This is a genomic window from Bifidobacterium pullorum subsp. saeculare, from assembly GCF_016899725.1.
GTDB classification, from domain to species: Bacteria; Actinomycetota; Actinomycetes; order Actinomycetales; family Bifidobacteriaceae; genus Bifidobacterium; species Bifidobacterium pullorum_C.
In genome coordinates this window covers 1-40,532 of record NZ_JACLYU010000014.1, presented here as the reverse complement: position 1 = coordinate 40,532, position 40,532 = coordinate 1, and the positions used below count along the sequence as shown (strand labels likewise).

Below are 40,532 nucleotides of genomic sequence, written 5' to 3'. Positions count from 1 at the left end.
TCGCCGCCTACCTGACCCACCACAATGAGACACGCACCAAGAAATCCCCGGGCCGGCAGAGCCCCGTGCAATACCGCAGAAGCCTTGGACTGGCCGCACGACCATCCAAAAAAACATCCGCACCCCCTGGCACCGCACACCAAGCACGGCGGCGTGATCAGCCTGACCCGGGCCGAATACGAGCGGGTCAGGGCCGCCGACGGGCGCATCGGCTGACGGGCGGGCGGGCCGCGCCAGAGCCCAGCGCGGCCCGCGACCCCATGGCCTAGAGTGGGAGCCATGGAACTCCATGTGTTGAATCATCCGCTGGTGGAGCACAAGATGACCGTGCTCCGCGACAAGAACACCCCCTCCTCCACCTTCCGCGAGCTCGTCACCGAGCTCGTCTCCCTCGAGGCCTACGAGGCCACCCGCGGCCTCGAGGTCGTCGACAAGCCGATCGAGACCCCCGTCGCCACGATGGTCGGCAAGGCCATCGCCAAGCCCCGCCCCATCATCGTGCCGGTGCTGCGCGCCGGCCTGGGCATGCTCGACGGCATGATGAAGATGATCCCCTCCGCGGAGGTCGGCTTCCTCGGCATGAAGCGCGACGAGGAGCACCCCACCCAGCAGATCACCCACGCGAACCGTCTGCCGGAGGACCTCACCGGCCGCCAGTGCTTCCTCATCGACCCGATGCTCGCCACCGGCGGCACGCTGGTCGCGGCCACGCACTACCTGGCCGAGCGCGGCGCCAAGGACATCACCGCCATCAACATCATCGCCGCCCCCGAAGGCATCGAATTCGTGGAGAAGAACGTCGACCCGTCCATCGACTTCAAGGTCGTGGTGTGCGCGGTCGACGAGACCCTCAACGAGCGCGCCTACATCGTGCCCGGTCTGGGCGACGCCGGCGACCGTCTCTACGGCGTCATCGACTGACGCCGGGGCCGCGCGGCATGAGGATCGACATCATCGCGCCGGGCCGCGTCAAGGAGCGGTACCTGCGCGACGCCATCGACGAGTACGCCAAGCGACTCTCCCGCTACTGCAAGCTGGAGATCATCGAGGTGGCGGACGAGAAGACCCCCGACCACGCCTCCGAAGGCGTCGAACGGCAGATCAAGCGCAAGGAGGGCGAGCGCATCGCCAGGCACCTGCGCCAGGACGCGACCATCGTCGCGTTGGCCATCGACGGCAAGCAGCTGTCCAGCGAAGAGCTCGCCACGAAGATCGACCGGCTGGGTCTGTCCGGCGTCAGCCACATCCAGTTCGTCATCGGCGGCTCCATCGGCCTCGACGACGCGATCCTCAGCCGCGCGGACTTGCGGCTCAGCTTCTCGCGCATGACCTTCCCGCACCAGCTCATGCGCGTGATCCTGCTCGAGCAGATCTACCGGGCCTATAAGATCAACGCCGGCGAGCCTTACCACAAGTAGGGTCCGCCGGCGTCGGCCGGGGATGGCGGCGGCTGCCGGAGGCCGCCGCCATCCGTCATCGTCTCCGGCGGCTACTTGCCGTCGGGCACGAAGCTTTCGAAGATGTGGCGGTCGAAATACGGCGCGCACTGCGCCAGTTCCTCCCGGCTGCACACCGTCCACGACACCGCCGTCGCCCCCATGAGGCGAGCGGCGCGCACCTGCAGCGCGGCGCCGCCGGTCCAGTCATACGCCACGAAATCCGGCCGCGACATCCAGTCGAAGGCGAGCAGGCCGGCCAGCAGGCGCAGCGCATCGCACCCATGCTCACGGCCCACGGGCTGCGCCTCGGCGAGCTGGCCGCGGCAGGCCTCCGGCCGGTGCTCCCGGTACCAGCGTATCGCGCGCGGATTGAAGCTCTCCACCACATACGGGCCGTCGTAGGTTTGCAGCAGCGCGTCGCCCTCCTCCATCAGCATCTCGTCGCGCTCGGTCCAGGCGGTGTCGTCGGCGAACTTGTATTCGACGATGAGCGGCACGCGCCCGGCCACCACCTTGAGCACGTCGATGAACAGCGGCACATGCTGGTAGTAGCCCTCCGGCGCCTTGGACGGGGTGACGACCAGCGGCACGCGCTCCTGCGCGCCGGGCAGCGGCTCGGCCTGCGCGTCCCCGGGGCGTGCGCCGGGGAACAGCGGGATGCGCGTGAGCTCGTCGTAGGTCAGGTCCTCGACGCGCCGCGGGTCGCCGGCCACGCGCATGAGGTCGGCGTCATGCACGACCACCACCTTGCCGTCGAGCGTCAGCTGCAGGTCGAGTTCGATGCCGTAGCCGGCCTCGGCCGCAGCGGCGAACGCGGCCAGCGAGTTCTCCGGGGCGATGGGTCCGGTGGCGTCGGGCGTGCCGTAGCCCGCCTTCATGGCCATGCGGCGCGCGAGCGCCACATAGGCGCCGGATTCCGCCGCATAATCCTGGGTCAGTCCGGAGCCTGCGTCGTGCAGGCCGCGGTGCGCGTACCAGCATTCCGGCACCGCGGGCACGAAGTTGCGGCGCTTGTCGCCGAACGACCTCGGCGCGACGGCCCACACGGCCGCGCCGGCCAGGGCGGCGGCGCCCACGAGCAGATTCCTCACGGCTTTCGACATATCCGGCTCCTTCCGGTCGGTTCCGCCTCTCAGCCTAGCGCCTCGGCGAGCCACCGGGGCACATGGGGACCATCCGGGGCGAGGATGCGGTCGGGATGGTGGGCGCGCAGGGCCTGCCAGCCGAAGCCGTCCAGCAGGTCGGCGGGCGCGCAGGGCTCGGACGCGGGGATGAGGCCGAGCAGCCACGCGCACAAGCCGACGACCTGCCCGCTCAAGACGCCGCGTGCGCGCAGGGCGCCCATGTCCAGCGACCGCTCGCGTTTGGCGAGCCGCCGGCCGGCCGCGTTCTCGATCAGCGGCAGATGCGCGTGGGCCGGATGCGCCGGGCTGGGGCCGCGCACCAGGCTGGTCACGCCCATGTCGAGGTCGTCGACGGTGACGACGAACTGGTAGGCGAACAGGCCGTCGGCCCGGCGGACCACCGAGTCGCCGATGTCGTGGGCGAGGCGGTAGCGCTGCGGCCCGTACACGCGGTCCTCGAACGCCGCGGCGCCGGCATCCGGCATCGCGATGCGCAGGGAGTGGCGGTCGCCGCGTGCCAGCCGGGCGCGGGCTTGGTCGGGGTGGTCGCGCCACAGACGGCTGCAGGTGCCGGGGTAGATCTGGAAGCCGTCGCCCTCCTGCGGGGCGGAGGCGGCGCGGATGTCGGCGCGCGAGCAGAAGCACGGGTAGATCAGCGGCGGGTGGCGGTCCTCCAGCGCGCGCAGGGCCTCCTCGTAGCGGTCGAGGCGGGCGGACTGGTAGACGGGCTCGCCATCCCAATCGAGGCCGAGCCACGCCAGGTCGTCCATGATCCAACGGTCGGCGTCGGGCAGCACGCGCGGACGGTCGATGTCCTCGATGCGCAGCACCATGCGTTCGCCGCGGGAACGGGCGTCGAGCCAGGCGGCGAGCATCGCATACGCGTTGCCGATGTGCATGCGGCCGGAAGGCGTGGGGGCGAATCGTCCTGTCATATGCCCCACCCTACCGGCCGCAATCGTCTCCCGCGGCGGATTGGCTCCCCGAGGGGAGCCAAATCAGACGGCAAAGGCCGCGGGAGGTCCGCTCTCTGCGGATTCCGCGGCCTTATGCCCAACCAGCCTGGCGGTCTCAGTCCTCGGTCACGCCTTCGACCGTCACGTCCGGCGAGTCGGCCTCGGCGGCCGGCACATCCGTGAGGTCGAGGTGCTCGCCGCCGGTCTGGTCGACGCGCACGGTGTCGCCGTCGTGGACCTTGCCGGCCAGCAGCATGCGGGCCAGCTGGTCGCCGACCTCGGTCTGTACGAGGCGGCGCAGCGGACGGGCGCCGTAGGCCGGGTCGTAGCCGGTGTTGGCCAGCCATTCGCGGGCCGCGGCAGTCACGTTGAGCGTGATCCGGCGGTCGGTCAAACGCGAGGCCACGCCGGCCATCTGGATGTCCACGATGCCGCCCAGCTCCTCGCGGGTGAGCGGGTGGAACATCACGATGTCGTCCAGACGGTTGAGGAACTCCGGCTTGAAGTTGCGGTGCACGGCGTCCATCACGGCCTTCTTCTTGGCGTCCGCGCCCATGGACTCGTCCACCAGGAACTGCGAGCCGAGGTTCGAGGTCATGATCAGGATCGTGTTCTTGAAGTCCACGGTCCGGCCCTGGCCGTCGGTCAGGCGGCCGTCGTCGAGCACCTGGAGCAGCACGTCGAAGATCTCGGGGTTGGCCTTCTCCACCTCGTCGAACAGCACCACGGAGTACGGGCGCCGCCGCACGGCCTCGGTGAGCTGGCCGCCCTGCTCGTAGCCGACGTAGCCGGGGGCCGCGCCGATGAGACGGGACACGGAGGCCTTCTCCATGTACTCGGACATGTCGATGCGCACCATGGCCTTCTCGTCGTCGAACAGGAAGTCGGCGAGCGCCTTGGCCAGCTCGGTCTTGCCCACGCCGGTGGGGCCGAGGAACAGGAACGAGCCGGTGGGGCGGTTCGGGTCGGAGATGCCGGCGCGCGAGCGGCGCACCGCGTCGGACACGGCCTGGATGGCTTCCTTCTGCCCGATCACGCGCTTGCCGAGGTACTCCTCCATATGGAGCAGCTTCTCGTTCTCGCCCTGCATGAGGCGGCCGACGGGGATGCCGGTCCAGTCGGAGACGATCTCGGCCACGGAGTCGGCGTCCACGCGGTCCGGCACCATCGGCTCGGCGCCTTCCGCGCCACCACGGTCGGCCTTGGTCTCGGCGTCCGCGTTCTCCGCGACGGCGAGTTCCTTCTGGATGGCCGGAATCTCGCCGTAGAGGATGCGGCTGGCCTCCGCCAGGTTGCCCTCGCGGGTGAACTTGTCGGCCTGCACGCGCAGGTCGTCCAGCTTGGCGCGCAGGTCGCCGACCTTGTTGTGGCCGGCCTGCTCGGCGTTCCACCGGGCCTTGAGTCCGGCGAGCTTCTCGCGCGTGTCCGCCAGCTCGGCCTGCAGCTTGCCCAGGCGCTCCTTGGACGCGGGGTCCTCGGCCTTCTTGAGCTGCATCTCCTCCATTTCCAGGCGGGTCACGCGCCGCTGCAGCTCGTCGATCTCCTCCGGGGAGGAGTCGAGCTCCATGCGCAGGTGCGCGGCCGCCTCGTCGACCAGGTCGATGGCCTTGTCCGGCAGCTGCCGCCCGGAGATGTACCGGTTGGACAGCGTGGCCGCCGCCACAAGCGCGTCGTCGCCGATGGTCACCTTGTGGTGGGCTTCGTAGCGCTGCTTCAGGCCGCGCAGGATCGCGATGGTGTCCTCCACGCTCGGCTCGCCCACGAACACCTGCTGGAAGCGGCGCTCCAGGGCCGGGTCCTTCTCGATGTTCTCGCGGTACTCGTCCAGCGTGGTCGCGCCGATCAGACGCAGCTCGCCGCGCGCCAGCATCGGCTTGAGCATGTTGCCGGCGTCCATGGAGCCTTCGGCCGCGCCGGCGCCCACGATGGTGTGGATCTCGTCGATGAACGTGATGATCTGCCCGTTGGCGTTCTTGATCTCGTTGAGGACGGCCTTGAGGCGTTCCTCGAACTCGCCACGGTACTTCGAGCCGGCCACCATGGAGCCCAGGTCGAGCGAGATGAGCTTCTTGCCCTGCAGCGTGGTGGGCACGTCGCCCGCCACGATGCGCTGGGCCAGGCCCTCGACGACGGCGGTTTTGCCGACGCCGGGCTCGCCGATGAGCACCGGGTTGTTCTTGGTGCGCCTCGACAGGATCTGGATGACGCGGCGAATCTCCTGGTCACGTCCGATGACCGGGTCGAGCTTGCCTTCCTTCGCCGCTGCCGTCAGGTCGGTGGAGTACTTCTCCAGCGCCTTGTACGAGCCTTCCGCATCGGGGCTGGTCACCTTGGCGCCGCCGCGCACGCCGGGCACGGCTTTGCGCAGCGCCGCCGCCGTGACGCCGTTGCGTTCGAAGATCTCCGCGCTCTGGTTCGGCTTCGAGGCGACGATGCCGATGAGCAGGTGCTCGGTGGAGACGTATTCGTCGCCCATGGCCTGCATCTCCTTCTCGGCCTGGGCGAGCGCCGCGGTCAGCTGACGGCTGGCCTGCGGCTGCGAGGTGGTGGAGCCGGACGCGCTCGGCAGCTGGACGAGCGCGTTGCGCACGGCCGCGCCGATGGCCTGCGGATCGCCGCCGGCCGCCTGGATGAGGCCGCGCACCACGCCCTGCTCCTGGCGCAGCAACGCGTCGACCACGTGCAGGGTCTCGACCTGCGCGTTGCCGGCCGCCGAAGCGCTTTGGATGGCGTCGCCGATGGCCTCCTGGGCCATCGTGGTGAACTTCTGTTCCATATGTCCTCCAACATTCCGTGGGCCGCGGGCCTTGCGCGTCCGGAGGTCCGGACCGGCGCGGCCGCCGCGGCATGATTGCATGTTCTGCAATCCTCAACCACGTCCGCCATCATTCTATTCCCAAACTTGAGCGTCTTCGACTCAAGTTTTCTCTCCTCGGCGTGGTGGACACGCTGCCGCCCGGCGCAGCGCACTCTCCAATCGGAGCGGCCCCGTCAAAGCCTTCACCACCGAAGCGGGCGTCACTCCTGCGCAGGCCCCGCCCGTAGGGGGAGATGCAAGAGTGACGCCCGCTCCGGCGTTGGCGTATGGTTCAGCCGCGGACGACCACGTTGCGCAGGTCGCCGATGCCCTCGACGTGCACGATGGCCTCGTCGCCCGGATCGAGGTGGCCGGAGGCGTTCGGCGTGCCGGTGAGGATCACGTCGCCGGGCAGCAGCGTGGCGAAGGAGGAGATGGCCGCGATCTGCTCGGGGATGCCGTGGATGAGCTTGGCGGTGGTGCCGCTGGCCTCCTCCACGTCGCGCCCGTTGAGCGTGAAGGAGATGCACGCGTCGCGCCAGTTCAGGTCGTCGCGCCCCACGATCCACGGGCCGAGCGGGCAGGAGGTGTCGAAGCCCTTGGCGCGCGTCCACATCGGATCCATGCCCTGCAGGTCGCGCAGCGTCACGTCGTTGACGCAGGTGAAGCCGAGCACGTAGTCCATCGCCTGCGCGACGGGCACGTTCTTGGCCATGCGGCCGATGACCACGGCCACCTCGGGCTCGTAGTTCATGTCGTTCGAGCAGGGCGGAATCACGATCGGATCGTCCGGACCGATCACGGAGGTGGAAGGCTTGGTGAAGATGACCATGTCCTCCGGCGCATGCTTGATGTCCGAATGGCCGGCCTCGTGCATGAACTGCGCGTGCGCCTCGTAGTTCTTCGCCAGGCCGTACACCTTGGAGGGGATGACCGGGGCGAGCAGGCGCACGCCTTCGGCGTCGAGCGCATACCGGTTGCCGGTGGGGCTCACCTGGCCGCCGACCAGCGGATGGCCGTCGAGCTCCACGAGATAGTCCTTGCCGTCGGCCGCGTCCTTCTGCACGAAGGCGTAGCGGGGCGTGTCATTCAACGAAAACCGTGCAATCCTCATAGGCCCCAACCCTAGTCCGTTGCCTGCCCCGCCCGCGGCCGTCGCCACGGCCGCGATGCCGCGCCGCCGTGCGACAAACCGTACTATGAGTACGAATAAGAGTACGGTTTCCCGCATCGCAACGACGCCCGTGCGGCAAACCGTACTCTTACGCGCTGTCAGAGTACGGTTCGCCGCATGGGGACCGCATCACTGCGACAAACCGTACTGTGAGCGCACGTCAGAGTACGGTTCGCCGCAAGGGGACCGCATCACTGCGACAAACCGTACTCTTACACACTGTAAGAGTACGGTTTGCCGTATGGGGACGCCGTATGGGGACGCATGCCGCGAGGACGCTTGCCGCATGGGGACGCATGCCGCATGGCTCAGGCGTAGACGCGGAAGGCGGTCTCGCCTTGGAGGGGGATGGTCTGGACGGCGACGTGGTCCACGCGCGACCACCGGGGGCCGGTCTGGAGCCAGTTGAGCAGCACGTCGACATCGGCGCGGCGCCCCTGCGCCTCCAGCTCCACGTCGCCGTCGCGCAGGTTGCGCACCCAGCCGGTCAGCCCCAGCCTGCGCGCGGCCGTCACCGTGAAGTAGCGGTAGCCCACGCCCTGCACCAGACCGGACACCGTCGCATGGACGCGCACCTCGGCCTCCCCATCGGCTCCGGCGCCGACCCCGCCTGCCGTCTCAGCAGACGGCGATCGCATCGATCTCGACCAGCGCGCCCTTGGGGATGTCGTTGCCGCCGAAGGCGCAGCGGGCGGGCTTCACCGAGCCGATGAACACCTCGGCGTACTTGGCGTCCACCGCGGCGAAGTCCTCCACGTTCTTGAGATAGATCGTGGCGCGCACCACATTCTCGATGCCGCTGCCGGCGGCGTCGAGGATGTGCTTGATGTTCTTCAGGGCCTGGGCGGCCTGCTCGGCGGCGGTGTCGCCGGCGAACTCGCCGGTGGCCGGGTCGATGCCCAGCTGGCCGGACACGAACACGAAGCCGTTCGCCTTCACTCCCTGGCTATACGCGCCCAGCGCGGCCGGAGCGAACGCGGTCGCCACTTCCTGCATCTTCTCGCCCATCGTCGTCGTCCTTTCTCGCTTCGGAACCTTCCGGGCCCATGCCGGGCCCTCTGCGGAACCCATGCCAGGCCCCGGCAACGGCGGCCAATCCGCCGCCGCCCTGCCACTCAGGCTACACGCCCGCCGTCGCGCGCTCCGCGGCGCTTCCGCCACGCGGCCACGCCGTAGTGCACCGCATAGCACAGCGCCATGAAGGGGACCATGGCCAGCAGCGTCGAGCGCTGCGCGGGGTCGGCCGCCACCAGCACCAGCGCGCCCACGCACATCACCAGCGCCGCCACCGGCACCAGCGGGAACCACGGGGCGCGGTAGCCGAGCTCCTCCGCCCGGTGCCCGTCGCGCACCCACTGGCGGCGGAAGCGGATGTGGCACACCGCCACGGACATCCACACCACCAGCGTGGCCAGGCCGGAGATGGCCACCAGCGCCAGGTACACGGTGGAGGCGGCCACCACGCTGGACAGCAGCGCGAGCAGGCTGCCGGCCATCGAGCAGGCGACGGCCCACACCGGCACGCCGTGGAAATTCGTCTTGGCCAGCGCATGCGGGATCATCCGCTCCTGCGCCAGCGACCACACCATGCGCGAACTCACGTACAGGCCGGAGTTTGCGGCGGAGAGCACGGCCGTGAGCACCACGAAGTTCATGATGTCGCCGGCGAAGGGCATGCCGATGCTCTGGAACACAAGCACGAAGGGACTGGTCTCCACGCCGGCTTGGTGCCAGGGGATGAGCGCGGCCATCACGCCGATCGAGCCGATGAAGAAGATGGCCAGCCGCAGCACCGTGGTGTGGACGGCCTTGGGGATGGCCGTGCCCGGGTCGCGGGTCTCGCCGGCCGCCACGCCCACCACCTCGGTGCCGGAGAACGCGAACACGACGGTGAGCAGCGTGGAGAACACCGGCAGCGCGCCGTTGGGGAAGCCGCCGCCCTCGGTCAGGTGGGTCAGCCCCGGCGCCGGCTGGCGGGCGCCGTCCGCGCCGGTGATCGGGATGGCGCCGCAGATGGCGAGCAGTCCGATGAGGATGAACGCGACGATCGCGACCACCTTGACGGACGCGAACCAGAACTCCGACTCGCCATACAGCCGCACCGAGAGGATGTTGAGCACGAACACGAGGACGATGAACGCCGCCGACCACGCCCAGGTGGGCGAGCCGGGGAACCACCGCTGCATAAGCAGGCCGGCCGCGGTGAACTCGCTGGCGAGCGCCACCGCCCAGTTGAGCCAGTAGAGGATGGCGACGGTGAACGCGGTGCCGGGGCCGATGAACCGCCGCGCGTACAGGTGGAAGCTGCCGGCGTAGGGCATCGCGACAGAAAGCTCGCCGAGGCTGAGCATCACCAGATACACCAGCAGCGAGCCGATGGCGTAGGCGAGGATCGCGCCGAGCGGGCCGGCCTGGTGGATGGTCTGGCCGGAGGAGAGGAACAGGCCGGTGCCGATCACGCCGCCCAGGGAGATCATCGTCAGATGACGCGATTCCATCTTGCGTTCGAGGCCGCCCTGCTCGTCGGGGGCATCGGTCCGGACACCGGCCTCGGATGCCGGGGATGTCACGGGGGTATCGGTGGCCATGGCTCTCCCTTCGCGACGGCCCGTCCGGCCGCCCCTGGACGATGCTACCGCAGTGCGGCGGCCGCGCGCTCGATGACGCGGACATCCTCGCCGAGCACACCGGACGCGCCGTCGGCCAGATACCGGGCGGCGGCGCCCGCCTCGCCGCCCGGGCCGGCGCCGGCGCCGAATCCGGCGTACAGCGGCATCGGCCGCGTGCGGCAGAGCTGCCGGGCGCGGGCGAACACCGCGTCGCCGGCCATCGAGCAGGTGACGACGAGGAAGCTCAGCCGGGTATGGCCGGCCTCCACCCGGTTCAGACTGCGGGCGCTGCGGCAGCACAGGCCGATGCGCCAGTCGGGGTGGAGCCGGCGCGCGACGGCCACGACGGCCGGGTCGGTGGACATGACCAGCGTGTGGTTCTGAAAGTCCTCGTGGGCGAGGATGCCGGCGATGCGTGCGAGCAGCGCCGGGGCGTGGCGCGGGTCGGTTTTCAGGTCGAGCAGCAGGCCGAGCCCGTGGGCTCCGGCGGGACGGGCGCGGCTGACGCCGGGGGCGCCGGCGCCGCGCGCGGTCCGGATGGCCTGGGCGAGCGTCGGCACCCGGTAGACCATGCCGCGGGAGACCATCGGCATACCCTGCAGCTCGGCGAGGGTCAGGTCGCGCACGGGCTGGTCGCGTCCTTCGGCGGAGAGGCGGCCGGTGCGCCGGTCGTGGAACACGACGACCTGGCTGTCGGCGGTGAGCCGCACGTCGATCTCGGCGTAGTCGGCGCCCTCGCGCCCGGACGCGGCGATGGCGGCGAGCGAGTTCTCCGGGGCGCCGGCGCCGCCGCGGTGCGCGAGGGCGAGGGAACGGCCGTCCTGCGGCCAGATGGGGGTGGGCCGCGCGCGGTCGCGGGCGACGAGGGCGTCGCGTTCGGCGCGGGCGGCGTCGGGGCCGCCACGCCATCGTCCGACGATGCCTCGGCCCAGGCCGGCGGTCAGCGACGCCGTGGCCAGCGCCAACACCACGAGCACGGCGACCAGCGCGACGAGGGCGCGGTTCGCCGGGCCGACCCCCTGGCCGGCCGGACCGGCCTCGCCGAAGCCGGCGCCGCGACGTCCTCGTCCCATCCGCATGGCTCCATTATGGGCGCGCCCGGCCGCCATGCGCGCAGCGACATGCGAAAGGCCGGCACCTGACGGTGCCGGCCTTCGTGGCGTGGTGGGCCCGACGCGGTTCGAACGCGCGACCTTCTGTTCCGGAGACAGACGCTCTATCCACTGAGCTACGGACCCAAGCAAGTACATACTGTACACCATCGCCGCCGGCGCCCCGTCCTCCGCGGGTCAGCGCGGCCGGGGCAGCGGCCCCGCCGCCATGTGGTCGGCGCAATCACGCCGGCCGGGGCCTCGGCCTTACAATGGGGCCATGGCGGCCCCGATGGATGACTTCGAATTCGAGAGGCGGTTCTTCTGCCGTGAGTTCCCCGCGGAGCTCAGGGGCGAGGACACGCCGACGCTAATCGTGCAGAGCTACTACGTGCATGCGGACAACTACGCGCTGCGCGTGCGCTTGCAGGCGCGGGACGTGCGGGTGCCGATGACCCCGGACCTCGACCCGGTGGCGCTGCTCGAGCGCAACGAGGGCCGCTTCTCCGAGGCCTTCGTGACGGTGAAGGGCCCTTCGGTGGGCGGCACTCGCTACGAGGCGGAGCGGGAGATCGACAGCCGCATCGCCGCGGAGCTCATCCGGCGCGGCGGCGAGGTGATCGTCAAGAACCGCTATTCGATGTGGATCGCGGAGGACGGGTGGAACATCGACGTGTTCGGCGGGGCGAACGCGCCGCTGGTCGTGGCCGAGGCGGAGCGTTCCGGACCGGTGACGAACCTGACGATTCCGCGCTTCTGCCTGACCGAGGTCACCGACCAGCCGCGCTTCAGCAACGACGGCCTGGCCGCCCGGCCCTTCGGCCTGTGGGCGGCCGACTTCGAGCGGGAGCTCGCCGCCGAAGGGCCGCGTTTCCTGCAGGAGTTCGGCGTGAACAGGATGCAGTGACGTCCGCTCCCCGGCCTGCGAAGGCGCCCCCGGCCAGCCGGCCGCCCGGCGCCGATCAGTACATGAGGGTCGCCAGACGCCGGCGGGCGCGCGCGAGCCGCGGATCGGTGGGCTCGGGGATCGCGAAGTACTCCAGCAGGCGCTTGCGCACGGTCTCGAGGTCGGCCTTGTGCCCGGCCGCGAGATAGTCGAGCAGCCGGTCGAAGGCGTCCTGGATCTGGCCGCCGATCATATCCACGTCGGCCACGGCCAGCTGGGCGTCCACGTCGTCGGGATGGTCGGCCGCGTTCTGGCGCGCCTCGCGCACATCCGCCTTCCCGGAGCGGGCGAGCAGCAGCGCCTTGGCGCGTTCGCGCGCGGCGAGCGCGTCGCCCGGATCGGATTCGAGCACCTGCGCGTACGCGGCCGCCGCGCCGGCGTAGTCGCCGGACTGGGCCAGGCGCCACGCCTCCTGGTGGGCGGGCGGCACCGCGGCCGCGCCGGAGGAGGCCGCGCCGTCCGCCCCGGAGGAAGCCCCGTCTTTGTCGCCGGCATACGGCGCGGTGCCGTTGACGCCGGCCTGCTGGGCGGCGGCGATGATCTTCGGCAGCATCTGGTCGCAGATGGCGCCCAACTCCGTCTCGAAGGGCACCCCCTGCAGCAGCGGCATCGGGCGGCCCGCGATGAGCGCGAACAGCGCGGGCGCGCCCTGCACCTGCAGGGCCTGCGCGATGGACGGGTAGGAGGCGATGTCGATGCGCGACATCTGGATCTGGCCGTTGAGCTTGTTCACCGCCTCGCCGAGCGCCTTGGCCATCGGGAACAGGCGGTCGTCGGTGGGCACCCACAGGAACAGCAGGATCGGGAAGGTGGCCGAGGTGGTCACCATCGCCTGGAACGTGTTCTCAGTGGTGTCGATGACGTAACCGCCGGCCGCGGGCGCGCCGCCCGCCTGCCCTGGCTCGGCCTTGACCTGGTGCTTGAGCGCCTCCAGGTCCACCGCTCCGGCCAGGGACACCCCGGGATTGAACTTCGGCTGATCAGCCATGACTGCCTCCACTCCGCACGACGATGACGGGGCCGGCGCCGCCGGTCCCGTCGATGAATGCCGGACCCATTGTAAGGCCGCCGGCCTCAGACGGCCTCGACCTTGACCGGCTGGCGTTCGGCGCCCACCGCCGTGATCTTGAGGCCGGAGTCCTTGGGCGGCACGACCAGCGCGATGATGTTCACATAGGTCACCTTCATCGTGCTCGTGGCCTGGCCGCCGCCGAACAGCGCGGTCTCCGCGTCGGAGGCGGGCAGGGATTCGCGTCCCTCGCCGGCCGCGCGCGTCCACACCGAGTCGATCTCGGCCACCACCAGGTCGCTGCCGTCGGCGGAGCGCATGACCTTGAGCTGGCCGGGCGCCACCTGGAAGGTCTGCTCCTGGGTACCGGCGTTCGCCTCCATCGCCTGCTGCACCTTGGCGGACTGCTCGGCGAGCGTGCGCCGCAGGTCGTCGTCGGCGAAGTCCGCGGCGAATTCGCTCTGGTCGCCCTTGGCGAGCACATCCGCGTAGCGTTCCACGGCCTGCTCGGGCGTGGCCACCAGGCCGGCGTCCTTGGGGGTGCCCATCGGCGAGCCGATGGACGGCACCGCGAAGTTCGGCAGCTGCGCGCCCTGGAACAGGCGCGCCAGCCCCCACAGCTTGTAGTTCTCGCGCGCCGAGTCCTGCGTGAGCACGAGCAGGCGGTTCGACTGCTGGTCGTCGGTGGTGGTGGTGATCGTGAACACGGTGCGCGGCCAGCCGGAGTCGGTGGGGATCACGGTCTGCGCGATCTTGTCCGGGATCGTCGCCTTGTTGTCCATCTGGCCGGTTTTCTGCGCGACGGCGATCTGGCTGGTGCGCACAGCCAGGCTGGGGCCGGTCAGCCGCGCGGCGAGCCCGGAGGCGTCCTTGGCGTCGTCGGCCTGCTTGATGACGTCGAGGATCTGCCCGCGCAGCTTGCGCTCCTGGGCGGCGGTCAGGTCGGGCGCGGCGGCGGCCTGGTCGCCGTCGGCCGCGGTCACGGCGGGCAGCCGGCCCTCGCATCCGGCGAGGCCGGCGCACAGGGCGGCGGCCAGCGCGCCGGCCGCGAGCTTGGTGATGCGGCGTGCGGTCATCGGTCCTCTCCCTTCTGGTCCTCGTCGCCCATCTCCTGGGCGAGGCGCGCGAAGTACGACTGCAGCTCGGCCGGGGAGATGACGGAGGTCGCGTCGTCCACGCCGCCAGCGGGAGCCGGGGCCGCGGAGTCGGCGGCGGGAGCCGGCTCCTCGGACGGGGCGGAGGCCGCGTCGGCGACGAGGTTGCGGGAGGCGGGGTCGACGATGGTCGGCTGGCTCTGCTCGCGCAGGGCGGCGTCGGCGGGCACCGCGCCGGCCGCGTGCCGACGGCGGCGCTTGGCGCGCGGCTTGAAGCTCACGGCCGTCTTCAGGCCGCTCAGGCTGCCGGCGATGGCCTCGCCCACCGCCACCTCCTCGACGGGCTTGGTCCGGGATTCGACGATGCGCTTGCGGCGCTTGTGCGGCGGCATCGCGAACACCGACGCGGTGAGCGCGGCCAGCACGGCCAGCAGGCCGGCCACGAAGAAGAACGGCATCGCGAAGTCGGGCACGGAGCTGCGCGTCCAGTGCATCGAGACGGTGGCATCCGTCTTCCGGCCGAGGTCGATGAGGACGACCTCAGCGGCGGTGGCCTTCTTCAGCGTGAGCGTGGCGCTGGTGGCGCCGCAGTCGACGGACCGCCACATGTCGGAGTCGGCGAAGGCGACCTGCCCGTCCTCCGGCGCGCTCTGGCCGGAGGCGGAGGCTCGCTGCGACGACAGCGTGGTCCAGTCGGTCATGCCGGTGACGCGCACGTAGGGGTTGCCGGCCAGCCAGCCGGTCGCGTCCTTCGCGTTGCCGACGGCCGCGCAGACCTGCTGGTCCTGGCCGGCCCGGCCGGAAGCCTTCGCCTCCAGCGTGACGGCATCGTCCACCAGCGGCAGCACGCCGGGATCGGTGACGACGTACCGGGTGTCGGTCACGCGCATCCGGGCGGTCACCTCGGTGCTGGGCCGCCATTCGGTGGCGTTGAGCCAGCCGAGGAGGATGGCCGCGACCGCGAGCAGACCGAGGATGGGGGTGACGACGCCGCGCATGACGATGGCGTGGCGCGACGGCTTGCCGCCGCGTCCGTCCCGTGCCTCGGGCGCGGCGGTCTGGTCCCCGTCCAGACCGCCGGCCCCGGCCATTGTGGTCTCGTTCAAGTCAGTCATAGCGGGCAACATTCTACAGGAGGCACCTATGAGCCGCCTTGGCGTCTCGTAGCGGGACGGAGCATGGGAAATCATGGTTTGCGGCTAGTGTGGTGTGCCATGCGCTATTCCAACCGTCACCCCAAGCTCAGCCGTGCGCTGGCCGCCGTGTGCGCGCTGGCGATGTGCGGCACGCTCGCCGCCTGCGGCTCGGACTCCGATGCCGGCAACACCAAGGACTCCGGCTCGTCGTCCTCCTCCGCCTCCTCCGGCGCGAAGGACACCGTCAAGGGCCTGCGCCAGATCGCCGGCGTCTCCGCCACCGGCGAGCTGGGCAAGAAGCCGACCGTCTCCGTGCCCAAGGGCACCACCGTGGAGAACAACGCCTACGCCGTGCTGCAGCAGGGCGACGGCGAAACCATCGAAGAGGGCGACCGCGTGTGCGCCCAAGGCATCATGATCGATGCCAAGGATGCCTCCGAGGTGGCGGACACCTGGACGGACAACACCCCGGACTGCTCGATCAACCTCACCGCCGACAATCTCAAGCAGGTGCCGCTGTACAACGTCATCGTCGGCCAGAAGCTCAACGCCTCCGTCGCCTTCGGCTCCAACGACGGCTCCGGCCACTCGTATATCCTCGTCTACACGTTCATCTCCAAGTCCCGCGACCTGACGCGCGCCGAAGGCGACGAGGTGGCGGACGTGCCGGCGGATCTGCCGAAGGTCACGCGCGCGAAGGATGGCAAGCCCTCCATCGAGATTCCCAAGGGCTACAAGCCCGGCGACTCCCTCGTCGCCCAGCCGCTCATCAAGGGCAAGGGCAAGGAGGTGACCGACCACAACACCGTCGTGGTCAAGTACACCGGTTGGCTGACGGACGGCACCCAATTCGACTCCTCCTGGGACCGCGGCTCCACGCTCGATGCGGACACGTACTCCGGCGGCTCGCATACCGTGATCGACGGCTGGCAACAGGGCATGGTCGGCCAGACCGTCGGCTCGCAGGTGCTTCTGGTCATCCCGCCGTCGCTCGGCTACGGCGACACAAAGCAGGGGTCCATCCCGGCGAATTCGACGCTGATCTTCGTCGTCGATATCCTCGCCGCCTACTGATTCCTCATGCATGGCCCCCGCTGACGGAGGCTGTCAGCGAAAGCCGACCGGGGCTGATTCCTCATATGTGGCCCCCGCTGGCGGGGGCCTTAGCATATCGGCGGCGTCAGAACAGCTTCAGGCTGCCGTCGTCGGTGCCCTTCATCTCCTCGTAGTCGAGGATCAGGCAGCGGAAGCCGCGGTCCTCCGCCAGCACGCGGGCCTGCGGGGCGATGGTCTGCGCGGCGAAGACGCCGTGCACGGGCGCGAGCAGCGGATCGCGGTTGAGCAGCTCGCAGTAGCGGGTGAGCTGTTCGACGCCGTCGATGCCGCCGTGGCGTTTGATCTCGACCGCCACATGCTCGCCGTTGGCGTCCACGGCCATGATGTCCACCGGGCCGATGGCCGTCGGGTATTCGCGGCGCACCAGGCGTGTGCCCTCGCCCAGGCGCTCGATCTGCTCGGCCAGATAGCGCTGGAGGTGGTCCTCCACACCATCCTTGGTCAGGCCCGGGTCCTCGCCTAGGTCGTAGGTGTGGTCGGCGTAGACGTGGTAAAGGCTCACCTCGAGCACGTCGGAGCTTTTGTCGGAGGTGACGCGCAGCAGCTTGATTGGGCGCGGGGCGGCGTCACCGGCGGCAGCGGCCCCGGCGTCATCGGCCCCGGCGTCATCGTCGGCGTCGGGCGTCGTCTCGCGGACCGTGCAGGGGGCGGCCATCCAATTGAGCGGCTTGTAGGAGCCCAACTCGGAGAAGATGAGCAGGCTGCCGTCGGCCTTGACGAGCAGCACGCGCTTGGCAGGCGGCAGGGAGGCGTTGAGACGGCCGGAGTATTCGGCGGAGCAATCGGCTACGAGGATGCGCACGGCCCACCAGCCTAACAGAGGGGTCGAATCGGCGGCCGCGGCCCCGGCGCCGCATACGCCGACGCCCCGTTCGGAACGCAACGTTCCGAACGGGGCGTCGTCACAGGGTCGTCCGGCCGGTGGCCGGGCGGTCGTCACTCGTCGTCGGAGGCGGCGGGCCTGACGTCACCGGCGCGTTCGACGGCGACGGTGAGCTTGTTCGAGTCGAAGGAGATGAACCCATCGGCCACTTCGAGCGTCTGCCGGGTGCCGTCGGCCGACACCACGGTGACCATGCCCTGCTTGATCACCGTGAGCACCGGCTCATGGTTGGGCAGGATGCCCATCCCGCCCTCGGAGGCGGGGATGGTGACCGACCTCGCCTCGCCGTGCCACACGGGGCGGTCGGCGGCGACGATGTTCACCTGCATCGTGGGGGATTCGGAGCCAGCCATCACGCACCGAATTCCTTCTGCATGTCGTGCCACTTCTTCTCGAGGTCGTCGATGCCGCCGATGCCGGAGAACGCCTGCTCCGGGACGTCGTCGTACACGCCGTCGCAGATGCGGGTGAAGGCCTCGATGGTCTCGTCGGCCGGCACGTAGGAGCCCGGGCGACCGGTGAACTTCTCGGCCACGTAGAAGTTCTGGCCGAGGAACTGCTCGATCTTACGGGCGCGGTTGACGGTGGTCTTATCCTCTTCCGAGAGCTCGTCGATGCCGATCAGGGCGATGATGTCCTGCAGCTCCTTGTTGCGCTGCAGGATCGCCTTGACGCGGTTCGCGCACTCGTAATGGGCCTGGCCCACATAGCGCGGGTCGAGGATTCGCGAAGTGGAGCTCAGCGGGTCCACGGCCGGGTAGATGCCCTTCGACGCGATGTCACGCGACAACTCGGTGGTGGCGTCGAGGTGGGCGAAGGTCGTGGCCGGGGCCGGGTCGGTGTAGTCGTCGGCGGGCACGTAGATGGCCTGCAGCGAGGTGATCGAGTGGCCTCGGGTCGAGGTGATGCGCTCCTGCAAGGAGCCCATCTCGTCGGCCAGGTTCGGCTGGTAGCCCACGGCGGACGGCATGCGGCCCAGCAGGGTGGACACCTCGGAGCCGGCCTGCGTGAAGCGGAAGATGTTGTCGATGAACAGCAGCACGTCCTGGTTCTGCACGTCGCGGAAGTACTCGGCCATGGTCAGGGCGGTCAGCGGCACGCGCAGACGGGTGCCCGGCTGCTCGTCCATCTGGCCGAAGACCAGTGCGGTCTTCTCGAGCACGCCGGCCTCGTCCATCTCGCCGATGAGGTCGTTGCCCTCACGGGTGCGCTCGCCCACGCCGGCGAACACGGAGACGCCGCCGTGGTTCTGCGCCACGCGCTGGATCATCTCCTGGATGAGCACGGTCTTGCCCACGCCGGCGCCGCCGAACAGGCCGATCTTGCCGCCCTGCACGTACGGGGTGAGCAGGTCGATGACCTTGATGCCCGTCTCGAACATCTGGGTCTTGGACTCCAGCTGGTCGAAGGCCGGCGGGTTGCGGTGGATGGGCCAGCGCTCGGTGGCGGTGATCGTCTCGCCGGGCTTCTTGTTGAGGATGTTGCCGGAGACGTCGAAGACGTGGCCCTTGGTCACATCGCCGACCGGCACCTCGATCGGGCCGCCGGTGTCGGTGACGGAGGCGCCGCGCACCAGGCCGTCGGTCGGCTTCAGGGCCACGCAGCGCACCGTGGAGTCGCCCAGGTGCTGCTCGACCTCGAGGGTGATCTCGGTCTTCGCGGCCTCGCCTTCCTCCTTGGCGCCGGTGTTGGCGATCGTCACCTTGAGGGCGTTGTAGATGTCGGGCAGGTGGCCCACCGGGAACTCGACGTCAATAACCGAGCCCTGGATACGCGTGACGCGCCCATTGATCGGCTCACCGACCTCCTCGGGAGCCGCTACGGTCTGGTTCTCAGCCATATCGTTCCTACTCTTCCTTTGTGTTCAGCGCGTCGGCGCTGCCGATGATTTCGGTAAGTTCCTGGGTGATCGCGGCCTGGCGCGAGGAGTTGAGCTTGCGCGTCAGATCGTCGATCAGGTTGCGTGCGTTTTCGGTGGCCGTGTGCATGGCGTTCTGCCGGCTCGCAGTCTCCGACGCGGCTGCCTCGAGGAGGCATTCGTGGATACGGGACTGGATGTACTTGGGCAGGATGGCGTCAAGCACCACATCCACGCTGGGCTCGAAGGAGTACAGCGGGCGTGCCAGGGGCGCGTCCTCGGCGTTGATCGGGCCTTCGTCCTCCACCTCCGGGGTGACGATCTCCACCGGGAGCATGCGCAGCACGCGCACCTTCTGACTCACCATGTTGATGAACTCGGTGTACACGATGTACAGCTCGGAGACGCCGCCCTGGTCGGCCGGCGTCATGTAGGCATCGATCAATGCCTTGGAGATGGCCTCGGCGATTTCGACGCCCGGCTTGTCGGTGTCACCCTCCCACGTGTCCGCGATGGCGCGGTTGCGGTACTTGTAGTACGTCACGCCACGGCGGCCGTACACGTAGAGCTCGGGCTGCTTGCCCTTCGCGTCGAGGCGGGCGAGAAGATCCTCGGTCTCGCGGATGATCGACGACGTGTAGGCGCCGGCCATGCCGCGGTCCGCGGTGAGGGCGAGAACGGCGACCCTAGGGTTGGTCTCGTCCCCCACCGCGATCCTGTGGTTGACATGGGTGTGCGCCACCACCGCCTGGACGGCATCGAAAATCGCATCGGAATAGGGCTTGGCGTCCATGGCCACTTTGCGGGCCTTGGCGATGTGCGAGGACGCGATCATCTCCTGGGCGTTGAAGATCTTCTCCAACGAGCTCGTGGAGGCGATCCTGCTCTTCAATGCGAGTTGCGATCCCATGGGTTACTTCTTCTCTCCGTTCAGCGGGTGCTTGCCCGGCTCGGCCGGCTGGGCCTTCTCGCCGTTGGCGACGATGGTCTCCTGCTCCACCGGAGTGGCGCCCTTGGGCGTCGGCTTCTTGTCCACCAGCGGCTTGCCGGCGGTGGTCACGAAGGTGGTCGCGTACTCGTCCACGGCCTTGTCCAGGGCGGCCTCGGTGTCAGCGGTGAAGTCACCGGTGTCACGGATGGTGTCCAGGATCGTGGTGTTGTGCGCGAGGTAGTCCAGCAGACCATGCTCGAACGGCAGCACGTCGGCGATCTCCAGATCGTCGAACTTGCCGTGGGTGCCGGCCCACACGGACACGACCTCCTGCTCCATCGAGTACGGGGAGAACTGCGGCTGCTTGAGCAGCTCGGTCAGGCGGGCGCCGCGGGCCAGCTGGGCCTTCGAGGCCGCGTCCAAGTCAGAGGCGAACATCGCGAAGGATTCCAGCGAGCGGTACTGCGCCAGCGAGATCTTGAGCGTGCCGGAGACCTTCTTCAGCGCCTTGGTCTGCGCGGCGCCGCCCACGCGGGACACAGAGATGCCCACGTCCACGGCCGGGCGCTGGTTGGCGTTGAACAGGTCGGACTGCAGGAAGATCTGGCCGTCGGTGATGGAGATCACGTTGGTCGGGATGTACGCGGAGACGTCGTTCGCCTTGGTCTCGACGATCGGCAGGCCGGTCATCGAGCCGCCGCCGAGGTCGTCGGAGACCTTGGCGCAGCGCTCCAGCAGACGGGAGTGCAGGTAGAAGACGTCGCCCGGGTACGCCTCGCGCCCCGGCGGGCGGCGCAGCAGCAGCGAGATCGAACGGTAGGCCTCGGCCTGCTTCGACAGGTCGTCGAAGACGATGAGCACATGCTTGCCGTTGTACATCCAGTGCTGGCCGATGGCCGAGCCGGTGTACGGCGCGATGTACTTGAAGCCGGCGGAGTCGGAGGCCGGGGAGGCGACGATGGTCGTGTACTCCATGGCGCCGGATTCCTCGAGGCTCTGCTTGACCGAGGCGATCGTGGAGCCCTTCTGGCCGATGGCCACGTAGATGCAGCGCACCTGCTTCTTCGGGTCGCCGGACTCCCAGTTCGCCTTCTGGTTGATGATCGTGTCGATCGCGATGGCGGTTTTGCCGGTCTGGCGGTCACCGATGATGAGCTGGCGCTGGCCGCGGCCGATCGGCGTCATCGCGTCGATGGCCTTGAGGCCGGTGGCGAGCGGCTCGTCGACCGGATGGCGGTGCATCACGTCGGGGGCCTGGGCCTCCAGGATGCGCCGGCCTTCGCTCTTGATCTCGCCCAGACCGTCGATCGGGTTGCCCAGCGGGTCCACGACACGGCCGAGGTAGCCGTCGCCGACCGGCACGGACAGCACTTCGCCGGTGCGACGGACCTCCTGGCCCTCCTCGATGCCAGCGAAATCGCCGAGGATCACCACGCCGATCTCGCGGGCGTCAAGGTTGAACGCCAGGCCGAGCGTGCCGTCCTCGAAGGTCAGCAGCTCATTGGCCATGCAACCAGGCAGTCCCGTGACATGCGCAATGCCGTCGCCGGCCGTCGCGACATAGCCCACCTCCTGGGTGGGGGTGTCGCTGGGCTTGTACGACGAGACGAACTCGTCGAGGGCCTTGCGTATCGAGGCGGGATCAATGGTTAGTTCTGCCATGATCACTCCTTGCTGTTGGATAAAACTTGGAAATTCGTCTGCGGCTCAGGCCGTGGCCTTGACCGTGCGGTGCAGGTTCTGCAGCTGCGCGACCACGGTGTTGTCCGTGACCTCGTCGCCCACCTGGATGCGCATGCCGCCCAGCACGGTCGGGTCAACCACCGAGTTGATGTGCACGGGGTGACCGGTTTTGGCCGTGTAGACCGCCACAAGCCGCTTGATCTGCTCCTCGCTCAGCGGCGCGGCGGTGGTCACGGTGACCATCGACTCGCCCATGTGGCGCGAGAACTTGTTGATCAGCCACTGGATGGTCTCCAGGTAGCGGCGGCGGCGCAGGTTGCAGGTGGCGTGCTCGGCCAGGCGCATGGTGACCTTGTTCAAGCCCTTGCCCTCGAACAGCTCGCGGAACAGCTTGACGCGCGCCTCGCTGGTGGCCGAGGCGTCGTAGAGCTTCGAGCGCACCACCGGCAGGTTGAGCAGGGCGGAATGCAGCTCGGCCAGCTCGATGGCGACCTTGAGCGTCGCGCCGGTGGCGTCCGCGTAGTACATCATCGCGTCCACGCCGAAGTCCTCCACCGCGTTGGCGATGTCGGATGCGCGGCTCCAGCGCCGGTCGGCCAGGTCGATCATGATCCGCCTGGTCATCGGATGGGCCTTGCCGCCGAGCAACGTGTCCAGCACCGCGACCTTGTCGGCCTCGGGGCGGGACGGGTCGGTGAGCGCCCGTTCCAGCGCCACGCTATCGTCCAACGCGCGAGTGATGGTGAACAGCTCGTTGCCGATCCGCCACGCGTCCTCGCCGGTGTCTCGCAGCTGGGGGGCCAGCGAGTCACGCGACTGTCGGTCCGCGATGCGCGATGCCTCTCCACGCATGGGGTCACCTCCCTTTCGTCATGTCTTGTGCCGCTTGGGTGCCGGTCACTTCGCGGCCGTCTTCGCGCCGGAGTCCAGGTCGTCGATCATCGAGTCGATCATCGAGGACTGCACGCCGGGGTCCTCCAGCTTGGCGCCGAGGATCTTGCCCGCCAGAGCGGTGGCCAGCGCACCGACCTCGCCCTTGAGCGAGACCAGCGCCTGCTGCTGCTGCGAGGCGAGCGAACGCTGCGCGTTGGCCGTGATCTGCGCGGCCTCGGACTCGGCGCGCGAACGGGCGTCCGCCACGATGTGCGAAGCCTCGGCGCGGGCGTCGTCACGGATCTTGGACGCCTCCACGCGCGCGTTGCTCAGCTGCGCCTCGTACTGCTCCTTGGCCGCCCGGGCCGCCTCCTGGTCCTTCTGGGCCTTGGCGATGCCACCCTCGATCTTGGCGGTGCGCTCGTCGAACACGGACTGGAACTTGGGCAGGAAGAACTTGTAGAAGAACACGGCCACGACAACGAGGATGATCAGGGACCACACGATGTCGTACACCTTGGGAATGAACAGCGCGATGCCGCTCGTTTCAGCCAAAGTCTCCATATCCGCCTCCTTTCACTGGTTCATCGGATTGCCGGGTACCGTACCGGTTTGGTGTCTCTTGCGATTCCCACCGGGTCCGGTCAGCGGAACAGGAAGCCGGCGACGATGCCCAGCAGGGCGAGGAACTCGATGACGCCGAAGCCGATCCACATCAGGGTCTGGATGCGGCCGCCCAGCTCGGGCTGGCGGGCGGTGGACTCGATGGCCTTGCCGAAGACGATGCCCACGCCGATGCCGGGGCCGATGGCGGCGAGGCCGTAGCCAATGGCGCTCAGGTTGCCGGACACCTCAGCGAGAGTGATGAGATCCATGGTTGTTTCCTTTCTGGTTGATCCGTATGCAGCGGACAGGCGTCCGTGCCGCGGATGGCACTTGGTGTGCCGGTGCGTGCGGCGCCCGGGCGGGCGGGGCACGCTCGGCGGCCCGGCGTCAGTCCTCCGGGTAGCTCAGGTTGATGTAGACAGTGGACAGGGTGGCAAAGATGAAGGCCTGCAGGTACGCCACGAAGGCTTCGAACAGGGTCATCACGAATCCGGCGATCAGGGTGATCGCGCCGAACGCGGCCATCGCATTATGCGCTTCGATGAGGAAGAACTGGGTGGCCGACAGGCACAGCGCCAGGATGATGTGGCCTGCCATCATGTTGGCGAAGAGTCGCACGGTCAGGGACAGCGGGCGGATGACCACCACGTCGAGCAGCTGGATCGGGATGACCAGGATGAGCATGACGGGCGGCACGCCCTGCGGCACGCACTCGTGCTTGAGGAACGTGAGCAGCCCCTGCTCGCGCGTCGCCGCGCGCCAGTACTGCACGAAGGTCCACAGCGCGAACGCCAACGGCATCATCACGGTGGCCGTGGCGGCGATGTTCATACCGGGGATGATGCCGCACAGATTGAACAGCAGGATCGTGAAGAACATCGTCGTGATCATGGGCACGTACCGCTTGCCGCGGACCTCGCCCATCACCTCGTAGACGATTTTGTCGCGGACGTACTCGATGCCCCATTCGACGAATCCCTGCCAGCGGCCGGGAACGAGCTTGGCCCGGGCGGCGGTGATCCCCAGGACCAGCAGGATGACCACCGTCATCACCACGCGCACCAGCACGATGCGGTTCATGGCGAACGGCGTGCCCTGGAAGAGGATCTCCGGCGGCAGGAAGTCGTCGATGGTGGGTATCTCCGGTCCGCTGGCTGCCAGGACGAGCCCCGCGCCGAACACATCGGTCATGCTCTACCTCCTGCGTTTCTTGTTCGGACAGATGCCAGTCTATGCCAACGCCCCTGCGCGTTGTGTTACGGGAACGGATCGGATTCCCCTCCCATCGGCGGGGTCCTCCGGCCACGAGCATGCGTGCTGGGTCATCGACGGGAACCTGGTGCCCGGGCGCCTCGAGGGCTGCACTTGGCATGGGCGGAATCGATTTCCCCCCGCGCCGTTGTGTTGTGTCCGGGCATTCGACTCCGAATGACTGAGGATGGATTTTAATACCGCCGTGGACCGGTTTGGCAACCGGCGGGTCGCAATATGGTCTGTTTCGTGAGCGCTCTCAGCGACCGCGCGCCGGCTGCGCGCCGCCCGCCGGCACCAGTCCGTAGCCGTCGCGCATGAGTGGGGCGAAGCCGTCGGCGCGCGGGCCGCCCGGCTCGTGGCGGATGGAGCGGTCGGTGCCGAGTTTCTTCTCGGCGCGCAGGCGGGGCACCTCGGTCAGGTCGTAGGGCGTGGTCTGGTACACCCAGTTGAGCCAGTTGCGCCACAGCAGGTTGGCGTGCGCGCGCCAGGAGAACAACGGCTCCAGCGTGGGGTCGTCGTGCGGGAAGTAGTTGTATGGGAAGGGCACGTTGGCCAGGCCCTTGGCCATGTCGCGCTCGTACTCCTCGGCGAGCGTGGTCTTGCCGTATTCCCAGTGGCCGAGCGCGAACACCTCGGAGAAGTCGCGGGTGGCGATGAGCCCGGGGCCAGACTGCGGCCCCCAGGTGAGGATCTGCAGGTCGGGGTCGGCGCGCACGGCCGCCTCGTCCACGCCGGCGAGGCGGGAGTGGGGCTGCAGGCAGACCTCGTCGAAGCCGTTGGTCAGGAAGCAGTACTCGTCCTGGAGGAACTGGGGGAAGACGCCGAAGAGCTTCTCCTCCAGATCCACCTTGCCGATGCCATGGCGGTGGTGGAGCGCGGCCATCGCGCCCCAGCACAGGTGCATCGTGGAGAACACGTGGGTGGAGGCCCAGTCGAGGATGCCGGTGAGCTCGTCCCAGTAGTCCACGTCCTCGAAGGCGAGGTGCTCGACGGGCGCGCCGGTGACCACGAAGCCGTCGTAATAGTTGCCCGCGAAGGCGTCGGGGGTCTCGTAGAACTTGACGAGGTGGTCGGCGGAGACGTGCGTGGCCTCGTGCGTGGAGACCTTCATGAAGTCGATCTCCACCTGCAGCGGGCTTTTGGAGATGAGGCGCAGCAGCTGCGTCTCCGTCTCGATCTTCTTGGGCATGAGGTTGAGGATGACCAGCTTGAGCGGGCGCACGCGCTGGCGCTCTGCCTCGGGCTTCTCCAGCGCGAAGATGCGCTCGGAGTCGAGGATGTCGCGGGCCGGCAGCCCCGCGGGGATCTTGATTGGCATCGCACGCCCTCCCAGACAGCTCGTTTCCGTGGCCATGTCCGGCGCAGTCCGGATTTCGCCGGATACAAGAAATGGGAACCGCTCGTTCAGCGATTCCCATTCCCATTGGTAGCGGGGCATGGATTTGAACCATGGACCTCTGGGTTATGAGCCCAGCGAGCTACCGAGCTGCTCCACCCCGCGTCGGCACGTCCGCATCGGACAGCTCTATCTAACATAGCCGCATCCACATATCCGTCAACCCCTCGGCGTGTCGTCCGCCCGGCCACGGCGGAGGGTCAAGCCCTCCGCCGCGGTCCCGCGTCAGGAGCGGCGTTTGGCGGCGGCGAGGGCGAACAAGCCGGTCGCGAGCAGGCCGACGCAGGCCAGGACGGCGCCGGCCACGCGCGCGCCGGTCGACGGCAGCGGCGGCTCCTCGGCCGGCGGCTCGGCGGGCGGCGTCTCCTCCGGCGGCGTCTCCTCCGGCGGCTCCTCGATGGTCACGCGGGTGTGCTCCCACAGGTCGTCGTAGCGGCTGGCGGCGGGCTGCACGCGGTCGTCGCCGGCGAAGCTCCAGACGAACACGTACCAGCCGTGGTCCTCGGCGGCGATGCGCACCGGGTCGCCGTGCGCGTCCGGCGCGCCGGCGCCCACGCGGTACGTGCCGTTGGCGGCCGGGTAATCCCAGGTGCCGATCCTGCGGTGGTTGGCGTCCTCGGCGGGCGGTTCCGCGCCGGTGGGCTCGTAGGCGGCGTCGTTGGCGGGGTTCTCCGGGTCGCCGGCCCACCACACGCTCACCTGGGCGTAGGGTTCGTCCGCGCCGAGGCCGAGCGCCTCGTCGCCGGGGAACTCGCCGTGGTCGGCGGGGAAGCCCCGCACGGTGATGGTGTCGCTCAGCTCGCTGCCGATCTGCGCGGCATGCTCGGTGACGGTGGATTCCACCCGCAGCGTCCGGCGCGTCACGCTGGTCTCGGCGACCTCGAGGAAGGGGCTAATGGCGTCCGCCACCACATAGTCGCGCGCCTTCTCGCTCTGCCGGCCGGTTTCGAAGGCCCACACCCAGGTGCCGAAGTCGTCGCCGGAGCGGGCGCGGTACGCCTCGCCGCCGTCCGGGCCGACGGTGGCGCGGGCCGTCACGCTCTGGCCGGGGCCGGTGAACGAGGCGGTGGCGTGGGCCGCGGGTTTGAAGCCGCGCTCCTTGAGCCCGTCGAGGAAATGCCCGATGGTCTCGCCTTTGCCCGGGACCACGGGTTCGCCGATCTCGTCAGCCTGGATGCCGGTGAAGTAGTAGCCGCTGGCGGTGAGCTCCAGACCGGGCACCCAGTCCCCGCCGGCCACGCCGGAGGTGACCCGGTCCTCGACCGGCTCGCCCGGGTCGATCCGCCGCGCGGCGACCTCGGTGGCCACGGCGGGCGTGAAGTGCTTGCGCGCCGGGAACACCTCGTCCTCGCCGCGGGCCTTGGCCGTGCCGCCGATGATGACGAGGTCCTGGGTGCTGTCCAGCCGCAGCAGCGTGCCGTGCTCGAAGACGGCGGAGGCCCGCACCTGGCCTTGCGCGCCGGTGGCCTTCCACGGCAGCCAGAGCGTGCCGCCCTCGGAGGTGCGCGACGCCGTCTTGCCGCCGGACTCGAACTCGGCGGGTCCGTCCAGCGTCACGGTGAACGCGGTGCCGGGGGCGGCGCCTCCGGCCGCGTTGCGCACCCGCACGCCCACGCGGCCGGCGCGCAGCCCCTCGGTGTACTCGTTCGTCACCTCGATGCCCTGCGGCGCGTACCGCTCCATCTCGGCGCGCAGCTCCTCCATGCGCGCCGGCATCCCGGGATTGCGCTCCACGACCTTCGCGTAGCGTTCGGGCCACCGCTGCGGGCGCAGGTCGATCTTCTCGTGGATGAGCGAGGCGATGGCGGCATGCGTCAGCGCGTCATGGCTGGACTGATACCGCTCCATAAGCCAGGCCAGCTGGCGCGCCGCCATGGAGTCGTCCAGCGGATGGCTGTCCGCATAGGACAGCGAGCTCGTCTCGCCCAGCTCCATGCAGTAGGCGAGGCGGCCGTCCGGCATCCTCGAGATGGCGCCGTAGAACCCGTCCACGTACCACACGTAGGTGCCGTCCTCGTGTTCGAGCAGCGTGCCGCCGGCGGCCCATGCCGCCGATGGCACGGCCATCGCCATGCCGACCGCCAGCGCCGCCGCCGTCAGCGTGCGGATGATGCCGCCCGCGCCCCATCGCGCGGGCCTGGTGTGCGAAGACCTCATCGTCCCGTCCTTCCTTGCCCGGCCCGGCGGCCCATCCGCCCGGCCTTGGTCCCGAGCCTCCCAGAGCGGCCCGGCGTGGCGGAAGCCGGGGCGGGCATTGTGGTCGGATCCTCCCCTCCGGGCGTGTCGCGGCGGCTCGGGGACGGCCGGCGGCGCCCCGGCCGTCCACAATCCGCCGGAACGCACCCCGTCCGTCCACCATGCCGCGGCCGCGGCCCGTCGCATCCACCGGCCCCGCGGGCGGCGGACGATGGGTTGTCCACAACCGTCGCGCTCACCGATCGCGCATCCACAACGCCGCGACGTCAAGTGCCATGGGCATCGCGTTCACAGCCGGCGCGAACGGAGCTTCTACAATGGTCGTGTGCCTGACCAAGCAATCGAAGACAAAGCAATCAGCCTCGCTAAGGAGGAGACCGTGTCGAAGACGACCACCGCGCAGGCGGCCACCAAGACCACGCGGGAGCACAGCGCCCGCACGACCGCGGCCAAGGACGCCGCAACCACCAGGACCAGGCAGACCGGCCGCTCCGGCCGCACGGCCGCGGCCAAAGCCCGCGCCGCCAAGGCCGAGGCCGCCAAAGTGGCGGCCGAGTTCCCGGGCGGCGAGCCGGCCGCGCCCTCCATCGCGGTGAGCGGCCCGGAGCAGTTCGGCCGCGTGAACGTGATGGACATCACCCCGTGCGAGGACCAGGGCATCTACCCGCCGCGCGTGGAGCTGGGCGAGGCCTTCGAGCTCACGGCCCAGGTGTTCATCGAGGGGCGCACCAAGGTGGGCGCCACCGCCGTGGTGCGCAATCCGCGCGGCCGCGAGACGCTGCGCGTGCCGATGACCTGCGTGAACCCGGGCCTCGACCGCTGGACCGCGATGGTCCGCTGCGGCGAGCGCTCCGACGTCAAGCCGTGGGAGCCGGACTTCGCGCATGTCAAGCGCCAGCTGGGCGAATGGAGCGTGACCATCGAAGGCTGGGAGGACATCTACGTCTCCTGGCTGCATGACGCCACGATCAAGGTCGAGGTGGACGACGACACGGAGAACGCGCTGACCACCGGCGCCGCGCTGCTCGCCCGCTGGGCCGAGACGCCGGACGCCGGGCTCAAGGCCGCGCAGAAGAAGACGCTGCTCCAGGCCGCGCACACGATGGCCGACCGCACGCTGCCCCCCAAGCAGCGCCTCGCCGCCGCCACGTCCGACGCGGTGGCCGAGCTGCACCGCACGCATCCGCTGCGCGACGGCATCTCCCCCTCCGCGCCGCAGCGCTTCAAGGTGGAGCGCCCGGGCTCCAGCTTCGCCGCGTGGTACCAGTTCTTCCCGCGCTCCGAGGGCGCCTACTACGACCAGGCCACCGGCAAGATCGTGCAGGGCACGCTCAAAACCGCCGTCTCCGGCCTGGATCGCGCCAAGGCCGAGGGCTTCGACATCGTCTATCTGCCGCCGATCTTCCCGATCGGCACCACCAACCGCAAGGGCCGCAACAACGCGCTGACGGCCGGCCCGGACGACCCCGGCTCCCCCTTCGGCATCGGCTCCGAGCTCGGCGGGCATGACACGGTGGATCCCAAGCTCGGCACGATGGACGACTTCAAGGCCCTGTGCGCCAAGGCGCACGAGCTGGGCCTGGAGGTCGCGCTCGACTTCGCGTTGCAGTGCTCCCCGGACCACCCGTGGGTCAAGCAGCATCCGGACTGGTTCCGCACCAAGCCGGACGGCACGATCGCGTTCGCGGAGAACCCGCCGAAGAAGTACCAGGACATCTATCCAATCGACTTCAACATAGACATGCCGGGCATCGAGAAGGAGGTCGAGCGCATCCTCGAGCTGTGGATCGGGGCGGGCGTGACGATCTTCCGCGTCGACAATCCGCACACCAAGCCGGTGCGCTTCTGGCAGGACGTGATCGCCGCGGTCACCAAGCGGCACCCGGAGGTGCTGTTCCTGGCCGAGGCCTTCACCCGCCCGGGCATGATGCGCGCGCTGAGCTACGTGGGCTTCACGCAGTCGCACTGCTACTTCCCGTGGCGCAACACCAAGGAGGAGCTCGAGGAGTACCTGCACACCACGAACTGCGACGACGGCTACTACCAGCACAACACGTTCTGGCCCACCACGCCGGACATCCTCACCGCCTACCTGCGCGACAACGGCATCGCCGGCCACGCGGTGCGCGCGGTGCTGGCCGCGATGGGAAGCCCGAGCTGGGGCATCTACAACGGCTACGAGCTCATCGAGAACCGCCAGCGCCCCGGCTTCGAGGAGCAGATCGACAACGAGAAGTACGAGGTGAAGGTGCGCGACTGGTCGCGCACGGACGAGTTCGGCATCGCCGAGCTGCTCACCTCCCTCAACCGCATCCGCCGCACGTACCCGGAGGTGTTCAGCTACCACAACGTGCATGTGCTCGAGACCAGCGACCCGAACATCGTGGCCTTCGCCCGCCACACGCCGAGCGCGCTGACCGCGAGCGGCAAGCCGGAGACGCTGGTCGTGGTGGTGAACCTCGACTGCCACAACGCCCACCAGGCGATGGTGCATTTCGAGATGCCCGAGTTCGAGGTGGACCCCAAGTGGGGCGCGCATATGCGCGACGAGCTCACCGGCCGTGACTTCGCGTGGAGCTGGGACAACTTCGTCTCGCTGGCCCCCTGGGCCGACGTGGCGCACGTGTTCCACGTGGTCCACGACTTCTGGAACGACCCGCAGGCCCGCCGCCAGGACTGAGCGCGAGATGGGCGGGGCGCGTACTTCCGCCGTCCCGCCGGCAGGGGGCGGGCCCGGGGAATCCCGTCCCCGCCCCCTGCCGCGGCGACCCCCGTCCCCGATGACGTGGCCACCGCGACGCGGGAGTATCCCGGCCGTTCGCTGGGCACCTACTGGCATGTGGTGCCCGGTGAGGTGCCGCCGTTCCCGCTCTACCTGATCCGGGCGGGACGCCTGGTGCGCGGCGCCGGGTTCCGGCTCATGCGCCAGCCGGACGACAGCTTTCTGCTCGAATACGTGCTCCGGGGCGAGCTGCGGGAGGACGAGCCAATCCCCGAGCCGCTGATGTGCCATCACGTCGACGAGCGAGTTCCGGGCGATGGCCACGGACTCCGCCCCGTTGGATGCCGACGGCCCCGGGGACGCCTGATGCCTGGCTCTTCGCATGTTCATGTGTGCGCGCTGTTGCCGGTGGTGCTGTTTCCGGGGGGTGTTTCCGGGGGGCATGGAAGCGCTTCTGTGGCGAACCGTACGCTGACGGACCGCAGGCGTACGGTTTGTCGCACGATGGCCGCCCCCATGCGTCCCCATGCGGTGCCCCCCATGCGGCAACACGGTGGTAACAACGCACCCACACACGCAAAAATGCGAAGAGCCGGAAAACCGTACGCTGAGCGGGCCCAAGAGTACGGTTCGCCGCATGGCTTGCCGCGGTCGCCACGCCGGCCGCCACGCCAGCCGTCATGCGCTATCGGCGCCGGCGCTGCCATTCACGGAGTTTCGCTTCGCGTTCTTCCCGGATCTCGCGCATGGTGTCCAGCGTGGCCTGATGGAGTTGCTCGGCGATCCGATCGTTCTCCTGCTGGCTGGGGCCCGCCTGCCAGGGCTTGTCCGATGCAAGCATGGCCGCGACCCGAACCGCCAGCAGACAGCCGGCATAGACGATTGTCGTCCGCGCGTCACGCGAAACCACCCAGCTTCCGACGGAGGCGATGAGCACGAACACGGCCAGTTCCAGCACAGTCACCGGCACCGGTATGGTAGGTCCGCTGAGCTTCTGCCTGTAGGCAAACGGTCGTTCCATCAGCATCTCGCAGATGTCCGCGAGTACGACGACGACCAGCGCCAGGAGGCACAGCGTGCCGAATCGCACGGCATCGAACGGCACCACCCATGCGCCGACGGCAAGCACGGCGAGGGAGACCGGGAATCTTTCAACGATCGTCACCAACAGATGGCCGGCCAACACTATCCCCAGGGCCGGGGGCCGCCATCCACTGTCACCGGATCGTTCGGATGGCGATGAGTCCGACCCGGGCCATTGATTGACGGACATATTGGCGGACATATGGCGCTCACCTCATTCATTCCCCTTCGAGGTAGATACGGGTTCATGGTACGGCGCGGACATCCGTCGCGCCATCACCGGCCGGCCTCGGGTGGGGGTATCGTGGGAGCCGGATTATCCGTCCGTCCTTCCGAAGGAGAAGACCATGGCAGAAACCTTCAACGTGGTGGTTGAGATCCCCCGCGGTTCGCGCAACAAGTACGAGGTCGACCACGAGACCGGCCGCGTGTTCCTGGACCGCACGCTGTTCACTTCGATGGGCTACCCGGATGACTACGGCTACATCGAGGGCACGCTGGGCGAGGACGGCGATCCGCTCGACGCCCTGGTGATGCTGCCGATCTCCGTGTTCCCCGGCTGCGTGGTCGAGTGCCGCGCCGTGGGCCTGTACCACATGGTGGACGAGGCCGGCGGCGACGACAAGGTGCTGTGCGTGCCCGCCGACGTGCGCTACGACGACATCAAGGACATCGACGACGTCTCCGAGTTCCACAAGGCGGAGATCAAGCACTTCTTCGAGCAGTACAAGGCCCTGGAGCCGGGCAAGGAGGTCCTCCCCGGCGATTACTGGACCAACGCCGCCAAGGCCGAGGCCGAGATCGTCGCCGCCCGCGAGCGTCTCGCCGCCTCCGAGGCGAAGTGACCCCGGGTCCTCGCTGAGGTCCGCCGACCACAGGCAAGGCCGCGTCCCGCAATGCGGGGCGCGGCCTTCGTCATATCGGCGCCGCCGGCGGCTCAGCCGAGGAACGGGGCCACCAGCATCAGCGCGGCGGGCACGGCGACGCCGAGCAGCATCACCGGCAGCAGCGCGACGCCGTATTCCGGCAGGCTGGCGTCGGGGCCGGCGTCGACCTCGCGCATCCAGAACACGGAGGCCAAGCCCATCGCCACGGCCAGCGCGGCGATGACGGCGAGCGCCACCCACGCCGCGGCGTGACCGGCCGTGGCATAGCCCAGCAGCGCCGGCAGGAAAGTCCAGCCGAAGGCCGCGATGCAGGCGGTGCCGGCGATCACGCCGTGGGACAGGGACCGGATGAGGTGGTTGCGGTCCTCGCGCGCCATCTGCCGGCCAAAGGAGACGATGGTGAGCAGCACGAGCAGCACGCCGGCGACCAGCGCCCAGCCGATCCACGGCTTGCCGTCGGGCGTCACCGGCAGCAGCGTGACCAGCCGCGAGGCGGCCAGCATCGACAGCACGCCGAACGCCACGGCGATGACGCGGCCGGCGTCGCCGGTGCGCAACGGCCAGTACCGGCCGAGCACGAGCAGGATCATCATCGCCATCGGCACGTAGCCGATGCCGACCCCGGCTTCCGTGGAGGACGGGAAGACCAGCGACAGCACGACCATGCCCACGTACCACACGGCCTGCGCCAGCAGTCCGTTGCGCACCCTATGCCCCATATCCGCTCCCTACGCCGTCCGGCCCGATCGATTCGCCTCCCTATCGTACCCGCGCACCCACACCGCCCGCATTGCGGGCACCGGCGTGAGATGTGTCCGCCGCACCACCGTAGAATGACAGCAAACCGCAGGTTTCAGCACGGTGACAGCGATACACAGGGGGAACAAGCGTGACGGATCTGACTTTGATGACGTTCTCCAAGGACCCCGCGACCGTGCTGCCCTCGCTGGCGCTGCTCTCCCACCGTGTGCGCGTGCTGCCGATGGACGCGGCCAGCCTGGTGAAGATGCCGGAGAACACCATTCTGCTGCTCGACGCCCGCGACGACCTGGCCACAGCCAAAACGCTGTGCAATCTCATCCACGCCAGCGGCCTGTCCATTCCGATCCTGCTCATCCTCACCGAGGGCGGCTTCACCGTCGTCAACGCGCAGTGGGGCGTCGCCGACGTCATCGTGGCGACGGCTAGCCCCGCCGAGGTGGAGGGCCGGCTGCGCCTCGCCGCCGAGCGCGGCGCCACGCCAGCCTCCTCCGCCGCGGACGCCGGCGGCATGTCCGGCGACTCCGGCGCCGAGTCCGAGGACGGCCTGCTGCGCTCCGGCGACCTGGTGGTGGACACCAACGGCTACACCGCCTCCCTGCACGGCCGCCCGATCGACCTGGCGTACAAGGAGTTCGAGCTGCTCAAGTACCTCATGCAGCATCCGGGGCGCGTGTTCACGCGCGCGCAGCTGCTCCAGGAGGTGTGGGGCTACGACTACTACGGCGGCACCCGCACCGTGGACGTGCACATCCGCCGCCTGCGCGCGAAGTTCGGCGGCGAGTACGAGCATCTCATCGGCACCGTGCGCAACGTCGGCTACCGCTTCGACCCGCCGGGCGAGGAGAAGGACGAGTCCTCCGCCAAGGCGAACGCCGGCAAGATCCGCCGCGGCGCCGGGGCCGGCCATGCCGCGGCGGACGCCTGAGCGGCGGCATCGAACGGTCGAGGAGGCGGCGAGGCGGCGAAGACGAAAGGAGGCGGCGATGGCCAGGGAGACGAAGCGGGCCAGACTGGCCAGGATGCACGAGGAATACGCCATCCTGTGCGAGCTGATCCCCGCGCCGGCCTGCGCGCTTGACTTCGCCGACCCGTTCCAGCTGCTGGTCGCCACCGTGCTGTCCGCCCAGACCACCGACCGCCGCGTGAACACCGTGACCCCCGAGCTGTTCGACCGCTTCCCCGACGCCGCCACGCTGGGCCGCGCCCGCCTGGAGGAAGTGGAGGAAATCATCCGCCCGCTGGGCTTCTACCATGCGAAATCCCGCAACATCATCGCGCTCGCCGCACAATTGGAGGCCGACCACGGCGGCGTGGTGCCGGCGACGATGGACGGGCTCACCGCCCTGCCCGGCGTGGGGCGCAAAACCGCGAACGTGGTGCTGGGCAACGCCTTCGGTATCCCCGGTTTCCCCGTGGACACCCATGTGCTGCGCGTGACCGGCCGCCTGCGCTGGCGCGCCGACTGGCGCGACGCCCACCCCGACCCCGCGAAGGTCGAGCGGGAGATCACGGCATGCTTCCCTCCCGAGGAATGGACGGACCTGAGCCACCGGCTCATCCTGTTCGGCCGGTCCACCTGCCATGCGCGCAAACCGGCCTGCGGCACATGCCCCCTGGCGGACAGCTGCCCGTCCGCCGCATAGGAGGAGGACCGCGCGTATGCCTACACTGGGCCGCATGCAGCATAGGGAACGCAAGCAGAACCCCGTCGTCCAATGGATCGTCTTCGTCGTCGTGGCGGCGGTGCTCGGCGCGGCGGTGTGGGGGGTCTGGGCATGGCGCTCCGGCCGGCTGGTCGACGCACACCTGCCCGGCGTCCCGTCCGACAACACCACGCTGACGGTGGGCGTGACCGGCGCCCCGCGATCGCTGGACATCCGCACCGCCACCGGCGACGACGCCCGCACGCTGGAGCAGCTGCTCATGGGCAACGTGTACGAGACGCTCGTCGGCCATGACCATGACAACAAGCTCACGCCGGGCCTGGCCACCAGCTGGCAAGCCTCCGACGACGGCCTGACCTACACCTTCCACCTGCGCGGCGACGCCCGTTTCGCCGGCGCCGACGGGCGGGGCGAGGGCGCGCGGATGACCGCCTCCGACGCCGTGTGGTCGATCCAGCAGGCGGTCAAGCACCAGTGGCCTGACCACGACCGGCTCGGTGACCTCGCCTCGGTGGACGCCCCCGACGCCACGACCCTCACCATCACGCTCAGGTCCCCGAATCCGGCGCTGCCCCGCGTGCTCGCCGGCCGCCTCGGCATCGTCTATCCCAGCGACAAGACGTCCCTCGACTACGCGACCGAAGCCGTGGGAACCGGACCGTACGCAGTGCGGTCCTTCGACCCCGGCCGGCAGGTCGTCCTCGCCCGCAACCCCGCCCACAGCGGCACTCCGGGCGCGACCGCCACCATCACCGTCCGCCTGTTCGACGACGACGCGGCCCTCGCCAAGGCGATGGCCGGCGGGGACGGGGCCGCCCCCGACCTGGCGGTGCCGTCCGCCGGCGCCGACCCGGCCCCGTTCCGCGCCGTCGAGGGTGCGACCGTCACCCAGGGCATGGGCGCCGGCTCGGTGTTCCTGTACTACAACTACGACGCGGACGCCATCACCTCGATCATCCGCGTGCGCCAGGGCCTGCAGCAGGCGGTCGACAAAGCGGCGCTGGTGCAGAGCGTGCCGGGCGCGTCGAAGCCGCTGGGCGGCGTCTTCGGCCCGCTGGACGACGGCTACGAGGACCTGACCGGGCTCATGCCCTACGATCCGGACACGGTGCACCGGCTGATCACGTACTTCTACAACCCCAACTATGTGGGCACGCTGCGGCTCATCGCCCCCACGGCGCTCAAGGCCACGGCGGACGCGGTGGGCGCGCAGCTGCGCGAGACGGTCGCCCGGCCGGTGCAGGTGGATGTGCTCGACGACGCGGCGTTCCGGCAGCGGCTGGACGAGCGCAGCTTCGAGATGGCGCTCTCGCAGTCGGACGGCGCGGACGACGCCTACGCCTTCTCCACGTCGGACAATCCCGGGCATGCGACCAGCTCGGCGGCGCAGGAGCAGTACCACCAGGCGATGGCCGCGACCAGCGATCAGGCGTGGCAGGACGGGCTCAAGGCCTACGCGCGCACGCTCACGCAGGAGGGTGCGGCGAACTGGCTGTACGTGCCCGCCACCACCGTCGCCACCGCGAAGGGCGTCTCCGGGGTCGGGTCGGCGAACATGGCCGACCGCTGGCTGCCGCTGGCCGGCATCGCCAAGCGGTGACGGAGACAGGCGGCGGGCCGGGGCGGCGGGGCTTGATGGCGGAGCTCGGCGGCGGGTGTCGGCGGCGGCCTGGACGGCCCGCACCCCTTGTCACACAACGTGCATAGACTCGCACGTATGACTGATTCCAACACCATCACCGCGAACCTCACGCCGCTGCCCGACAAGGTCGGCGTGGACGGGCTCGAGGACAAGTGGCGCGCCGTCTGGGACGAGGACGGCACCTATGCCTTCCGCAACACGCGCGACCGCAAGGCCGTGTACTCGATCGACACCCCGCCACCCACCGTCTCCGGCTCGCTGCACGTCGGCCACGTGTTCTCCTACACGCACACCGACATCATCGCCCGCTTCAAGCGCATGCAGGGCTTCGACGTGTTCTACCCGATGGGTTGGGATGACAACGGCCTGCCCACCGAGCGCCGCGTGCAGAACTACTACGGCGTGCGCGTGGACGTCTCGCTGCCGTACGACCCGGACTTCAAGCCGCCGTTCGAGGGCACCGACGGCAAGAAGATCGACGCCAAGGACCAGGCGCCGATCAGCCGCCAGAACTTCATCGAGCTGTGCGAGCGGCTCACCGCCCAGGACGAGAAGCTGTTCGAGGCGCTGTGGCGCCGGCTCGGCCTGTCCATCGACTGGACGCAGACCTACCACACCATCGGCGAGCATCCGCGCCGCGTGGCGCAGAAGGCGTTCCTGCGCAACCTCGCCCGCGGCGAGGCCTACCAGCAGGAGGCGCCGGGCCTGTGGGACGTGACCTTCCAGACGGCTGTCGCCCAGGCGGAGCTGGAAAGCCGCGAATACCCCGGCTTCTACCACAAGGTGGCGTTCCGCTTCGAGGACGGCACCCCGATCTACATCGAGACGACCCGCCCGGAGCTGCTGGCCGCCTGCACCTCGCTGATCGCCAATCCGGAGGACGAGCGATACAAGCCGTTCTTCGGCAAGGAGGTCTACTCGCCGCTGTTCCACGTCAAGGTACCGATCCTGGCCCATCCGGCCGCCGAGATGGACAAGGGCGCCGGCATCGCGATGTGCTGCACCTTCGGCGACGTGACCGACGTCGAGTGGTGGCGCGACCTCAAGCTGCCGACCCGCTCGATCATCCAGCGCAACGGCCGCATCGTGATGGACACCCCGGACTGGATCACCGATCCGGCCGGCCGCGAGGTGTTCGCCGAGACCGCCGGCAAGACCACGTTCTCGGCTCGCAAGGTGATCGTGGACAAGCTGCGCGAGTCCGGCGACCTGGACGGCGAGCCGACGCCCACCAGGCGTATGACGAACTTCTACGAGAAGGGCGACAAGCCCCTAGAGATCGTCACCTCGCGCCAGTGGTACCTCAAGAACGGCGGCACCGATCCGGCTTTGAACGCGGAGCTGATTTCGCGCGGCAAGGAGCTCAACTTCCACCCCGACTTCATGCGCGTGCGCTACGAGAACTGGGTGCACGGCCTCAACGGCGACTGGCTCATCTCCCGCCAGCGCTTCTTCGGCGTGCCGTTCCCGCTGTGGTACCCGGTGAAGGCCGATGGCACCCCGGACTACGACCACCCGATCACGCCGAGCGAGGACCGTCTGCCGATTGACCCGACCATCGACGTGCCGGCCGGCTACACGGCGGACCAGCGCGACGTGCCCGGCGGTTTCACGGCCGAGAAGGACATCATGGACACGTGGGCGACCTCCTCGCTCACCCCGCAGATCGTGACGCACTGGGAGGAGCCGGACGAGGTCTCGAAGGCGCTGTTCGCCTCGACCTTCCCGATGGACCTGCGCCCGCAGGGCCAGGACATCATCCGCACCTGGCTGTTCAGCACCGTGGACCGCGCGCATCTGGAGAACCACTGCCTGCCGTGGGCGCACGCCACGCTCTCCGGCTGGATCCTGGACCCCGACCACAAGAAGATGTCGAAGTCCAAGGGCAACGTCGTGGTGCCCAACGAGCCGATCGAGAAGTTCGGCGCCGACGCGGTGCGCTACTGGGCCGCGGCCGCCCGCCTGGGCCTGGACGCCACCTATGACGAGGGCCAGATGAAGATCGGCCGCCGCCTGGCGATCAAGCTGCTTAACGCCACGAAGTTCGCGCTGGCCATCGGCCGCGAGGACGAGCACCATCACGTGGGTGCGGCGGCTTCCGCCGAATGGGATCCGGCCCGCGTGACCGAGCCGCTCGACCGCGCCGTGATGGCCCGCATGGCCGCTGTGGTGCGCGAGGCGACCGCCGCGCTGGAGGCCTACGAGCATTCCAAGGCGCTGGAGGCCATCGAGACCTTCTTCTGGCAGTTCTGCGACGACTACATCGAGCTGGTGAAGAACCGCGCCTACGGCACCGCCGACGCCACCGGCGCGGCGCCGTCCGAGGAGGCCGTCACCTCCGCGCGCACCGCGCTGGGCCTGGGCCTGGACGCCTTCGCCCGTCTGCTCGCGCCGTACCTGCCGTACGCCACCGAGGAGGTCTGGGGCTGGATGCACGCGGGCGAGGGCTCCGTGCACCGCGCCGCCTGGCCGTCGGCCGCGCTGTACGAGGCGGCCGCGGACGGCGCGGACGCCGCCCTGCTCGACCACGCCGGCGCGGCGCTGGCTGCGCTGCGCGGCATCAAGTCCACGGCCAAGGTCTCGATGAAGACCCCGATCCTCGCGGTGACACTGTCGGTGTCCGATGAGGCCGTGGCGGAGGCGATCCGCGCCGCGATGGCCGACCTGGCCGAGGCCGGCCGCGTCACCGGCACGATCGAACTCGAGGTGGCCGGTGCCGCCTCCGGCGAAGGCGAGTCCGAGGCCGCCGAGGTGACCGTCGCCTCGAGCGAGCTCGGCGAGCCGCCGGCCAAGAAGCCGAAGGCCGCCTGACGGCCACGTGCCGGTTGGCCACGTCAACGGCTGGCAAGGGCCGCGTCCCCACGTCCGAGGGCGCGGCCCTTGCCGTTGTGTGGCTCTTTTCACCGTCCATCAGCATCCATTCTGACTACCCGCAAGTGGCAAGAATGGACGCCAGCAGCCCGTCACCGGGCGGATTGGCTACCTTTCTCCAGCACACGCCATGACGCAGCTCACCGTGAGCGCGGCATGACGCGGCATGACGCCATGCGTCATAGACGACCGTTGAGATGATCTTCCCTAGCTGAGGTACACCTAACTTAAGTACGATCATGCTTGCCAGCAGGGGAGGTACATCCCGCCCACGGCATACCCAATGAAGCGAGCGAAGCCCATCGCATACGACTCTCCCCGACCAGAGCTCAGCGCTGTGCATGCCGTGACATTTCGAAACAAGGGCTGTGCATGCCGTGACGTTTCAGGACGAGACTGTGCATGACGTGACCTTGGGGGTGCGGTCGAAAGGTTGGACGCGTGGGTGTCTGGATTGGAGTCCGATAGGTATGGCGAGGAGCAGCGTCGCGGGGCGGTCGATCTGTATTTCCGGGATGGCATGTCGTTGAGGAGGACGATCGCGGTGCCGGGCCATCCGTCCGAGGCGGGGCTGGCGAACTGGGTGTCCCGCGATCCGCGGCATTCCGGGAGGCGGCGTGTGTCGTATACGCTTGATGCCAGGGCGGGGGCCGCCAGGCGCGTGATCGCCGGGGAGAGCCGCGCCGCCGTCGCCAGGGACGCCGGCCGCTCGCCGACGGGCGCGGGGAGG

General features: G+C 69.3%; 35 protein-coding genes, 2 tRNA genes and 1 pseudogene. 12 read left to right on the top strand and 26 right to left on the bottom strand.

What is annotated here, in order from left to right; genetic code table 11:
- Positions 1-84 precede the first annotated feature (84 nt).
- The 3 genes from H7U32_RS10970 to rlmH all read left to right on the top strand — a co-directional run bounded on the left by H7U32_RS10970 (position 85) and on the right by rlmH (position 1,418).
- A complete protein-coding gene (locus H7U32_RS10970) occupies positions 85-216 on the top strand; it encodes a hypothetical protein (RefSeq protein ID WP_275051235.1) in 132 nt (43 codons plus the stop codon).
- Positions 217-279: 63 nt separating this feature from the next.
- Positions 280-921: a uracil phosphoribosyltransferase gene (gene upp, locus H7U32_RS07315; RefSeq protein ID WP_204469407.1), complete on the top strand. Its 642-nt coding sequence runs from the start codon at positions 280-282 to the stop codon at positions 919-921.
- 17 nt (positions 922-938) lie between these two features.
- Positions 939-1,418, top strand: a complete 480-nt coding sequence (gene rlmH / locus H7U32_RS07310) for a 23S rRNA (pseudouridine(1915)-N(3))-methyltransferase RlmH (protein WP_204469406.1) — start codon at positions 939-941, stop codon at positions 1,416-1,418.
- 71 nt (positions 1,419-1,489) lie between these two features.
- Here rlmH and H7U32_RS07305 read toward each other — a convergent pair whose 3' ends face one another.
- The 9 genes from H7U32_RS07305 to H7U32_RS07265 form a co-directional block, all read right to left on the bottom strand.
- On the bottom strand, positions 1,490-2,542 hold the full coding sequence (locus tag H7U32_RS07305; RefSeq protein ID WP_204469404.1) for a glycerophosphodiester phosphodiesterase family protein: 1,053 nt from the start codon (positions 2,540-2,542) through the stop codon (positions 1,490-1,492).
- 29 nt (positions 2,543-2,571) lie between these two features.
- A complete protein-coding gene (locus H7U32_RS07300; protein WP_204469402.1) occupies positions 2,572-3,498 on the bottom strand; it encodes a glutamate--tRNA ligase family protein in 927 nt (308 codons plus the stop codon).
- A gap of 136 nt (positions 3,499-3,634) precedes the next feature.
- Positions 3,635-6,295: an ATP-dependent chaperone ClpB gene (gene clpB, locus H7U32_RS07295; RefSeq protein WP_204469400.1), complete on the bottom strand. Its 2,661-nt coding sequence runs from the start codon at positions 6,293-6,295 to the stop codon at positions 3,635-3,637.
- 313 nt (positions 6,296-6,608) lie between these two features.
- Positions 6,609-7,430 carry a fumarylacetoacetate hydrolase family protein gene (locus tag H7U32_RS07290; protein WP_204469398.1) on the bottom strand — a complete coding sequence of 274 codons (822 nt, stop codon included), beginning with the start codon at positions 7,428-7,430 and terminating at the stop codon, positions 6,609-6,611.
- A 368-nt stretch (positions 7,431-7,798) separates the two neighbouring features.
- Positions 7,799-8,065 (bottom strand): acylphosphatase, encoded by a 267-nt coding sequence (locus tag H7U32_RS07285; protein WP_323804608.1) that lies wholly within the window; start codon positions 8,063-8,065, stop codon positions 7,799-7,801.
- Positions 8,066-8,108: 43 nt separating this feature from the next.
- Positions 8,109-8,498, bottom strand: a complete 390-nt coding sequence (locus tag H7U32_RS07280; protein ID WP_204469394.1) for a Rid family detoxifying hydrolase — start codon at positions 8,496-8,498, stop codon at positions 8,109-8,111.
- Between the two features lie 107 nt (positions 8,499-8,605).
- The gene (locus tag H7U32_RS07275) at positions 8,606-10,078 is read right to left on the bottom strand and encodes an amino acid permease (RefSeq protein ID WP_204469393.1); all 1,473 of its coding nucleotides are present in this window, start codon (positions 10,076-10,078) and stop codon (positions 8,606-8,608) included.
- Positions 10,079-10,122: 44 nt separating this feature from the next.
- Positions 10,123-11,172: a glycerophosphodiester phosphodiesterase family protein gene (locus H7U32_RS07270; RefSeq protein ID WP_204469391.1), complete on the bottom strand. Its 1,050-nt coding sequence runs from the start codon at positions 11,170-11,172 to the stop codon at positions 10,123-10,125.
- A gap of 89 nt (positions 11,173-11,261) precedes the next feature.
- A tRNA-Arg gene (locus H7U32_RS07265) sits at positions 11,262-11,337 on the bottom strand.
- Between the two features lie 133 nt (positions 11,338-11,470).
- Between H7U32_RS07265 and H7U32_RS07260 the strand changes: the two genes are divergently transcribed.
- Complete coding sequence (locus H7U32_RS07260; protein ID WP_204469389.1) at positions 11,471-12,097, top strand: hypothetical protein; 627 nt, start codon at positions 11,471-11,473, stop codon at positions 12,095-12,097.
- Between the two features lie 55 nt (positions 12,098-12,152).
- Here the strand turns inward: H7U32_RS07260 and H7U32_RS07255 are convergent, their stop codons facing one another.
- The 3 genes from H7U32_RS07255 to H7U32_RS07245 all read right to left on the bottom strand — a co-directional run bounded on the left by H7U32_RS07255 (position 12,153) and on the right by H7U32_RS07245 (position 15,354).
- Positions 12,153-13,124, bottom strand: coding sequence for a tetratricopeptide repeat protein (locus H7U32_RS07255; RefSeq protein ID WP_204469387.1), 972 nt, complete (start codon positions 13,122-13,124; stop codon positions 12,153-12,155).
- An 86-nt stretch (positions 13,125-13,210) separates the two neighbouring features.
- Positions 13,211-14,221 (bottom strand): hypothetical protein, encoded by a 1,011-nt coding sequence (locus H7U32_RS07250; RefSeq protein ID WP_204469385.1) that lies wholly within the window; start codon positions 14,219-14,221, stop codon positions 13,211-13,213.
- Positions 14,218-15,354: a hypothetical protein gene (locus H7U32_RS07245; protein ID WP_239457599.1), complete on the bottom strand. Its 1,137-nt coding sequence runs from the start codon at positions 15,352-15,354 to the stop codon at positions 14,218-14,220. The genes H7U32_RS07250 and H7U32_RS07245 overlap by 4 nt, the downstream gene beginning before the upstream one ends.
- A 99-nt stretch (positions 15,355-15,453) precedes the next feature.
- Here H7U32_RS07245 and H7U32_RS07240 point away from each other — a divergent pair, with 99 nt between their 5' ends.
- Complete coding sequence (locus H7U32_RS07240) at positions 15,454-16,449, top strand: FKBP-type peptidyl-prolyl cis-trans isomerase (RefSeq protein ID WP_239457598.1); 996 nt, start codon at positions 15,454-15,456, stop codon at positions 16,447-16,449.
- A 106-nt stretch (positions 16,450-16,555) separates the two neighbouring features.
- Here H7U32_RS07240 and nucS read toward each other — a convergent pair whose 3' ends face one another.
- The 12 genes from nucS to H7U32_RS07180 form a co-directional block, all read right to left on the bottom strand.
- Entirely contained in the window at positions 16,556-17,293 is a 738-nt protein-coding gene (nucS, locus tag H7U32_RS07235; protein ID WP_204469383.1) for an endonuclease NucS, read from the bottom strand.
- Between the two features lie 134 nt (positions 17,294-17,427).
- Complete coding sequence (locus H7U32_RS07230; RefSeq protein WP_204469381.1) at positions 17,428-17,727, bottom strand: F0F1 ATP synthase subunit epsilon; 300 nt, start codon at positions 17,725-17,727, stop codon at positions 17,428-17,430.
- Positions 17,727-19,214, bottom strand: coding sequence for a F0F1 ATP synthase subunit beta (gene atpD, locus H7U32_RS07225; RefSeq protein WP_204469380.1), 1,488 nt, complete (start codon positions 19,212-19,214; stop codon positions 17,727-17,729). Before atpD ends, H7U32_RS07230 begins: the two co-directional genes overlap by 1 nt.
- 7 nt (positions 19,215-19,221) lie before the next feature.
- Positions 19,222-20,142, bottom strand: a complete 921-nt coding sequence (locus H7U32_RS07220; RefSeq protein WP_204469378.1) for a F0F1 ATP synthase subunit gamma — start codon at positions 20,140-20,142, stop codon at positions 19,222-19,224.
- Positions 20,143-20,145: 3 nt separating this feature from the next.
- Positions 20,146-21,825: a F0F1 ATP synthase subunit alpha gene (gene atpA, locus H7U32_RS07215; protein WP_204469376.1), complete on the bottom strand. Its 1,680-nt coding sequence runs from the start codon at positions 21,823-21,825 to the stop codon at positions 20,146-20,148.
- 45 nt (positions 21,826-21,870) lie between these two features.
- Complete coding sequence (locus H7U32_RS07210; RefSeq protein WP_204469374.1) at positions 21,871-22,698, bottom strand: F0F1 ATP synthase subunit delta; 828 nt, start codon at positions 22,696-22,698, stop codon at positions 21,871-21,873.
- 45 nt (positions 22,699-22,743) lie between these two features.
- Positions 22,744-23,283 (bottom strand): F0F1 ATP synthase subunit B, encoded by a 540-nt coding sequence (locus H7U32_RS07205; protein ID WP_204469373.1) that lies wholly within the window; start codon positions 23,281-23,283, stop codon positions 22,744-22,746.
- An 80-nt stretch (positions 23,284-23,363) separates the two neighbouring features.
- Positions 23,364-23,594, bottom strand: coding sequence for an ATP synthase F0 subunit C (gene atpE / locus H7U32_RS07200; RefSeq protein WP_204469371.1), 231 nt, complete (start codon positions 23,592-23,594; stop codon positions 23,364-23,366).
- 118 nt (positions 23,595-23,712) lie between these two features.
- On the bottom strand, positions 23,713-24,516 hold the full coding sequence (gene atpB / locus H7U32_RS07195) for a F0F1 ATP synthase subunit A (protein WP_204469369.1): 804 nt from the start codon (positions 24,514-24,516) through the stop codon (positions 23,713-23,715).
- A gap of 319 nt (positions 24,517-24,835) precedes the next feature.
- A complete protein-coding gene (locus H7U32_RS07190; RefSeq protein ID WP_204469367.1) occupies positions 24,836-25,897 on the bottom strand; it encodes a homoserine O-succinyltransferase in 1,062 nt (353 codons plus the stop codon).
- Between the two features lie 106 nt (positions 25,898-26,003).
- Positions 26,004-26,080, bottom strand: a tRNA-Met gene (locus tag H7U32_RS07185).
- Positions 26,081-26,200: 120 nt separating this feature from the next.
- Positions 26,201-28,132 (bottom strand): cell surface protein, encoded by a 1,932-nt coding sequence (locus H7U32_RS07180; protein WP_204469365.1) that lies wholly within the window; start codon positions 28,130-28,132, stop codon positions 26,201-26,203.
- A 418-nt stretch (positions 28,133-28,550) separates the two neighbouring features.
- Between H7U32_RS07180 and H7U32_RS07175 the strand changes: the two genes are divergently transcribed.
- Complete coding sequence (locus H7U32_RS07175) at positions 28,551-30,851, top strand: alpha-1,4-glucan--maltose-1-phosphate maltosyltransferase (protein WP_204469409.1); 2,301 nt, start codon at positions 28,551-28,553, stop codon at positions 30,849-30,851.
- Between the two features lie 727 nt (positions 30,852-31,578).
- On the opposite strand, the gene H7U32_RS07170 is transcribed toward H7U32_RS07175, so the two are convergent.
- A complete protein-coding gene (locus H7U32_RS07170) occupies positions 31,579-32,058 on the bottom strand; it encodes a hypothetical protein (RefSeq protein WP_204469364.1) in 480 nt (159 codons plus the stop codon).
- 265 nt (positions 32,059-32,323) lie between these two features.
- Here H7U32_RS07170 and H7U32_RS07165 point away from each other — a divergent pair, with 265 nt between their 5' ends.
- The gene (locus H7U32_RS07165) at positions 32,324-32,821 is read left to right on the top strand and encodes an inorganic diphosphatase (RefSeq protein ID WP_204469361.1); all 498 of its coding nucleotides are present in this window, start codon (positions 32,324-32,326) and stop codon (positions 32,819-32,821) included.
- A 92-nt stretch (positions 32,822-32,913) separates the two neighbouring features.
- Here the strand turns inward: H7U32_RS07165 and H7U32_RS07160 are convergent, their stop codons facing one another.
- Positions 32,914-33,582 carry a hypothetical protein gene (locus H7U32_RS07160; protein ID WP_204469359.1) on the bottom strand — a complete coding sequence of 223 codons (669 nt, stop codon included), beginning with the start codon at positions 33,580-33,582 and terminating at the stop codon, positions 32,914-32,916.
- A 170-nt stretch (positions 33,583-33,752) separates the two neighbouring features.
- Here H7U32_RS07160 and H7U32_RS07155 point away from each other — a divergent pair, with 170 nt between their 5' ends.
- The 5 genes and pseudogenes from H7U32_RS07155 to H7U32_RS07135 all read left to right on the top strand — a co-directional run.
- On the top strand, positions 33,753-34,550 hold the full coding sequence (locus H7U32_RS07155; protein ID WP_204469357.1) for a winged helix-turn-helix transcriptional regulator: 798 nt from the start codon (positions 33,753-33,755) through the stop codon (positions 34,548-34,550).
- A gap of 58 nt (positions 34,551-34,608) precedes the next feature.
- The gene (gene nth / locus H7U32_RS07150; protein ID WP_204469356.1) at positions 34,609-35,268 is read left to right on the top strand and encodes an endonuclease III; all 660 of its coding nucleotides are present in this window, start codon (positions 34,609-34,611) and stop codon (positions 35,266-35,268) included.
- A 34-nt stretch (positions 35,269-35,302) separates the two neighbouring features.
- Positions 35,303-36,889, top strand: coding sequence for an ABC transporter substrate-binding protein (locus tag H7U32_RS07145; RefSeq protein WP_204469354.1), 1,587 nt, complete (start codon positions 35,303-35,305; stop codon positions 36,887-36,889).
- A 117-nt stretch (positions 36,890-37,006) separates the two neighbouring features.
- On the top strand, positions 37,007-39,742 hold the full coding sequence (gene valS, locus H7U32_RS07140; protein WP_204469352.1) for a valine--tRNA ligase: 2,736 nt from the start codon (positions 37,007-37,009) through the stop codon (positions 39,740-39,742).
- Positions 39,743-40,247: 505 nt separating this feature from the next.
- Positions 40,248-40,532: pseudogene (locus tag H7U32_RS07135) on the top strand (hypothetical protein); the annotation flags it as partial.

Bases quoted from the DNA above. Each gene is read 5' to 3' on its own strand.
- H7U32_RS07230 (WP_204469381.1), bottom strand. From the start codon at position 17,727: ATGGCTGGCTCCGAATCCCCCACGATGCAGGTGAACATCGTCGCCGCC.
- H7U32_RS07190 (WP_204469367.1), bottom strand. From the start codon at position 25,897: ATGCCAATCAAGATCCCCGCGGGGCTGCCGGCCCGCGACATCCTCGAC.
- H7U32_RS07255 (WP_204469387.1), bottom strand. From the start codon at position 13,124: ATGGCTGATCAGCCGAAGTTCAATCCCGGGGTGTCCCTGGCCGGAGCG.
- H7U32_RS07275 (WP_204469393.1), bottom strand. From the start codon at position 10,078: ATGGCCACCGATACCCCCGTGACATCCCCGGCATCCGAGGCCGGTGTC.
- H7U32_RS07240 (WP_239457598.1), top strand. From the start codon at position 15,454: ATGCGCTATTCCAACCGTCACCCCAAGCTCAGCCGTGCGCTGGCCGCC.
- H7U32_RS07165 (WP_204469361.1), top strand. From the start codon at position 32,324: ATGGCAGAAACCTTCAACGTGGTGGTTGAGATCCCCCGCGGTTCGCGC.
- H7U32_RS07260 (WP_204469389.1), top strand. From the start codon at position 11,471: ATGGCGGCCCCGATGGATGACTTCGAATTCGAGAGGCGGTTCTTCTGC.
- rlmH (WP_204469406.1), top strand. From the start codon at position 939: ATGAGGATCGACATCATCGCGCCGGGCCGCGTCAAGGAGCGGTACCTG.
- H7U32_RS07270 (WP_204469391.1), bottom strand. From the start codon at position 11,172: ATGGGACGAGGACGTCGCGGCGCCGGCTTCGGCGAGGCCGGTCCGGCC.
- H7U32_RS07220 (WP_204469378.1), bottom strand. From the start codon at position 20,142: ATGGGATCGCAACTCGCATTGAAGAGCAGGATCGCCTCCACGAGCTCG.
- H7U32_RS07280 (WP_204469394.1), bottom strand. From the start codon at position 8,498: ATGGGCGAGAAGATGCAGGAAGTGGCGACCGCGTTCGCTCCGGCCGCG.
- valS (WP_204469352.1), top strand. From the start codon at position 37,007: ATGACTGATTCCAACACCATCACCGCGAACCTCACGCCGCTGCCCGAC.
- H7U32_RS07210 (WP_204469374.1), bottom strand. From the start codon at position 22,698: ATGCGTGGAGAGGCATCGCGCATCGCGGACCGACAGTCGCGTGACTCG.
- H7U32_RS07305 (WP_204469404.1), bottom strand. From the start codon at position 2,542: ATGTCGAAAGCCGTGAGGAATCTGCTCGTGGGCGCCGCCGCCCTGGCC.
- H7U32_RS07205 (WP_204469373.1), bottom strand. From the start codon at position 23,283: ATGGAGACTTTGGCTGAAACGAGCGGCATCGCGCTGTTCATTCCCAAG.
- atpB (WP_204469369.1), bottom strand. From the start codon at position 24,516: ATGACCGATGTGTTCGGCGCGGGGCTCGTCCTGGCAGCCAGCGGACCG.
- atpE (WP_204469371.1), bottom strand. From the start codon at position 23,594: ATGGATCTCATCACTCTCGCTGAGGTGTCCGGCAACCTGAGCGCCATT.
- H7U32_RS07145 (WP_204469354.1), top strand. From the start codon at position 35,303: ATGCAGCATAGGGAACGCAAGCAGAACCCCGTCGTCCAATGGATCGTC.
- H7U32_RS07245 (WP_239457599.1), bottom strand. From the start codon at position 15,354: ATGACTGACTTGAACGAGACCACAATGGCCGGGGCCGGCGGTCTGGAC.
- H7U32_RS07300 (WP_204469402.1), bottom strand. From the start codon at position 3,498: ATGACAGGACGATTCGCCCCCACGCCTTCCGGCCGCATGCACATCGGC.
- clpB (WP_204469400.1), bottom strand. From the start codon at position 6,295: ATGGAACAGAAGTTCACCACGATGGCCCAGGAGGCCATCGGCGACGCC.
- H7U32_RS07180 (WP_204469365.1), bottom strand. From the start codon at position 28,132: ATGAGGTCTTCGCACACCAGGCCCGCGCGATGGGGCGCGGGCGGCATC.
- H7U32_RS07160 (WP_204469359.1), bottom strand. From the start codon at position 33,582: ATGGGGCATAGGGTGCGCAACGGACTGCTGGCGCAGGCCGTGTGGTAC.
- H7U32_RS07290 (WP_204469398.1), bottom strand. From the start codon at position 7,430: ATGAGGATTGCACGGTTTTCGTTGAATGACACGCCCCGCTACGCCTTC.
- upp (WP_204469407.1), top strand. From the start codon at position 280: ATGGAACTCCATGTGTTGAATCATCCGCTGGTGGAGCACAAGATGACC.
- H7U32_RS07250 (WP_204469385.1), bottom strand. From the start codon at position 14,221: ATGACCGCACGCCGCATCACCAAGCTCGCGGCCGGCGCGCTGGCCGCC.
- nth (WP_204469356.1), top strand. From the start codon at position 34,609: ATGGCCAGGGAGACGAAGCGGGCCAGACTGGCCAGGATGCACGAGGAA.
- atpD (WP_204469380.1), bottom strand. From the start codon at position 19,214: ATGGCTGAGAACCAGACCGTAGCGGCTCCCGAGGAGGTCGGTGAGCCG.
- atpA (WP_204469376.1), bottom strand. From the start codon at position 21,825: ATGGCAGAACTAACCATTGATCCCGCCTCGATACGCAAGGCCCTCGAC.